Source organism: Variovorax sp. W1I1 (assembly GCF_030815625.1).
In the GTDB taxonomy this organism is placed as follows: Bacteria; Pseudomonadota; Gammaproteobacteria; order Burkholderiales; family Burkholderiaceae_C; genus Variovorax; species Variovorax paradoxus_C.
Window position 1 is genome coordinate 4,497,999 of record NZ_JAUSWZ010000001.1, and the last position, 56,174, is coordinate 4,554,172.

The 56,174-nt window shown below is 66.7% G+C and carries 54 protein-coding genes (2 of these 54 cut by a window edge); 36 read left to right on the top strand and 18 right to left on the bottom strand.

What is annotated here, in order from left to right; translation table 11 throughout:
- Positions 1-88 carry the beginning of an OpgC domain-containing protein gene (gene opgC / locus QFZ83_RS21130; protein ID WP_306879857.1) on the bottom strand. The gene continues 1,055 nt to the left of window position 1, outside the view, so only the first 88 of its 1,143 coding nucleotides appear in the window; it begins with the start codon at positions 86-88; its stop codon lies off the left edge, out of view.
- A gap of 181 nt (positions 89-269) precedes the next feature.
- Between opgC and QFZ83_RS21135 the strand changes: the two genes are divergently transcribed.
- The 18 genes from QFZ83_RS21135 (at position 270) to QFZ83_RS21220 (ending at position 18,054) form a co-directional block, all read left to right on the top strand.
- On the top strand, positions 270-6,296 hold the full coding sequence (locus tag QFZ83_RS21135) for an alpha-2-macroglobulin (protein WP_306879858.1): 6,027 nt from the start codon (positions 270-272) through the stop codon (positions 6,294-6,296).
- 91 nt (positions 6,297-6,387) lie between these two features.
- Positions 6,388-7,032, top strand: a complete 645-nt coding sequence (locus tag QFZ83_RS21140) for a hypothetical protein (protein WP_306879859.1) — start codon at positions 6,388-6,390, stop codon at positions 7,030-7,032.
- A 3-nt stretch (positions 7,033-7,035) separates the two neighbouring features.
- Entirely contained in the window at positions 7,036-7,512 is a 477-nt protein-coding gene (locus QFZ83_RS21145) for a hypothetical protein (RefSeq protein ID WP_306879861.1), read from the top strand.
- Between the two features lie 17 nt (positions 7,513-7,529).
- A complete protein-coding gene (locus QFZ83_RS21150; protein WP_306879862.1) occupies positions 7,530-7,919 on the top strand; it encodes a VOC family protein in 390 nt (129 codons plus the stop codon).
- A gap of 19 nt (positions 7,920-7,938) precedes the next feature.
- Positions 7,939-8,283, top strand: coding sequence for a putative quinol monooxygenase (locus QFZ83_RS21155; protein ID WP_306879864.1), 345 nt, complete (start codon positions 7,939-7,941; stop codon positions 8,281-8,283).
- Between the two features lie 88 nt (positions 8,284-8,371).
- Complete coding sequence (locus QFZ83_RS21160) at positions 8,372-8,740, top strand: nuclear transport factor 2 family protein (RefSeq protein WP_013539937.1); 369 nt, start codon at positions 8,372-8,374, stop codon at positions 8,738-8,740.
- 26 nt (positions 8,741-8,766) lie between these two features.
- Entirely contained in the window at positions 8,767-9,198 is a 432-nt protein-coding gene (locus tag QFZ83_RS21165) for a GNAT family N-acetyltransferase (RefSeq protein ID WP_013539936.1), read from the top strand.
- A 138-nt stretch (positions 9,199-9,336) separates the two neighbouring features.
- Positions 9,337-10,179 (top strand): class D beta-lactamase, encoded by an 843-nt coding sequence (gene blaOXA / locus QFZ83_RS21170; protein WP_306879867.1) that lies wholly within the window; start codon positions 9,337-9,339, stop codon positions 10,177-10,179.
- A 56-nt stretch (positions 10,180-10,235) separates the two neighbouring features.
- Complete coding sequence (locus QFZ83_RS21175; RefSeq protein ID WP_306879868.1) at positions 10,236-11,153, top strand: LysR family transcriptional regulator; 918 nt, start codon at positions 10,236-10,238, stop codon at positions 11,151-11,153.
- A 144-nt stretch (positions 11,154-11,297) separates the two neighbouring features.
- Positions 11,298-11,978 carry a DUF4286 family protein gene (locus tag QFZ83_RS21180; RefSeq protein WP_306879870.1) on the top strand — a complete coding sequence of 227 codons (681 nt, stop codon included), beginning with the start codon at positions 11,298-11,300 and terminating at the stop codon, positions 11,976-11,978.
- A gap of 49 nt (positions 11,979-12,027) precedes the next feature.
- The gene (locus QFZ83_RS21185) at positions 12,028-13,338 is read left to right on the top strand and encodes an MFS transporter (RefSeq protein WP_306879872.1); all 1,311 of its coding nucleotides are present in this window, start codon (positions 12,028-12,030) and stop codon (positions 13,336-13,338) included.
- A gap of 18 nt (positions 13,339-13,356) precedes the next feature.
- Positions 13,357-14,070, top strand: a complete 714-nt coding sequence (locus QFZ83_RS21190; protein WP_306879874.1) for a DUF2848 domain-containing protein — start codon at positions 13,357-13,359, stop codon at positions 14,068-14,070.
- Positions 14,070-15,413: an amidase gene (locus QFZ83_RS21195; protein ID WP_307509758.1), complete on the top strand. Its 1,344-nt coding sequence runs from the start codon at positions 14,070-14,072 to the stop codon at positions 15,411-15,413. Before QFZ83_RS21190 ends, QFZ83_RS21195 begins: the two co-directional genes overlap by 1 nt.
- A 71-nt stretch (positions 15,414-15,484) precedes the next feature.
- Positions 15,485-16,069 (top strand): GNAT family N-acetyltransferase, encoded by a 585-nt coding sequence (locus QFZ83_RS21200; protein WP_307509760.1) that lies wholly within the window; start codon positions 15,485-15,487, stop codon positions 16,067-16,069.
- Positions 16,066-16,560, top strand: a complete 495-nt coding sequence (locus tag QFZ83_RS21205; protein WP_307509763.1) for a GNAT family N-acetyltransferase — start codon at positions 16,066-16,068, stop codon at positions 16,558-16,560. The genes QFZ83_RS21200 and QFZ83_RS21205 overlap by 4 nt, the downstream gene beginning before the upstream one ends.
- Before the next feature lie 34 nt (positions 16,561-16,594).
- Positions 16,595-16,873 carry a DUF2277 domain-containing protein gene (locus QFZ83_RS21210; protein WP_013539925.1) on the top strand — a complete coding sequence of 93 codons (279 nt, stop codon included), beginning with the start codon at positions 16,595-16,597 and terminating at the stop codon, positions 16,871-16,873.
- Positions 16,874-16,971: 98 nt separating this feature from the next.
- Positions 16,972-17,373 carry a GFA family protein gene (locus QFZ83_RS21215; RefSeq protein WP_013539924.1) on the top strand — a complete coding sequence of 134 codons (402 nt, stop codon included), beginning with the start codon at positions 16,972-16,974 and terminating at the stop codon, positions 17,371-17,373.
- A 54-nt stretch (positions 17,374-17,427) separates the two neighbouring features.
- Positions 17,428-18,054, top strand: coding sequence for a LysE family translocator (locus tag QFZ83_RS21220; protein ID WP_307509767.1), 627 nt, complete (start codon positions 17,428-17,430; stop codon positions 18,052-18,054).
- 63 nt (positions 18,055-18,117) lie between these two features.
- Here QFZ83_RS21220 and QFZ83_RS21225 read toward each other — a convergent pair whose 3' ends face one another.
- Positions 18,118-18,321, bottom strand: coding sequence for a thrombospondin type 3 repeat-containing protein (locus tag QFZ83_RS21225; RefSeq protein WP_373424167.1), 204 nt, complete (start codon positions 18,319-18,321; stop codon positions 18,118-18,120).
- A 265-nt stretch (positions 18,322-18,586) separates the two neighbouring features.
- Here QFZ83_RS21225 and pbpC point away from each other — a divergent pair, with 265 nt between their 5' ends.
- Positions 18,587-20,824: a penicillin-binding protein 1C gene (pbpC, locus tag QFZ83_RS21230; RefSeq protein ID WP_307509769.1), complete on the top strand. Its 2,238-nt coding sequence runs from the start codon at positions 18,587-18,589 to the stop codon at positions 20,822-20,824.
- A gap of 53 nt (positions 20,825-20,877) precedes the next feature.
- A complete protein-coding gene (locus QFZ83_RS21235) occupies positions 20,878-22,344 on the top strand; it encodes a YgcG family protein (RefSeq protein ID WP_307509771.1) in 1,467 nt (488 codons plus the stop codon).
- A gap of 15 nt (positions 22,345-22,359) precedes the next feature.
- Here QFZ83_RS21235 and QFZ83_RS21240 read toward each other — a convergent pair whose 3' ends face one another.
- Complete coding sequence (locus QFZ83_RS21240) at positions 22,360-27,201, bottom strand: CapA family protein (protein ID WP_307509773.1); 4,842 nt, start codon at positions 27,199-27,201, stop codon at positions 22,360-22,362.
- Positions 27,202-27,578: 377 nt separating this feature from the next.
- Here QFZ83_RS21240 and QFZ83_RS21245 point away from each other — a divergent pair, with 377 nt between their 5' ends.
- The 9 genes from QFZ83_RS21245 (at position 27,579) to QFZ83_RS21285 (ending at position 36,799) form a co-directional block, all read left to right on the top strand.
- Positions 27,579-29,045 carry a YgcG family protein gene (locus tag QFZ83_RS21245; RefSeq protein ID WP_307509775.1) on the top strand — a complete coding sequence of 489 codons (1,467 nt, stop codon included), beginning with the start codon at positions 27,579-27,581 and terminating at the stop codon, positions 29,043-29,045.
- Positions 29,046-29,132: 87 nt separating this feature from the next.
- The gene (locus tag QFZ83_RS21250; RefSeq protein WP_176661468.1) at positions 29,133-30,053 is read left to right on the top strand and encodes a hypothetical protein; all 921 of its coding nucleotides are present in this window, start codon (positions 29,133-29,135) and stop codon (positions 30,051-30,053) included.
- A 103-nt stretch (positions 30,054-30,156) separates the two neighbouring features.
- Complete coding sequence (locus QFZ83_RS21255) at positions 30,157-30,837, top strand: FadR/GntR family transcriptional regulator (RefSeq protein ID WP_307509780.1); 681 nt, start codon at positions 30,157-30,159, stop codon at positions 30,835-30,837.
- A gap of 61 nt (positions 30,838-30,898) precedes the next feature.
- Positions 30,899-32,215 (top strand): MFS transporter, encoded by a 1,317-nt coding sequence (locus QFZ83_RS21260; protein ID WP_307509784.1) that lies wholly within the window; start codon positions 30,899-30,901, stop codon positions 32,213-32,215.
- 36 nt (positions 32,216-32,251) lie between these two features.
- Positions 32,252-32,896 carry an ATP-binding cassette domain-containing protein gene (locus QFZ83_RS21265; protein WP_307509787.1) on the top strand — a complete coding sequence of 215 codons (645 nt, stop codon included), beginning with the start codon at positions 32,252-32,254 and terminating at the stop codon, positions 32,894-32,896.
- Between the two features lie 150 nt (positions 32,897-33,046).
- Complete coding sequence (locus QFZ83_RS21270; RefSeq protein ID WP_307509790.1) at positions 33,047-35,284, top strand: NADP-dependent isocitrate dehydrogenase; 2,238 nt, start codon at positions 33,047-33,049, stop codon at positions 35,282-35,284.
- A 132-nt stretch (positions 35,285-35,416) separates the two neighbouring features.
- Positions 35,417-35,815: a GNAT family N-acetyltransferase gene (locus QFZ83_RS21275; protein ID WP_307509793.1), complete on the top strand. Its 399-nt coding sequence runs from the start codon at positions 35,417-35,419 to the stop codon at positions 35,813-35,815.
- Between the two features lie 41 nt (positions 35,816-35,856).
- Positions 35,857-36,192, top strand: a complete 336-nt coding sequence (locus tag QFZ83_RS21280) for a DUF1161 domain-containing protein (protein WP_306879902.1) — start codon at positions 35,857-35,859, stop codon at positions 36,190-36,192.
- Positions 36,193-36,208: 16 nt separating this feature from the next.
- Entirely contained in the window at positions 36,209-36,799 is a 591-nt protein-coding gene (locus QFZ83_RS21285) for an NADPH-dependent FMN reductase (RefSeq protein ID WP_306879904.1), read from the top strand.
- Here QFZ83_RS21285 and QFZ83_RS21290 read toward each other — a convergent pair.
- The gene (locus tag QFZ83_RS21290) at positions 36,793-37,338 is read right to left on the bottom strand and encodes a nucleoside 2-deoxyribosyltransferase (protein ID WP_306879906.1); all 546 of its coding nucleotides are present in this window, start codon (positions 37,336-37,338) and stop codon (positions 36,793-36,795) included. The two genes, QFZ83_RS21285 and QFZ83_RS21290, sit on opposite strands and share 7 nt — an antisense overlap.
- Before the next feature lie 74 nt (positions 37,339-37,412).
- Positions 37,413-37,814: a YbaN family protein gene (locus QFZ83_RS21295; RefSeq protein ID WP_307509796.1), complete on the bottom strand. Its 402-nt coding sequence runs from the start codon at positions 37,812-37,814 to the stop codon at positions 37,413-37,415.
- Between the two features lie 276 nt (positions 37,815-38,090).
- On the opposite strand from QFZ83_RS21295, the gene QFZ83_RS21300 reads away from it, so the two are divergent.
- Positions 38,091-38,456, top strand: a complete 366-nt coding sequence (locus QFZ83_RS21300; RefSeq protein ID WP_307509799.1) for a glutaredoxin domain-containing protein — start codon at positions 38,091-38,093, stop codon at positions 38,454-38,456.
- A 96-nt stretch (positions 38,457-38,552) separates the two neighbouring features.
- Positions 38,553-38,972: a hypothetical protein gene (locus QFZ83_RS21305; RefSeq protein ID WP_307509802.1), complete on the top strand. Its 420-nt coding sequence runs from the start codon at positions 38,553-38,555 to the stop codon at positions 38,970-38,972.
- 94 nt (positions 38,973-39,066) lie between these two features.
- On the opposite strand, the gene QFZ83_RS21310 is transcribed toward QFZ83_RS21305, so the two are convergent.
- Positions 39,067-39,432 (bottom strand): hypothetical protein, encoded by a 366-nt coding sequence (locus QFZ83_RS21310; protein WP_307509805.1) that lies wholly within the window; start codon positions 39,430-39,432, stop codon positions 39,067-39,069.
- Between the two features lie 339 nt (positions 39,433-39,771).
- Positions 39,772-40,305, bottom strand: a complete 534-nt coding sequence (locus QFZ83_RS21315) for an SMI1/KNR4 family protein (RefSeq protein ID WP_307509808.1) — start codon at positions 40,303-40,305, stop codon at positions 39,772-39,774.
- A 339-nt stretch (positions 40,306-40,644) separates the two neighbouring features.
- Here QFZ83_RS21315 and QFZ83_RS21320 point away from each other — a divergent pair, with 339 nt between their 5' ends.
- Positions 40,645-41,394 (top strand): SDR family oxidoreductase, encoded by a 750-nt coding sequence (locus QFZ83_RS21320; protein ID WP_307509811.1) that lies wholly within the window; start codon positions 40,645-40,647, stop codon positions 41,392-41,394.
- 36 nt (positions 41,395-41,430) lie between these two features.
- On the opposite strand, the gene cynS is transcribed toward QFZ83_RS21320, so the two are convergent.
- Positions 41,431-41,874 (bottom strand): cyanase, encoded by a 444-nt coding sequence (gene cynS / locus QFZ83_RS21325; protein WP_093440303.1) that lies wholly within the window; start codon positions 41,872-41,874, stop codon positions 41,431-41,433.
- A 65-nt stretch (positions 41,875-41,939) separates the two neighbouring features.
- A complete protein-coding gene (locus tag QFZ83_RS21330) occupies positions 41,940-42,365 on the bottom strand; it encodes a nuclear transport factor 2 family protein (protein ID WP_306879919.1) in 426 nt (141 codons plus the stop codon).
- 87 nt (positions 42,366-42,452) lie between these two features.
- On the opposite strand from QFZ83_RS21330, the gene QFZ83_RS21335 reads away from it, so the two are divergent.
- A complete protein-coding gene (locus QFZ83_RS21335; protein ID WP_307509814.1) occupies positions 42,453-43,064 on the top strand; it encodes a TetR/AcrR family transcriptional regulator in 612 nt (203 codons plus the stop codon).
- On the opposite strand, the gene QFZ83_RS21340 is transcribed toward QFZ83_RS21335, so the two are convergent.
- A complete protein-coding gene (locus QFZ83_RS21340; protein WP_307509817.1) occupies positions 43,042-44,703 on the bottom strand; it encodes an L-lactate permease in 1,662 nt (553 codons plus the stop codon). The genes QFZ83_RS21335 and QFZ83_RS21340 overlap by 23 nt on opposite strands.
- A gap of 147 nt (positions 44,704-44,850) precedes the next feature.
- Here QFZ83_RS21340 and QFZ83_RS21345 point away from each other — a divergent pair, with 147 nt between their 5' ends.
- The 3 genes from QFZ83_RS21345 to QFZ83_RS21355 all read left to right on the top strand — a co-directional run bounded on the left by QFZ83_RS21345 (position 44,851) and on the right by QFZ83_RS21355 (position 48,525).
- Positions 44,851-45,735 carry a LysR substrate-binding domain-containing protein gene (locus QFZ83_RS21345; RefSeq protein ID WP_307509820.1) on the top strand — a complete coding sequence of 295 codons (885 nt, stop codon included), beginning with the start codon at positions 44,851-44,853 and terminating at the stop codon, positions 45,733-45,735.
- 147 nt (positions 45,736-45,882) lie between these two features.
- A complete protein-coding gene (locus QFZ83_RS21350) occupies positions 45,883-47,040 on the top strand; it encodes an alpha-hydroxy acid oxidase (protein ID WP_306879926.1) in 1,158 nt (385 codons plus the stop codon).
- A 150-nt stretch (positions 47,041-47,190) separates the two neighbouring features.
- Positions 47,191-48,525: an MFS family transporter gene (locus tag QFZ83_RS21355; protein WP_307509822.1), complete on the top strand. Its 1,335-nt coding sequence runs from the start codon at positions 47,191-47,193 to the stop codon at positions 48,523-48,525.
- A 96-nt stretch (positions 48,526-48,621) separates the two neighbouring features.
- Here QFZ83_RS21355 and QFZ83_RS21360 read toward each other — a convergent pair whose 3' ends face one another.
- The 8 genes in view from QFZ83_RS21360 to QFZ83_RS21395 are tightly spaced (at most 49 nt apart) and all read right to left on the bottom strand, a layout consistent with a single transcriptional unit that may run on beyond the window.
- Positions 48,622-48,951, bottom strand: coding sequence for an L-rhamnose mutarotase (locus tag QFZ83_RS21360; RefSeq protein WP_307509826.1), 330 nt, complete (start codon positions 48,949-48,951; stop codon positions 48,622-48,624).
- 49 nt (positions 48,952-49,000) lie between these two features.
- Complete coding sequence (locus QFZ83_RS21365; protein ID WP_307509828.1) at positions 49,001-49,780, bottom strand: SDR family oxidoreductase; 780 nt, start codon at positions 49,778-49,780, stop codon at positions 49,001-49,003.
- A 32-nt stretch (positions 49,781-49,812) separates the two neighbouring features.
- Entirely contained in the window at positions 49,813-51,093 is a 1,281-nt protein-coding gene (locus tag QFZ83_RS21370; RefSeq protein ID WP_307509832.1) for an L-fuconate dehydratase, read from the bottom strand.
- Positions 51,094-51,120: 27 nt separating this feature from the next.
- Positions 51,121-52,074 carry an ABC transporter substrate-binding protein gene (locus QFZ83_RS21375; RefSeq protein WP_307509835.1) on the bottom strand — a complete coding sequence of 318 codons (954 nt, stop codon included), beginning with the start codon at positions 52,072-52,074 and terminating at the stop codon, positions 51,121-51,123.
- 48 nt (positions 52,075-52,122) lie between these two features.
- A complete protein-coding gene (locus QFZ83_RS21380; RefSeq protein ID WP_307509839.1) occupies positions 52,123-53,163 on the bottom strand; it encodes an ABC transporter permease in 1,041 nt (346 codons plus the stop codon).
- 16 nt (positions 53,164-53,179) lie between these two features.
- A complete protein-coding gene (locus tag QFZ83_RS21385; RefSeq protein WP_307509842.1) occupies positions 53,180-54,691 on the bottom strand; it encodes a sugar ABC transporter ATP-binding protein in 1,512 nt (503 codons plus the stop codon).
- Positions 54,692-54,701: 10 nt separating this feature from the next.
- Positions 54,702-55,577, bottom strand: coding sequence for an amidohydrolase (locus tag QFZ83_RS21390; RefSeq protein WP_307509844.1), 876 nt, complete (start codon positions 55,575-55,577; stop codon positions 54,702-54,704).
- A 25-nt stretch (positions 55,578-55,602) separates the two neighbouring features.
- Positions 55,603-56,174, bottom strand: partial view of an SDR family oxidoreductase gene (locus QFZ83_RS21395; protein ID WP_307509847.1) — the 3' portion only. Its footprint extends 190 nt past the window's final position; only the last 572 of its 762 coding nucleotides appear in the window; its start codon lies beyond the right edge, outside the window; it ends in the stop codon at positions 55,603-55,605.

The window sequence follows — 56,174 nt, forward strand, 5'->3', positions numbered from 1 at the left end:
GGTCGGTCAGGCGGGTGGGCAGGTGGGTGACGGTCATCAGCACGAGCATCAGCCCGCGCAAGGCGTCTATTTCCCAGTAGCGTTTCATCGGTCGGCGGCGAGGTCTTGGTGGCGGTCTGCGCGGCGCACGCACGACGGGTGGATTGTAAGAAGGCTGGCGTCATCCTTGCCTGACGGGGGTCGTGGACACGAACGACATATGACCGTTGGCACTGACGTTTTGAAGCACAAATCGGCTACGCTGCGCGCTGCCCCAAGGAGGAGATTCCGTGACCCGTTTCGTTCCCTCATTGCTCCTGGCCGCGAGCACGCTGCTGGCCGGCCCGAGCTTTGCCCTTCAGATCACCAGCCTGACCCCGCAGGGCGAGGTGGCGCGCGTGCGCCAGATCGTCGCCAAGTTCGACCAGGCTGCCGTCAATTTCGGCGACCCCAAGGCGCCCGCACCGCTCTCGGTGAGCTGCTCCGACGCACAGGCCGGCAAGGGCACCGGCCGCTGGACCGACGCCAAGGCCTGGGTCTACGACTTCGAGAACGACCTGCCGCCCGGCGTGCGCTGCACCGTCACCCGCATCCCCAGCTTCAAGCCCAGCGCCGGCGGCGAGCTGACCGGCCCGGAGCGCTACCAGTTCAACAGCGGCGGCCCGTTCGTGCGCAGCTACATGCCGGGCACCTACTCCCCCATCGACGAGCAGCAGATGTTCGTGCTGGAGCTCAACGGCGCGGCCACCCTGGAGAGCGTGCGCCAGAACGTCTGGTGCTCGGCCGATGGCGTGGGCGAGCGCATTCCGGTCAAGCTGCTCGACGGCGAGCAGCGCACCGGCGTACTCAAGGCCTTCAGCCGCGACAAGGCGGCCGAGAAAGATCCGCTGCGCTTCGTCACCATGCAGTGCAACCGCACGCTGACGCCGGGCACCAAGGTGCAGGTGGTCTACGGCAAGGGCGTGGCCACGCCTTCGGGCGTTGCCAACAACGTCGAGCGCCGGCTGGACTACCGAGTGCGCGAGCCCTTCGCCGTGTCCTTCACCTGCGAGCGCGAGAACGCGCAGTCCGCGTGCCTGCCGCTGCGGCCGATGCAGTTGCAGTTCAACGCGCCGGTCACGCGCAAGCTGGCTTCCCAGATCGAGCTCAAGGGCGACGGCAAGACGATCAAGGCCAAGCTGGACAACGATGGCGGCACGCAGAGCGACGACGACGTGGTCAACAACGTGAGCTTCGGCCCGCCGTTGGCCGAGAGCACGCAGTACAGCATCGAGCTGCCCTCCAAGTTCGAAGACGCCTCGGGCCGCCCGCTGGCCACGCCCGGCACCTTTCCGCTGAAAGTGGCGACCGGCGCGATGCCGCCGCTCGCCAAGTTCGCCGCCTCGCCCTTCGGCGTGATCGAGCGGCTGGCCGAGCCCGACACCCCGGCCATGATGCCGGTGACCGTGCGCCGCGTGGAGCCGCAACTGCTGGTGAACGCGCTCACGCCCGGCAAGGTGAGCGACATGAACCCGAAGACCGACGCGGAAATCATCGCGTGGTTCCGCAAGGTGCGCCGCTACGACAGCTACACCGTTTCGCGCGAGCAGGCGCGCAAGGACGTCAAGGGCGCGCTGCCCCCCGTGATCGACAAGGACGACCGCACCAGCCTGCAGACCCGCATGCTGTCGCTGCTGGCCGGCCAGCCGGGCGTGAAGGCGTTGGACATGCCCAAGTCGGACGCGGGAGATCCGCGTCCGTTCGAAGTCATCGGCATTCCGCTGACGCCGGGCTTCCACGTGCTGGAGATCGCCTCGCAAAAACTCGGCGAAGCCCTGCTCGACGAGCGCTATCCCGCCGGCCGCACGATGTACGTGCGCACCACCGCGCTGGCCACCAACCTGGCGGTGCACTTCAAGCTGGGCCGCGAGAACTCGATGGCCTGGGTCACCACGCTGGACAAGGGCAAGGTCGTCGCGGGCGCCGAGGTGCGCGTCTCCAGCTGCGACGGCAAGGCCGTGGCCACCGGCACCACCGATGCCAACGGCATCGTCACGCTGCAGGGCGTGTCGCCGCAGGCACCCAGTTGCAACGGCCCGAACGAATACGACAGCGGCGCCTGGTTCGTGAGCGCCCGCGCCAAGGACGACAAGGGCGTGGAAGACCTCGCCTTCACCTTCAGCGACTGGCAGCGCGGCATCGAGCCCTGGCGCTTCAACGTGCCCACCAACCTGCAACCCGAGCCCGACCGCATCGCCCACACCATCTTCGACCGCACGCTCTTGCGCGCCGGCGAAACGGTGTCGATGAAGAGCCTGATCCGCACACAGACCAGCAAGGGCTTCGGCCTGCCGGAAAACCGGCCCGACACGCTGGTCATCACGCATACGGGCAGCGGCCAGCGCTTCACCCAGCCGCTCACCTGGCGCAAGACCGCCACCGGTGGCCTGAGCGCGGAAAACAGCTTTGCCATTCCACCCGCCGCCAAGCTCGGCGTGTACGAGGTGATGCTGCGCAGCGGTGGCGGCAAGGACGCCAACGGCGACAGTGAAGAAGGCGAAGGCGACGAAGGCGGCGGCAGCCGCAGCTTCAGCACCGGCATGTTCCGCGTCGAGGAATTCCGCCTGCCCGTGCTCGAAGGCCGCATCTCGCCCACCGAGAAAAAACCGCTGGTGGCCGCAACGAGCGTGCCCACCGACGTGCAGATCAACTACGTGGCCGGCGGCGGTGCCGCCAACCTGCCGGTGCGGGTGTCGGCGATGGTGCGCGGCAAGAGCCTGAGCTTCTCCGACTACGACGCCTTCAGCTTCACCCCGCCGCGCGCCGACCAGGGCGACGGCACGCAGGCAGCCGCCGCAGCCGATACCGCAGGCGCCGACGAAGACATCAACAGCGCGAGCGACACCCGCGTGATCGCCGACAAGCTGCCGCTCACGCTGAACAAGGACGGCGCGGGCAAGGTCACGATCGACAAGGTGCCGAAGGTCAAGGCGGCGCGCGAGCTGCTGCTCGAAGCCACCTACGCCGACCCGAACGGCGAAGTGCAGACCATCCGCAGCACGCAGACGCTGTGGCCCGCTTCGGTCATCGCCGGTATCAAGACCGAAGGCTGGGTCTCCACCAGCCAGAAGCTCAAGTTCCAGGCGCTCGCGCTCGACCTCACGGGCAAGCCCCAGGCCGGCGTGACGCTCAACGTGCGCGCCGTGGCGCGCATCACCACCACCAGCCGCAAGCGCATGGTGGGCGGCTTCTACACCTACGACAACAAGACCGAGACCAAGGACATCGGCACCGTCTGCAGCGGCAAGAGCGATGCGCGCGGGCTGCTCCTGTGCGAATCGGAGCTGAAGGAAGCCGGCGAAGTCGAACTCATCGCCAGCGCCACCGACGGCGACGGCCGCGACAGCAAGGCCGTGAGCTCCGTCTACGTGACCAAGCAGGGCGAACTCTGGTTCGGCGGCGAAGACAACGACCGCATCGACGTGCTGCCCGAGAAGAAGAGCTACCAGCCCGGCGAGGTCGCCAAGTTCCAGGTGCGCAGCCCCTTCCGCTTCGCGACCGCGCTGGTCTCGGTGGAACGCGAAGGCATCATCGAAACGCACGTCGTGCAGCTCGACGGCAAGGACCCGACGGTCACCCTGCAGGTCAAGCCCGAATGGGGGCCGAACGCCTATATCAGCGTGCTCGCGCTGCGCGGCCGTTTGCGCGAAGTGCCGTGGTACAGCTTCTTCACCTGGGGCTTCAAGGCGCCGCGCGAGTGGTGGACGGCCTTCTGGTACGAGGGCAAGGAATACGTCGCGCCGACCGCGATGGTCGACCTGAGCAAGCCCGCCTATCGGCTGGGCATGGCCGAGATCCGCGTCGGCACGCGCGCCCACCAGCTGGACGTGACCGTCACCAGCGACAAGCCCAGCTACCCGATCCGCAGCAAGGCGCAGGTGACCATCACCGCCAAGCTGCCCGACGGTAAGCCCGCGGCGGGTGCCGAAGTGGCACTGGCCGCGGTCGACCAGGCGCTGCTGGAGCTGATGCCCAACGACAGCTGGAACCTGCTCAACGCGATGCTGCAGCGCCGCAGTTGGGGCGTGAGCACCTCCACCGCGCAGATGGAAATCGTCGGCCGGCGCCATTACGGGCGCAAGGCCGTGCCCGCGGGCGGCGGCGGCGGCAAGGGCCAGACGCGCGAACTGCTCGACACCCTGCTGGTGTGGAACCCGAAGGTGGTGCTCGATGCCAACGGCCAGGCCGTGGTGACAGTGCCGCTGAACGATGCGCTCACCACCTTCAAGATCGTGGCCGTGGCCGATTCGGGCACCAGCCTCTTCGGCACCGGGCAAGCGAGCATCCAGGCCACGCAGGACCTGCAGATCATCAGCGGCCTGCCGCCGCTGGTGCGCGAGGACGACCAGTTCCGCGCCCAGATCACGCTGCGCAACACCACGCAAAAGCCGATGAAGGTCGAGGCCACGCCGCGCGCCACGCTGCTCACGCTGGAGACGCAGACCGTGGACATCCCGGCCGGCGAAGCGCGTGAAGTGGCGTGGACCGTGACCGCGCCCGCGCAGCTCGCGCAGACGCGCGCCGAAGCCATCCTGTGGGAAATCGAGGCGAAAGACACCCTCGGCGGCGCGCGCGATGCGCTCAAGGTGCGCCAGCGCATCGTGCCCTCGGTGCCGCTCACGGTGCAGCAGGCCACGCTGGTGCAGATCGACGGCCCGTTCACGCTCGACGTGGCACCGCCGGCCGATGCCCTCCCGGGCCGCGGCGGCCTGAAGCTGTCTCTGCAGCCCAAGCTCGCCGAAGGCCTGCCGGGCGTGCGCGACTGGTTCGCGAACTACCCCTTCATCTGCCTCGAACAGAAGACCAGCAAGTCGGTGGGCCTGCGCGACGCGAAGATGTGGCAGGGCGTGCTGGCGACGCTGCCGACGTACCTGGACGGCGACGGCCTCGCCAACTACTTCCCGCCGCGCGACGGCGAAGCCAACCGCGGCAGCGACATCCTCACCTCGTACCTGCTCGCAGCGACGAACGAGGCCGCGCAGCTGAACCCCGCCTTCGCGCTCGCCGACGACGTGCGCGCGCCGATGGAATCGGGCCTGATCGCCTTTGTCGAAGGCCGCATCACGCGCGAGTTCTGGAGCCCGCGCAAGGACCTGGACGTGCGCAAGCTCGCCGCGCTCGAAGCACTCTCGCGCTACGGCAAGGCGAAGGGCAGCATGCTGGGCAGCATCACCATCGCGCCGAACCAGTGGCCCACCAGCGCGGTGATCGACTGGCTCAATATCCTGAAGCGCGTGAACGACGTGCCGCAGCGCCAGCAGCGCCTGGACGAAGCCAACAACGTGCTGAAGGCGCGCCTGTCCTACCAGGGCACCAAGCTCATCTTCAGCACCGAGCAGGACGACTACTGGTGGTGGCTCATGACCAACGGCGACGTCAACACCGCCCGCCTGCTGCTCAGCGTGATGGACGACCCGAGCTGGAAGGACGACATCGGCAAGCTCGCCAACGGCTTCATCGGCCGCCAGCAGAACGGCGCCTGGCACACCACCACCGCCAACTTGTGGGGTGGGCTCGCGCTGGAGAAATTCAGCAAGGTGTTCGAGAGCACACCGGTGGCCGGCGTCACGGCCGCCACGCTCGGCGCGGTCAAGGCCCAAGTCAACTGGAGCCAGGTCGAGCGCGTGAAGACCAGCGACGCGGCCGGTGCGCCGAACCAGACCACCTTCTTCGGCGCGCCCGCATCGCCGGGCAATCTGAAGAACAACACGATGTTCCTGCCGTGGGCCGCATCGCCTTCCGGTGCGCCGGTGCGCGACACGCTGCTGGTGACGCAGCAAGGTACCGGCAAGCCGTGGCTCACGCTGCAGTCGATTGCCGCGGTGCAGCTGAAGGCGCCGTTCGCCGCCGGCTACGCGATCAAGAAGACCATCACCCCGGTCGAGCAGGCCACCGCGGGCAAGTACACCCGCGGCGACGTGCTGCGCGTCACGCTGGAAGTGAACGCCAGTGCCGACATGACCTGGGTGGTGATCAGCGACCCGATCCCGGGCGGTGCGACCATCCTCGGCGGGGGCCTCGGCCGTGACTCGCAGATCGCCACGCAGGGCGAGAAGAAGTCCGGCGCCGGCTGGGCCGCTTTCGAAGAGCGCAGCTTCGAGGCCTTCCGCAGCTACTACGAGTACCTGCCCAAGGGCGTGGTGAAGATGGAATACACCGTGCGCCTGAACAACGTCGGCGACTTCGCGCTGCCGCCGAGCCGCGTCGAGGCGATGTACGCGCCCGAGATGTTCGGCGAGGCGCCGAATGCGCGGGTGAAGGTGGAGGCGGCGAAGTAACGAAGAACCAATGGTGAAGGTCGGCCGTCATGCCGCCTTCACCCGTTCTCGCCACCATCGCAGCGAACCCCACCAACAACCTGGAGAACCCATGGGCCTGGCCATTTCCGTCGGCATCCTCGCCGACCTGATCGAAAACGACCCCGAGAGCGCCGAGCATTTCGATGAGGACTTCGCGGTCGTGAACCGCAAGCTCGCCGAGGCGGGCCTTCCGCCGCACGTGGAGCCCCGCGTGCTGCCGCCGCTCGATTCGCGCGCACCCATCGACGGCCTGCCCTACTCGTTCATTCACTACCTGCGCCGCGCCTACGCACATCGCGTGACGACGCCCGGATGGATGGCCACGCCGCTGCCCGAAGACACTGACCCCACGGAAGACGAGACGCTCGAAGACGTGGCCAGCACCTTCGAGAGCCACCTGCTCTGCCATTCCGACGCGGAAGGTTTCTATGTGCCGGTCGACTTCGAGGAAGTGATCTTTGCCGAGGAAGACGAGACCGACCTGCCCGGCGGCATGCTCGGCTCGTCGTACCGCTTGCTCGAAGAACTGGTGCTGGTCGCGCCTGCGCTGGGCATCGCGCTCACGGACGGCCAGTTGTCGGACGAGGAAGCTGAACGGCTCAGCGACAGCATGGGCGAGGACGAAGGCCTCTACCGGGAAGTCGAGTCGTGGCTGCTGCTGTATGAGTCGGCCCGGTTGAGCATTGCGCACAAGACGGCAATTGTTTTCACCTGAGGAATGACCGCGGTTCGAGCGCTCACCCTGGCGGGGTTTCTGGTCTTCCTCCACCTCGGCGCACTGGCACAGCCGGTTCTCGTCGGGCAATGGAAGTCCGATGCCGATCGCACGATGCGATTCAACAAGGAGCGCGCACAGCTCGACGACAAGAAGGCGGCTTTTCTTTCCCAGTTGATGGGGAGGATGACTGTCACATTCACCAAGAACTCGATTGCCTACGACATGCCCGACGCGACCATGCGTCTCGGCGGTGGTCCGGTGCAACGATTTCAAGGCTTCAAGGAGACGCACCCTTACATCCGACTCGGGCACACGCGCAACACCGTGGCTGTGAAATCCAAGGCAGCGGTCGTCGGCAATGAAGCGATCACCGTCTACAACTTTGAGGATGCAAACACCATGTGGGTATATGTCGGGGGCGCAGACACGGGCTTCCCGGACGAGCATCTTCGTGAGTATTTCGTTCGCACCCGCTGAGCCTCCTTTTGGTACCGATGCCCCGCCACCTCGCCACCGTCACCCTCCTCGTCCACGACTACGACGAAGCCATCCGCTTCTTCACCGACGCGCTGCGCTTCGACCTCCTCGAAGACACGCCGCGCGGCCCGGGCAAGCGCTGGGTGGTGGTCGCGCCTTCGCGCAACGCGGGTGCCACGCTGCTGCTTGCCAAGGCCGCAAACGACGAACAGCAGGCGGCGGTCGGCAACCAGGTCGGCGGCCGCGTCTTCCTGTTCCTGCACACGCAGGATTTCGCCGCCGAGCACGCGCACATGAAGGCGCATGGCGTGCGCTTTCTCGAAGAACCGAGGCACGAGCCGCACGGCACGGTCGCGGTCTTCCAGGACCTCTGCGGCAACAAGTGGGATCTTCTCCAGCCTGCATAGGCCCCGACGAAAGCGCCCCATGAAACGCCTCATCGAAATCCGCACCTACCGCCTGAAGCCCGACACGCTCGACGCATTCCACGAAGCCATGCACGAGCGCGCCGTGCCGATGCTGCGCAGCAAGGGCATGGACGTGGTCACCTACGGAAAATCGGACCACGAGGAAGCCACGTACCACCTCGTTCGCGCCTACGACAGCCGCGAGGCGCTGGAGGCCGAACAGGCGGCGTTCTACGGATCTTCGGAGTGGCGCGACGGCCCGCGCAGCGCGCTGGTGGACCACATCGAGACCTACCTCAACACGCTGCTGTGGGTGTCGCTCGAGGGCATCGACAGCATGCGCGCCCTCGACGGCACGCCCTGAAACACACCGAGGTAGCGCGCGGCGCGGGGGCGGGCCTACACTCCCGCCTCGGTCATCACCCCGTGTTTTCTCATACTGAGGAGAACCCATGAACACCCTGGAAATCGCCAACAAGCTCGTGGCGCTCTGCAAGGAAGGAAAGTTCGACGAGGCCCGGGTGCTCTACGCACCCGAAGCCGTGAGCGTGGAGGCGGGCGGTCCGCCCGGCCAGTCGCGCGAGGCGGTCGGCCTTGCGGCCATCCAGGCCAAGGGCGAATGGTGGACCGCCAACCACGAGGTGCATTCCTGGCAGGTCGCGGGCCCGTGGCCGCATGACGACCGCTTCATCGTCGGCTTCAAGTTCGACGTGACCATGAAGCCCACCAAGCAACGCTTCACGATGGAAGAAATGGCGCTCTACACCGTCAAGGACGGCAAGATCGTGCGCGAGGAATTCTTCTATTCCATGGGCCAGTGAGTGAGGATATGCAGCGGAGTGTCGCGATGAGCCTCGAATGGCGCCACACGCTCGAAGCGCTCGACTGGAACGAGCTCTCCCGCCTCTACGAGATCGCCCCGCTCGGCCACAAGAAACCGGCCGACCTGCAGGTCGTGTTTTCCAACAGCCTGTTCAAGTGCCTCGTCTATGAAGATGGCCGGCTGGTCGGCGCCGGCCGCGCAGTGGCCGACGGCCTCGACTGCTCCTACATCTGCGACGTGGCGGTGCACCCGGACTGCCAGGGCACCGGCCTCGGCAAAGCGATCGTCGCGAAGCTCGTCGAGTTCTCGCGCGGGCATCGCAAGATCATCCTGTACGCGGTGGCGGGCAAGGAGCCCTTCTACAAGAAGCTGGGCTTCAAGCGCATGCGCACCGCGATGGCGATCTTCGGCAACGAGCAGCAGGCGCGCGAGCGTGGGCTGATCGACGACAGCTGACGGCGCCTGACGGTTACGGCCGTTACGCGGGTGACGAAGCGCAGGGCCGCCTGCGTTGTGAATGGCATGCGCGCGCCAGATGATCGGCATGTTCCATCACACGCAGCACACGACATGCCCCTGCTTCCACCGCCTTTCATGACCCCCACGCTCCGTGCCCGCCGCACCTTTCTCGCCCAGAGCGGCTGCGGCCTGCTCGCCGCCCTCGGCGCCATGCGCTTCGCCGATGCGGCCACGCCCGTCGCGCACGTGGAGGAGCGCCCTGACCTCGCCACTCACTTCAAGGAAGCGGGCGTGCGCGGAACCTGGGTGGTGCTCGACAGCGCCACCGCGAAGCTCACCGTGGTCGACCGCCGGCGCGCCGACAAGCTCTATAGCCCCGCATCGACCTTCAAGATCCCCAACAGCCTGATCGCGCTGGAGACCGGCGCGGTGAAGAACATCGACGAAATCCTCCCCTACGGCGGCGGCACCTACAAGCGCAAGGAATGGGAGCGCGACATGAACCTGCGCGACGCGATCCGTGTCTCGCACCTGCCGATCTACCGCGGGGTGGCGCGCCGCATCGGCCTCGCGCGCATGAACGAATGGATCGCGAAGCTGCACTACGGCAACGAGACGCTGGGCACCGAGGTCGACCAGTTCTGGGTGAACAACAAGCTGCAGATCTCCGCCGCCGAGCAGGTGCGCTTTTTGATGCGGCTCGCGCAGCGCAGCCTGCCGATGTCGATGCGCGCGCAGGACATGGTCCATGAGATCACGCTGCTGGAGAAGACGCCCACCCACACCCTGCATGGCAAGACCGGCTGGTACGAATCGCCCGGCTTCTCGCTCGGCTGGTGGGTCGGCTGGGTGGCGCAGGCGAACGGCAGCGTGCAGAGCTTTGCGCTGAACATCGACATGCACGGCGAGGCCGACGTGGCCAAGCGCATTCCCCTGGGCCGCAAGCTGCTCGCGCAGATGAACGTGCTCGCGGCCTAGGAACAACACCCCCATCGCCGGGCGCGTTGCGGGCAAAATGCCCCGCAGGTGCCCTCATGAATACAAGATTTGTCGAAGCCTTTCTCTGGGCCGCACGCCTCGGCAGCTTTCGCGCGGCGAGCGACCGGCTCCACATCACGCAGGCCGCGGTGTCCAACCGCGTGGCCTCGCTGGAAGAAGACATCGGCGCGCGCCTCTTCGAACGCGACGCGCGCGAGCTGCGGCTCACGCCGGTAGGCGTGCGGCTCATGGACTACGGCGAGCGGCTCCTCGAGCTGCGCCGCGAGATCGTTTCGCTCGGCCGCCCGCGCGGCGACATCCTCGGGCTGGTGCGCATCGGCGCCATCGAAACCGTCGTGCACACCTGGCTGCTGGGCTTTCTGACCAACCTGCGCTCCACCTACCCGGGCATCGAGGTGCAGCTCACCTCCGAAACCACGCTCGCGCTGCACCGGGGCCTGCGCGAAGGGACGCTGGACATCGCGCTGCAGACCGACCACATCGCCGGCGCGGGCATCGTGAGCACGCCGTGCCTGCCGATGCCGATGGGCTGGGTGGGCCCGGTCGGCGCCGAGGGCACGCAGACCGTCGAACAGTTGCTGCGACAGCCCGTGCTCACCATGAGCCCCGGCTCGCAGCCGCACGAGGCGCTCAAGAACCTCTTTCGCGCAGCGGGCATTCCGCTTGGCAAGGTGCACTGCGTGAGTTCGATCTCAGCGCTCGCGCGCCTCGTGAAGGCGGGCTTCGGCAATGCGCTGGTGCCGCTGCCGCCCTGCTACGAATACGTGGCCATCGGCGACGTGCGGATCATCGAATGCGATGCGCTCATCTCGCCGCAGCGCATTGTGGTGAGCCACCTGGAAGCGGCCGACTCCGACGCGATCCGGCTCGTGGCCGAGCTGGCCTGCCGGGCCTCCGACCAGTTCACGACCTCGGCAATCGCACCAACCTGGAGCACGGCCTCAGAGGGTTAACCCTCAAATTGGCGCATTCCGGCCCCGAAAAGGGGCCAGTAATTCTTGTGGCTGTCGCCCAGAAAAACTCGTTTGTGACAGTCCGACCTCGCGACGGAAGATCGCGCCTTCATTTTTCGAAGGCCCGCCTCCTCTTCCGCCGCCATGAACACAGCACCTGACCTTTCCTCCTCCGCAGCGAACGCGAACGGCATGCTCTTCGTCGCGTCCGACGTGGAGCCGGCCGACGAGGCCGACTTCAACCGCTGGTACGACAGGGAGCATGTGGAAGAGCGCGTGCGCATCCCCGGCTTCCTCTCGGGCGCGCGTTATTTCTCGCTCGAAGGCGGGCGCAAGTACCTGGGGCTGTACCGCACCGAATCGCTGGCCGTGTTCGGCTCGCCGGGCTACCGCGCCGCGTTCGAGAAGCAGACGCCGTGGTCCCTCGCCAACCTCGACCGCATGCGCCAGCCAATCCGCCGCGTGTGCGCCGTGCGCGCGGTGACGGGCTTCGGCAGCGGCAGCCATGCGGTCGTGCTGCCACTCGCTGTGACTGGCGATGTCGAGGCGCTGGTCGCGCGCGCTGCCACGGCCGGCCGCCAACTCGCCGGGCAGGCAGGCTTCGTGCAGTCGTACCTGCTCGCACCCGACACCACGCTCAGCACGCCGCTGCCGCGCGAAGCCACCGAAGGCCGCGTGCTGCAGCCGATGCTGGTGATTGAAACCAGCAGCGTTGATGCAGCGCGCACCGCTCGCGCAACGGCAGCCGCTGCGCTCGATGCCGACCCCGCCACCGGCTGGCTGCTCGCACTCGGCTGGAAGCTGAGTGCAGCCGAGCTGAACTGATCACGTCACACCGCTTTTTCCATCTCTCCATTTGAACAAGGGCATCTCCATGACCGAACACGTTCTCAAGGCCCCGGCCACCGCCGCGGCACCGCCCAAGATGGGCCGGCTCGCGATGGCCAGCTCCATCGGCACCACGCTGGAGTGGTACGACTTCACCGTCTACAACATCATGGCCGCGCTGGTATTCAACGCGGTGTTCTTCCCGTCGTTCGATCCGCTCACCGGCACCATCCTCGCGTTCTCGACCTATGCGGTCGGCTACATCTCGCGGCCGCTCGGCGGCGTGGTGTTCGGGCACCTGGGCGACCGGCTCGGCCGGCGCTTCGTGCTGGTGGCCACGCTGGTCATCATGGGTGTCTCGACCGGCCTCATGGGGCTGCTGCCGACCTATGCGACCTGGGGCATCTGGGCACCGGTCGCACTGGTCGCGCTGCGCTTCGTGCAAGGCGTAGCGCTCGGCGGCGAATGGGCCGGCGCGGTGCTGTTGTCGATGGAACACGGCAAACCCGATGAACGCGGCCGCAACGCCTCGTTCACGCAGATCGGCCCGTCGTTCGGCACGCTGATCGGCACCGGCTTCATCGCCGCCGTGTCGGCCTGGCTGAGCCCGGAAGATTTCATGGCCTGGGGCTGGCGCATTCCCTTCATCTCCAGCGTGGCGCTGGTGCTGTTCGGCCTGTGGCTGCGCAGCGGCGTCGAAGAAACGCCGGTGTTCCTTGAGATGGAGCAGAAGAAGGCCACCGCCAAGACGCCCGTGAAGGAAGTGTTCACGCAGCACTGGCGCCGCCTGCTGGTGGCCGGCGGTTCGCGCATCGGCTCCGACGTTCTGTATGCGCTGGTGGTGGTGTTCACGCTGACCTACGTGACGACGGTGCTGCACCTGTCGCGGCCGCTCGCGCTCACGGCGACGATGATCGGCGCCGCCTGCAACGCGATCGCAGTGCCCTACTTCGGCAGCCTCTCGGACCGCATCGGCCGCAAGCCCGTGTACATCGCCGGCGCACTGCTCGGCATCGTCTGGGCCTTCGTGTTCTTCGTGCTGATGAACAGCGCACAGCCCATCGCGATCTGCGCGGCGGTGGTGGTCGGCCTGATCATCCACGCGATCATGTACGGCCCGCAGGCCGCCTTCGTGACCGAGCAGTTCCCGGGTCGCGTGCGCTATGCCGGCTCGTCGCTGGCCTACACGCTGGCCGGCATCCTGGGCGGCGGCTTCGCGCCGCTGATCATCGCCAGTCTCTACAAGTCGTGGGGCACCACGGTGGCCGTGTCGCTCTACGTGACGGTGGCTCTCTGCATCACGCTGGTCGCGCTCTTCATTGCCCGCGAAACCGCCAAGAAGCCCCTGGAAGCCTGAACCCCAACCGAGACCGACATGCATCTGCGTTTTGCCTGCGAAACCGTGAGCGCCGACGGCGCCCGCGCCATCGAACTGCGCTCCATCGAACCCACCGCGCTGGTGGTGGCCGGATGGACCGGCCGCGACGTCGCGGCCATCGAACACCACATCGAGGAGCTGGCCGCCATCGGCGTGCCGCGCCCTTCGAGCGTGCCGCTGTACTACCGGGTGGCCGCACAGCTGCTGACCCAGTCGCCCGCCATCGAGGCGCTGGGCGACCAGAGCTCCGGCGAGGCCGAGCCCGTGTTCTTCTTCTCGCAAGGCGAGTGGTGGCTGAGCGTGGCCTCGGACCACACCGACCGCCAGGTCGAGAGCTACTCGGTCGCCGTCTCCAAGCAGATGTGCGCCAAGCCCGTGGCCCAGGTGGCCTGGCGCTGGCGCGATGTGCAGGCGCACCAGGACGAGATCGAATTGCACTCGCGCATCCTCGAGGACGGCCGCTGGGTGGACTACCAGCGCGGCACGCTCGCATCGATCCGCCCGCTCGCCGCATTGCGCGACGGCATGCCGGGCGCGGATGCGGAGCCCGAGGGCCTCTTCATGACCTGCGGCACGCTCGGTGCGCTGCCGAATGCGAAGGGCGAAGGCATCCGCCCGGCCGCGCAGATGGAGATCGAATTGCGCGATCCGCGCCTGCAGCGGCGCATCGTGCATCGCTACGCGGTCAACGTACTGCCGGTGGTGGCGTGATGCGCGGCACCGGCAACCTCCCTATCGCCGCGCTGCGCGAACGCATCGCGCGCGGCGAGCTGACGCACGAAGCGCTGATCCGGCAGGTGCTCGAAGCGGCTGCGCTGCCTTCGGCGCAGCATGTGTTCACGAAGACCTACGCCGATGCCGCGCTGGCTGCGGCGCGTCATGCGGACGCGGCGCAGAAGGCCGGCGTGCAGCTCGGCGCACTCGCGGGCCTGCCGGTGTCGGTGAAGGACCTGTACGACGTCGCGGGCGAAACCACGATGGCCGGCTCCTCCGTCTGCGAAGACGAGCCGCCGGCCGCGCGCGATGCCGTGGCCGTGGCGCGGCTGCGCACGCAGGGCGCGGCCATCGTCGGCAAGACCAACATGACCGAGTTCGCGTTCTCGGGCGTCGGCATCAACCCGCACTACGGCACGCCGCGCAACCCGGCCGATGCGAACACACCGCGCATTCCGGGCGGCTCGTCTTCAGGCGCGGCCGTGTCGGTGGCGCTGGGCCTTGCGGTCGCGGGGCTGGGCTCGGACACGGGCGGTTCGATTCGCATCCCGGCCGCGCTCTGCGGACTCGTGGGTTTCAAGAGCACGCAATCGCGCGTGCCGCGCACGGGCGCCTTCGAGCTCGCGCGTTCGCTCGACACCGTCTGCGCGATGGCGCGCAGCGTCGAAGACTGCCTCATGGCCGATGCGGCCATTGCCGACGCGCCGCTCGTGGTGCGCCGGCTTCCGCTCCGGGGCCTGCGCCTCGCGGTGCCGCACACGCTGATGTTCGACGGCATCGAGCCCGCGGTCGCGCGCGCCTTCGAGCGTTCGGTGCAGGCGCTGTCGGCGGCGGGTGCGGAGGTGGTCGACATCACGCTCGCCGAACTCGCCGAGATCGCGTCGATCAACGCGCCCGGCGGCTTCTCGCCCATCGAAGCATCGGCTGTTCACCGCGAGCGCTTCGCTGCGAAGCGCGAGGGCTTCGATTCACGCGTGGCCGCCCGCATCGCGCTCGGCACCGAGGTGCGCGCCGCGGACTACATCGCCATGCAGGACCGCCGCCGCGACTGGATCGGCCGTGTCGAACACGCGCTCGAAGGCTTCGATGCGCTCATCTGCCCGACCGTGCCGATCGTCGCGCCGCCCATCGCATCGCTGGCCGAGGACGCAGCCTTCTTCCAGTCCAACGGCCTCTTGCTGCGCAACACCTTCGCGATCAACTTTCTCGACGGATGCGCGTTCAGCCTGCCGTGCCACGCGCCGGACGAACTGCCGGTGGGATTGATGCTCTCGTCGGTGCGCGGCGACGACGCGCGGCTCGCGGCCGTGGCACTGGCCGTGGAGCAAGCGCTGCGCTGAGGGCCTGGCCCCCCTCTCCCGTGCGCGGGAGAGGGTTGGGGTGAGGGAGCAGCTTGCGCTATCTTCAGCGCATGCCCCCGTCTCATCAGCCCCTCGTCGGTCCTCGCATCACCCTGCGGCCCCTCCAGGCCTCCGACGCCCCCGCCCTTGTGGCGGCCGCAGCCGACGGCGAACTCTGGAACCTGCCATTCACCGTCGTCCCCTCGGCCCAGACCATCGACGCCTACTTGCGCATCCCGCTCGAAGGTCAGGCAGCCGGCCATGTGATGGCGTACGTCACCGTGCTGCACGAGACCGACCAGGTCATCGGCTCGACCCGCTTCTGGAAGATCGACCGCCAGAATCGCAAGCTCGAGATCGGCAGCACCTGGATCTCGGCGTCGTGGCAGAAGAGCTTCGTCAACACCGAGGCCAAGTACCTGATGCTGCGCCACGCCTTCGAGGAAATGGCCTGCGTGCGTGTGCAGTTCACCACCGACGAGATCAACGCGAAATCGCGCGCGGCCATCCTGCGGCTCGGCGCGAAACAGGAAGGCATCGTGCGCCACGAGCGGATCATGCCGGACGGTCGCAAACGCAACTCGGTGCGCTTCAGCATCATCGATGAAGAGTGGCCGGCGGTGAAAGAACAACTGGAAGCAAGGCTTCGCGCATGACCCATTCCGTCGTCCCTACCGAAGAGCGCCACTTCGAGAGCCTGTACCAGGCGCTCGATGTCGTGGCGCGCGAAAAAAAGTACCTCGCCCAGACCCAGGCGCCGCCGTGGGAGAACTCGCTCGCCTTCTACCGCAGCGTGCTGGCCCAAGGCTTTCCGCATGTCGTCGCGGTCGATGCCGATGACAAGGTGGTGGGCTGGTGCGACGTGTCGCCGGTCTTCGGGCATTCGCGCGCACACATCGGCATCCTGGGCATCGCCCTGCTGCCCGAGGCGCGCGGCCGGGGCCTGGGCACGCAGCTGCTGCAGGCGGCCATCGACAGGTCGTGGGCGCGCGGGCTCACGCGCATCGAGCTCTCGGTGCGCGCGGACAACCTGAATGCCAAGGCGCTGTACGAGCGGCTGGGCTTCGAACAGGAGGGCTTTGCGCGGCGCGCCAGCCTGATCGACGGCATTTACCACGACGCCTTCACGATGGCGCTGCTTCGCTAACTGAAACATTCACTGCAATTTGGAGAGAGCGCCCATGTGCAGAAGCATCAAGACCCTCTACAACTTCGAGCCCCCCGCCACCGAGCAGGAGATACGCGCCGCCGCGCTGCAGTTCGTGCGCAAGCTCAGCGGTTTCAGCGTGCCGTCGAAGGCCAATGAAGAAGCTTTCGAGCGCGCGGTCGACGAGGTGGCCGCGACCGCGGCGCGCCTGATCGACTCGCTGGTCACCACCGCCGAGCCGAAAGACCGTGCCGTCGAGGCCGAGCGCGCCAAGGCCCGGTCGGCCGCCCGCTTCGGCACCGCACCGGCCTGAAAAGAAGAAGAAAAGCCCTCGCCGATGCCAGTTGGCACGGCCTTTGATATCGTGTTTGCCGGCTGCTCCCATCGACCCACGGAGCACCGAACAAGCACATGAAAAAGACCTACACCGGCGGCTGCCACTGTGACGCCGTGCGATTCGAAGCCGACATCGACCTGAGCCTGGGCACCCTGCGGTGCAACTGCGCGATCTGCACCCAGACGCGCTTCTGGCCCGCCATCGTCGCGCCCGACGCCTTCCGGCTGCTCGCGGGCGAATCCGAACTCACCGAACAGATGCTCGACACCAGCAACAGCCACTACATCGTGTGCAAGCGCTGCGGCGTGCGCGCCTTCGGCGTGGGCCATTCGCCGGACACCGGCGCCAGCGCCTACGGCGTGAACGTGACCTGCCTGGACGATGCGGACCTGGACGACCTGGCCAATTCGCCGATCAGCTACGTGGACGGCCACCGCGGCGCCTGGCATGTGGCGCGCACGGCCATCGGCAGCTGACGAAGCGCCCCGCTTTCACCAACCCGAACACCAACACCACCAGGAGACAACCTCATGCCCATCGAACTCTGGCTCGCCTTCGTCGCGGCCTCCGCCGTGCTCCTGATCATTCCGGGGCCGACCATCCTCACGGTGATCAGCTACTCGATGTCGCATGGCCGCCGCGCCAACGTGCCGCTCGTCGCCGCGGTGGCGCTGGGCGATTCGACCGCGCTGGTGGTGTCGCTGCTGGGGCTGGGCGCGCTGCTGGCGACTTCCGCGTTCTGGTTCACGGTGGTGAAGTGGGTGGGCGGGCTGTACCTGCTGTACCTGGGCATCCGGCTGATGCGCGCCGGGATCATGTCCACCGAAATGGCAGCGCCCGCGGCGCCGGCCTCGCGGTGGAAGCTCTTTGCCAACACCTATTTGGTGACAGCGCTGAACCCCAAGGGCATCGTGTTCTTCGTGGCGTTCCTGCCGCAGTTCATCAGCCCGGCCGCCGACGTGACGCGGCAGATGTGGGTGCTGGCCGTGACTTTCGTGGCGATGGCGGCGCTGAACGCGACGCTGTATGCGGTGTTCGCGGGCTCGGCGCGCAAGCTGCTTTCGTCGCCGCGCGCGCAGCGGCGCTTCAATCTCACGGGGGGTTCGCTGCTGAGTGCAGCGGGCATCTGGGCGCTGATGGCGCGCCGGCCGGGATAAGGCGAGCCGCGCAAGACTCAAGAGAAAGGCCGCGAAGCGCAGTGCTTCGCGGCCTTTTTTTCTTTAGCGGTTCGGGTTGTTGGGCGCCCGGTCGTAGCGGTTCGGAACACCGTCGCCATCGCGGTCGCGGTCATACCGGTTCGGCACGCCGTCGCGATCGCGGTCGCGCTGGGCGCGCGGCGGGGGGTTGTTGTCGTACGGTGCGACCACGCAGCCCGCCAGGGCGGCCGATGCGGCCAGCACGATCGTCAGTGTCTTCATCATCATGATGCGTTCTCCTTGGAGTGGTTATGAAACCGCGCTCGCCTCCAGCGAGCCGGTAGGGCATTGAAGGCCACGCCGGTACGCGTTGGGTTTCTCCATTGAAGCCTTCGCGTGAAGTTCGTTACCGGATGTGGAATCTGCTGTGAACTTTGGGTCGAAGTCGTCGTGCCGGCAAGGCGGCAAGCCACCCGTTGCCGAGTAGGCGGGGTTCCCGTGGTGCATCGCAGAGAATGCGGGCACCCGTCCTGAACCACCCCTCTTGCCTTCGATGCAGTTGCTTGCGCTTTCCATTCACAGGGCCTTGGCCGTGGCCCTGCTGTCCGCGGCCTGTGCGCACCCGGCCTGGGCACTCGTCAGCTTCGAGGACGTGAAGCGCGATTTCCGCTCCTCCGACACCGCCGTGCTCGACCGCAACGGCGAGCTGCTGCAGCGCGTGCGCACCGACGCCACCGTGCGGCGCGGCCAGTGGATCGCGCTGGCGGACGTGTCGCCGGCCTTGCGCACGGCCATGGTGCTGAGCGAAGACAGACGCTTCTACGAACACAGCGGCATCGACTGGCGCGCGGTGTCGTCCGCCGCCTGGAGCAATCTCTGGAACACGCGCACCCGCGGCGCATCGACCATCACGATGCAGCTCTCGGGCCTGCTAGACGACGACCTGCGCCGCGCTTCCGGCGGTCGCAGCTTCACGCAGAAGATAGGCCAGACCGTCGCCGCCACGCAGCTGGAGCGGAATTGGCGCAAGGACCAGATCCTGGAGGCGTACCTCAACGCCGTGCCCTTCCGCGGCGAGATCGTGGGCATCGACGCGCTCTCGCGCACCCTCTTCAGCAAGGCACCCAGCGGCCTCGATGCGCGCGAGGCCGCTGTGGCTGCCGCACTGGTGCGCGCGCCCAATGCCAAGCCCGCGCTCGTCGCGCAGCGCGCCTGCGAGGTGCTGCGTGCGATGGAGCCCGGGCAGAAGGTCGATTGCGATGCGATCGACATGTTCACCAGCGCGGCGGTTCAGCGGCGCGCCTTCGATGCGAACGAAGGCATTGCGCCGCATGCCGCGCGCCGCGTGCTGCGCGAGCTGCGGGATGTGGCAGCTACCAATCCGGCCGCTCCGCAGAAAGGGAAAGACACGAGCGTTCGCACCACCTTGCGCGCGCCGTTGCAGCGCTTTGCGCTCGACTCCTTGCAGCGCCACCTGCGCGAGCTGCGCGACCGGCACGTGGAAGACGGCGCGCTGGTCGTGCTCGACAACGCGAGCGGCGAAGTGCTCGCATGGGTCGGCTCCTCCGGCCCCTTGAGCCAGGCGGCCGAGGTCGATGGCGTGACCGCGCTGCGCCAGCCGGGCTCCACGCTCAAGCCGCTGCTCTACGGCCAGGCGATTGCCGAGAAGCGGATCACCGCGGCCTCGCTGATCGAAGATTCGTCAGCGCAGATCAGCACCGCGAGCGGCCTCTACATTCCGCAGAACTACGACCGGCAGTTCAAGGGCCCCGTCTCCGCGCGCACCGCGTTGGCCGCATCGCTCAACGTGCCGGCGGTGCGCACGCTGGTGATGGTGTCGCCCGAATCCTTCGCACGCAGCCTGCGCGCGGCCGGCCTGCCGCTGCGCGAGAGCGGCGACTACTACGGCTACAGCCTCGCACTCGGCAGCGCCGAGGTGTCGCTGCTGTCGCTCGCCAACGCCTACCGCATGGTGGCCAACGGCGGCCGCTACGGCACGACGACCCTGACCGTGCGGTCGCCGGCATCCGCCGCCGACAAGGCGAAGGCCGCCGCCGCCCCGCCGCTGCTCGATCCGCGTGCCGCCTTCATCGTCGGCGACATCCTCTCCGACCCGAACGCGCGCACGCGCACCTTCGGCCTGGACAGCATCCTCTCCACCCGCTTCTGGACCGCGGTGAAGACCGGCACCAGCAAGGACATGCGCGACAACTGGGCCGTGGGCTGGTCGCAGCGCTACACAGTCGGCGTGTGGGTGGGCAACGCGAGCGGCGCGTCGATGTGGGACGTGAGCGGCACCAGCGGCGCCGCGCCCGTGTGGGCCGAGGTGATGCGCTTCCTGCACGCGCGCGAGCCGAGCCGCGCGCCTGCGCCGCCTGCCGGCCTCGTCGAGGCGCGCGTAGAGTTCGGCCCCGCCGCCGACGGCAACGCCATCGAGGCGGCACGCAGCGAGTGGTTCCTGCAAGGCACCGAGCAGCCGCTCTTCGCGCTCGACACCGGCATGGCGACCGACGCCTTCGCCGCGCGCATCACCGCGCCCTCGGACGGCACCATCATCGCGCTCGACCCCGACATTCCGCCGCTGCGCCAGCGCGTGCGCTTCGAGTCCGAGGGCCGAGGCGTGCAATGGCGCATCGACGGCAAGCCCTTTGCGCGCGGCAACAGCGCGCAGTGGCTGCCCTGGCCCGGGCGCCATGTGATCGAACTGGTCGATGCTTCCGGCAAGGTGGTCGACCAGCGCAGGCTCGAAGTGCGCGGCGCGGGCGTGGTGACGAAGAGCGCGCGCCGATAAGCATGCACTGCGCCACGACAACAACAACCATCGCAACTGGAGGACCGATTCCGATGCAGTGTCGCAAGGGGCAGAAGACAGCCTGGCCATGGCTGCAGTTGTGGATGGGGCTTTTGTTCATCGCCATGCTCGCCTGGCATGGCGGCGCTGAGGCCAAGCCGGTCCCCGTGCCCGCCATGGACTCGCGCGTGGTGGACCTTACGAAAACGCTGGGCGCGCGCGAAGCCGATGCGCTTCGCAGCGACATCCGCGGCCTCGAGCAGAACACGCAGGCCCAGCTCGCGGTGCTGATCGTGCCGACCACGGGCGAGGACTCCATCGAGCACTACGCCACCCGCGTCTTCGCGGAATGGCAGCTCGGCCGCGAGGGCGAAGACGACGGCGTGCTGCTGCTGGTGGCACTGAAAGACCGCAGGATGCGCATCGAAGTCGGCACGGGCCTGGAAGGCCGGATCACCGACATCCAGGCCGCCCGCATCATCGACCAGCAGATGAAGCCGCGCTTTCGCGAGAACGATTACGCCGGTGGCATCCAGGCGGCCGTGCAGTCGCTGTCGGCGCTGATCGAAGCGCCCGTGGCGACGCAGCCGATCGAATCCGAAGCGTCCGCGCCTGAGGAAAAGAAGCCACATCCGCTCACGGCGTTCCTGCAGCCTCTCGAAGGCATGCAGATGAACTGGGCCGTGCTCGGCGCGATGCTCTGGACGCTGGCCGTCGGCATCTGGTACGGACGCACCGCGCCCACCACCGGCTCCGGACCGCGTGTGGTGGTGCGCGGCACGGGCAAGCGCGGCCGCAAGGTGCGCCGAACCGCCGAGCGCGAAGCCGCCGTGGGCTCAGCGCTGTGGGCCGACCTGCAGACGCAGGAGACGCCGGCCCGCAAGCGGCCGGGCCGGCTCACGGTGCTGGGGCTGGTCGTCGCCGGCCAGGCGGCCGCGGCGCTGGCGGTGATGAACCTCGCGCTGCCGCTCTTTCTCCTCACGCCCGCTGGCCTGGTGTACGGCGTCGGCTATCTGTCGGGCCGGTTCAAGGGCGCACGCCGGTTCTTCATCGGCTTGGCGGTGGTGATCGCGGGCCTTGTCGCCCTCGGCGTCTACCTCGGCCCGGACCGCTTCTTCTGGGGCCTGCTCTGGATCATGTGCGGCGGCGTCGCGCTGCTGTTCACGACCCTCATCGTCATCGGCAACCGGAAGAGCTGGCAGCGCAGCCAGCTGGGCTTCTTCATCCGGTGGGTCATCGTGCTCGGCATCCTCGGCTTCATGCTGATGGAGACGAATCCGGGCCCGGTGCCCGACGAGAGCTGGATCCCCGCCGCGCTGGCGACCTTTCTTGCGCTGCTGTTCGCATTCCTGCCGTTCGAGGGCGGTGGCGGTGGGCGTGACGACAACGACGGCAGCGACAGCGGGTGGAGCAGCGGCAGTTCTTCGAGCAGCAGCAGCTCGTCGGACAGTTCGTCTTCTTCCTCCGACAGCGGCGGGGGTGGTTCGAGCAGTGGCGGCGGGGCCTCCGGTAGCTGGTAGGCAGGTGCGGCAGCGTCAGGCGCAGGCCGGCGGTATCGATGCGGACGGCGGCGCTGCAACGCGCCGGATCACCACAGCCGGTGGTGCGGGTGGTGCGGGTCGTTGCAGCCTGGCCAGTGCATGCACGAGTTGCCAGAGTTGCATGCCGTTGGAACCCTTGAGGAGCAGCAGATCGCCCTCTTCGATGGCGTCGAACAGCACGCGCTGAAGATCGGCGAGGGTTTCGGGCGCATGCACGCGCGATGTCTTCGGCAAGGCCGCCGCGAGCCGGCCGCTCAGTTCGCGCATGTGCGGCCCCCGCAGGAAAACCAGCGCAGGCTCGCATTGCACGATGTGCGCGACAAGCTCCTCGTGATAGCGGGCTGCATCGCTGCCCAGTTCCAGCATGTCGCCGAGCACGAGCACCTTGCGGCCGTTGGCGCAAGGCTCCGAAGCCATCATCGCCAAGGCCATCGCCATCGACAGCGGATTCGCGTTGTAGGTCTCGTCGATGAGCCGGAAGCGCCGCTCTTCGAGCGAGAGTTCCAGGAGCTGACCACGCCCGGCCACCGCGGCGAACGATGCGAGTTGCGTCGGAACCTTCGCCTCGTCCAGCGCCAGGGCACGCGCCACCGCGAAGCACGCAAGGCTGTTGATGGCCATGTGCCGCCCCTTCGCGCCCAGCCCATACGAGAAGGTCTGGCCGCGGTGGCTGGCCGTGACCTTGCCGGACTCCGGGTCGTGCGCTTCGAGCCGGATGTCCGCGAAAGCCGCCTCTCCGTAGGTGAGCACCACGAGCCGCCGCGCCTGTGCGCGCCTGAGCAGGTAGTCAAAGTGATCGGTGTCGGTGCACAGCAAGGCGATGCCGCCGGGCCGCATGCCCTCGAAGATGTTCGCCTTGCGCCGCGCAATGTCGAGCACTGTCTGGCCCTCGCCCAGGTGCGACGGCGCGATGTTCGTGACGATGGCAAGGTCGGGCTGCACCAGCTTGATGTTCTGGAAGTCCGGCGCGTTGATGCCGCTCACCGCGGTCTCCAGCACGACGAGGTCGGTGTCGGCCGAGACGTTGGCCAGCATGGCGAGCATGCCCACGCGTGAGTTGTAGTTCTCCATGGTGGAGAAAACGCGGTGCGACGCTGCAAACGCATGCGCCAGCATCCTGCACACGGAGGTCTTGCCAGCGCTGCCGGTAATGGCGACCACGCGGCCCCGCAGGCGCTGCCGTGCGGTCGCGCCCAGTTCGATCAGCGCATGGATCGGATCGGCAACCTGCAGCACCGGGAAGTCCGGCTCGAGCCCCTCGATGGGCTCGGACACCACGGCACCGGCAAGCCGAGGCTGGAACCGCGCGACGTGCTTGGACCAGTCCCACCGGAGCCGCTCCGGCGCCACCGGATAGCGCTCGTGCATTGCGCGCACCGGTTCGCCGGATACCACGAACAGCGACGGCCCCGGCAGCAGGTCCAGAAAGGTTTCGCTGCGCGGTACGGAGCGCACGAACCATCCGAGCGGCGGCTCGACCAGCCAGGTGCCACCGGTCGCGGCGGCCACCTGTGCAGCATTCCATGTCTGTCCGGGCACGTCGGGCAGATCAGGCGGCAACAAGTCCGGCGGCGTTGCGCGGTACTGCGGCGGCGGCGGATAGGTATGCACCGGTTGCTGCGTGGCTTTGCCTTTGCGCACTGCGAACGAAATCGGCGCCGCCACCGGCACGCGACGGGAACGTCCCGCAGCGCCAACGATGCCGATCACCAGCTGCAGTTGCGCGTCATGCAGCGTCTTCCCTGCCGGCGGACGCAGCCCGTAGTAATCGCGATAGATCACCCCGGGCTGCCAGCGGCTGGTGGGCCACATCCAGTCGCAGGGGTCGTGGTCCATGGCAGCGCCCCACGACGGCATCGTGGCCGGCGCGACGGGCACGGCGCGGATGTCGAGGCGCCAGTCGCTGTCGATGGGTTCGTCGGCCTGCCAGAAGGTTTCGACGAAGAGCAGCTGGCGCCCTTCGATGGCCTTCGGCGTGGCCTGCACGCCGAGCAGGCGGAGCGGCCCGAACGACAGGGGCGAGGCGAGCTTCGCTTCGGGCGGCACGGCGTCCACGCACCATTCCTCCCGCGGTGCGGCCACGGGCTGGATCGCCTCCGGTCGAATTGCCGTCGGCGGCAAAGCCGGCAGCGCCTGGTGCGCCCGCGGCGGCGGCTGAAGCTCGAGCACGCACTGGCCTGTAGGCGCCATCGTGAAGGCCGTCGAGCCGAGGTCTGCGCATTTCTGCAGGAAGCGGCCCGCCGAGGCTGTGGCGCGTTCGCCTTCCAGTTGCACCGTCTGGCCGAAACCCGTGCCGATGGGCGTGAACATCACGCGCCGCACGCCGTCCTCGGTGAGCTGCAGCGAGAACACGCCGCCCTCGTCGTCGTCGCGCCGAATGGCGTCGAACAGGAAGTCGCCGGCGTCGTGGACGATGGGGCGGCCCTGGTGGATCTCGACACCCTGCAGCATGTGAGCCGATGCCCCCAGCACCGCGTCGGCACCGGCTTCGATGATGGCGTGCCCCACGGCGATTTCTTCGCCGCCGGGCGCGGGCTCCTGGTTCCTTCCCCAATGCACGGCCACCAGCACCACGTGCGCCTGTGCGCGCACGGCAGCGATGCGGGGTGCGAGGCATTCGAGCCATGCGGACGGCGCGGACAACGGCAGGTACGCACTGCCGCCAGTGGTCTGGCTGGCCGCAAAACGCGGCTGGGTCGCATCGATGACGAACAGCGCCACGTTGAGCATGCCCACGCGGCGCAGCACCGGCTTCAGTGCGGCTTCAAGCGTCGCGCCGGTGCCGGCGTGGCCGATGCCCGCGGCATCCAGCAAGCGCGCCTGCTCCAGGAGCGCCTGGACGCCGTAGTCGCCGCTGTGGTTGTTGGCAGTGGCGACCACCTCGATGTTCGCTTCGGTCAGGACGCGCAGCATCTCGGGCCGTGCGCGGTAGTAGTAAGGCGTGGCCTCGTCTTTCTCCACGCCCTGCGCGCCGAGCGTGGAGACCACGCATTCGAGATTGACGATGCGCAGGTCCGCCTCGGCCAGCACCGGCACGCCGCCGAGCACCGAGGCCAGGCCCAACTCCTGCGTGCGGTAGTGCTGCCGGCGACCGAGATTGACGTCGCCGCCCCAGGCCACCACGGGGCCATCGGCAGGTGGCAGCAGCGAGGTGGTGGCATCCCCTTGCAGCAATTTCAGGTACGCCACATACCCCGAGAGGTAGTGCTCCACATCGTCGATGCGCACCCGAAAGCTGTGGTGCTTGATGAAGAACGAGCCCGTGATGCGGTCCGGGTTGCGGAAGAACATCGCCAGCTCGGGCCAGAAATGGCCATTGGCGAGATACCGCGCGCGGTGCTCCAGCGCCTTGTCGAACTTCTCGCGGTCGAAGCCGTCGAGCAGCGGGCGCAGCGCCGGATCGGCGTCGATGCGCAGCACCATCTCGCGCGCCGCCATCATCAGTTCCAGCAGCGTCGGGAAGGTGGTGATGCGCTCCAGCACGAAGTCCAGGTACCCTGCCACGTTCTGCAGGCCGAACTGGTAGTAGCGCGTCTCGGGCCGGTAGCGCGTGAGCTCGTTGACGCAGTAGCTCAGCCAGTGGTCGTGCGCCTGCCAGTGCTTGGCGGCGATGAAATGGTCAAAAGCTTTTTCGACCACCGCGAGCCAGCGCTCGTCGCGCGTGAGCCCGTAGAGGCGCATCAGCCCGAAGGCGGCCTCGCCGTCGTAATAAATGACGCGGAACGCATCCTTGATGTCGAGCTTGGGAAAATTGAGCACGTGCACGAAGCGCCCGCTCTTCTGGTCCTGCATGGCGCGGATGCCGAGAGCCAACTGCTCCATCAGCGTCATGTACTGCCGGTCGCCGGTGAGCTCGGTGTACTTCACCAGCGCAAGCAGGCACACCGCGTTGCCGCCGAGCTTGACCTCGTTGCCCACGTCCACCAGCAGTGCCGCCTGCGCGCCGTCGGGCAGCGGCACCTGCCGGATCAGCTTCTGCGTGAGGATGCCCAGCGAGCGGTCGATGGCCGCCTTCTGCGTGGCGCTGCGCGTGAGCTCCCAGGCTTCGAGCATCGCGTAGGTGGTGCTGGCGTGGCGCAGGGTGTTGTAGGTGGGAATGGCGCGGTCGAAGCAGGGAAACCAGCCGTAGTGGAATTCGCCGGTGGGCTTGACCTGTTCGGCGAGGTAGTCGCTCGCCGAATCGATCAGGGCGCGCACCTGCCGCGCGTTCCAGTCGTCCAGCCGGCGAAAGCCCGCCGCCTGGCCTTCGGCGGTGATCGGCCAGGCGCCTGCGGCATCGACGTAGACCGCGCGGGTGGTGAAGCACCAGACGGGCGCGGTGTCGTCCGAGGGAAAGTCGATCTCCGCGCCGAAGCGGCGCTTGGCGTACAGGCGCAGGTTCGCGAGGTTGGGCAGTGCGTGCTCGACCTCGCCGCTGTAGAGCACTGCCGCGCCCTGCATCTCCTGGGCGAGCAATGCGTGCTTGAAGTGCGCGTCGAAGGCGATGCCGAGGTTGAAGTAGTTGCGCTTGGTTTGCGCCAGCTTCGCCTTCAACTCGCCCCAGCTCAGGGCCGTGACGGTATCGACGATTTCCACGCGCAGGCACTTGGGCGGCAGCGTCGCGCGCTTGGCACGGGCCTGCAGCGCAACGGCGCCTTGTTGCCACGCGATGTCGATGCTGGGTCCACGCGCCGCGATCACCGTCGCGCGACTCGCACCGTCGCCCAGCGCAAAGAAGATGACGTGCCCGGCCTCGATGGGCTGAGGCGAGGCATTTTCCGGCGGCTCCTTCCACTCCTTCGACAGGGCGTTGCGGGCGCTCGCCAGGAGCGAGTCGATGTTCAAACCTGGGGGCATGGCATCCAATGCGGCAGCCGCACTTGCCACCGGCAACTGCATGCGGTCACTCGCGTTCCTTCTGAAAGATCCTCTCGCCGGCTCTGTGTCCAGCGAGCTCCAAACCAACTGTTTTCTTGATGCCGTCTCTGCGGCTGCAATGACTGGAATCGATTTTTTGCACACTGTCAACGGAAATCTCGGCGCGGCGATCTTGCCGCGCAACCGGCAATGCGCTAGCTATTCACCGCACTCGCGAGTGCCTTAGGATGGCGCCGCTTTCCACTCCCACAGCCTCCCCATGGATTCATCGACCGCACTCCGGAGTGACTTCCTCGTCCGCGCGCGCGCAGGCTCGAAGTGCGCAACGCGGGCATGGTGACGAAAAGCGCGCGCAAATGATGAAGGCGTCGTTGCGCGACGGGTTCGTTCTTCTTCTGGCATTCGCCGCGATGCTGGCCTGGCTGCCGACCGCACAGGCGCGGCCGGTGCCGGTGCCCGCGATGTCGTCGCGGGTGGTCGACCTCACGAACACGCTGCAGGCTTCCGAGGCCGATGACCTGCGCCAGCAGATCGATGCGCTCGAGACCGACACCCGGGCGCAACTGGCCGTGCTGATCGTGCCGACGACCGGTGAGGATTCCATTGAGCAGTTCGCCACGCGGGTGTTTGCCGAGTGGAAGCTCGGTCGCGAGGCCGAGGACGACGGCCTGCTCCTGCTGGTGGCGCTGAAGGACCGCCGCATGCGCATCGAGGTGGGCACGGGCCTCGAAGGCAAGGTCACCGACATCCAGGCCGCCCGCATCATCGACCAGCAGATGACACCGCGCTTTCGCAGCGGCGACTTCGCGGGCGGCGTCCGCACCGCCGTGCAGTCGCTGTCGCTGCTCGTCGGCGGCACGCTGTACGGCACCGCGGCGCCGCAGATGCAAGGTGTGCAGGGCGCGCAAGAGGTGCCGTCGTCCGTGGACCCAACACCGTGGAAGGGCACGGGCGGCGTCGCGCCCGCGGGCTGGGCACTGTTCGCGGTGCTGCTCTGGAGCATCGCCATCGGCGCTTGGCATGGCCGCCGGCGGCCGAAGCCGGCGCCCACGGCCGAGGACTGGCTGGCGCACCGCGCACCCGTCGAGGAAACCCACGCGTCGGGAAAAAGAAAGAAGCGTCGGAAGAACGCCGAACGCTCGCGGCCACCGCCGCCTGTTGCCGCACCCGCGACAGCGCCCTTCAAGCGCTGGCCGTTTTCGATGGCGCTGCTGGCCGCCGCGCCCCTTGTGGCGGCGACCGTACTGTCGAGTCCCGCACTTCTTGGAATGCTGCTGTTTTTGCCCGCACCGGTCGGTTTTGGGCTCGGAATCGCGTGCAGCCGCTCAGGCTCGGCCTCGGTATTGGCGCGGATCGTCACCGCCATCGCGCTGCTCCTGATCGTGGCGCTGACCTTCGCCGGCAAGTTCATGAACACCACCGATGTGGGCCTGGGCATGCTGTACATGGTCATCGTGGCGATCGTGCTCGCCTACCTCGCGGCCGTGGGCCTGGGCGCGCGCAACGCCTGGCGCGAGAGCCCGCGCGGCTTCTGGGCCCGCCTCATCTTAGTGCTCGGGGCCATGGCGATCCTGGGCTGGGTCTTCTACCAAGGCGGGGGCGACGACATCGGGCTGCCGCTGCTGCTGGTCGCCGCCGTGAGCTCGGCCTTCGCGTTCCTGCCGAAAGCCTTCAACCTGGAGAGCGACGGCAGCAGCGGCAGCAGCAGCAGCAGCCGGAGCAGCAGTTCCTCGAGCGACAGTTCGTCCTCCTCGTCTTCGTCCTCCTCCTCGTCGGGCGGAGGTGGCTCCAGCAGTGGCGGCGGGGCGTCGGGCAGCTGGTGACAGGTTACCCACCCGGTCAAACGCCAGCTATTCACCGCCTCGCGAGTGCCTTAGGATGGCGCCGCCTCCCACTCCCACGGCCTCCCTATGGATTCATTGACCGCACTCTGGGGTGACTTCCTCGTCTTCGCGGGCGTCATCTTCGGCATCCTGCGGAAAGTGCCCGACGTCTTCTGGGCCGCGCTGATCGCCGCCGCCCTCGCCCTGTGGGGCGTGAAGGTGGCGAACCGCGACAACGCGCGGCACTTCATGCGGCAGCTTCGGCACGACAAGGACGAGAAGGCGGCCCAGCGGCTGGCGGACCTGCGCCGCGATGTGTACCTGCATGCTATCGACCAGTTCGTGCATGCCAGTTCCTACCTGAGTTCGCTACCGACTGCGGACCTCAACAAGGCCGACGCGGCGCAGCCGCTGCAGGGCTTCTTCGCGGCGGCGGCCAAGCTGCAGATGGTGTCGGAGGCGAAGACCTCGGCGCTGGTGTCCGACCTCATCGGCACTTTCAGCGCGCTGCATTTCAAGCTCATCGGCGCGGCACAGCCGATCCAGCAGGTCTTGAGCGAAATCGACTTCTACACAACGCTTTGCGAAGGCGCGGTGGCCGAGCAGAAGCGCGCGCTCTCGGCCATCGACCAGTTCGTGCCTTCGGGCAACGCCGAAAGCGACGAGGCCCGGCGCCGCGCGCTCGACCTCGCGCTCGACACGCAGACCAAGTTCCTGCGCGACCACAGCGAGACGCGCCAGGCCCTGCACGTCGAGCGGCATGCGCTGCACGGCGAGTTCGTCAAAAGCCTGATGCTGGGGCTGCAGGCCATCAACACGAAGATGCAGCCGATCATGGTGGCGATCCGGCGCGAGCTGAACATCGACAGCCAGATCGATGTCTACGCAGACGCCGTGTCCGAGCAGCAGGACCGTGTGGCGGGCGCCGTCGCCGAGCTGATGGCGCAGTTGGACGACCCGCGGCAGGCGCCGCCGCGGACCAAGCCCGCCAGCCTCGAGAACCGCTGACCCCGGCGGGGAGGGCCGAAGGGCGAAGAGCCCATGAAGCCGACTGCGGCTTTTCGCGAGTGCCAAAATTCATCCAATGATTCAATGAATAGGCACCCGAGACATGCTCGCCCAAGCCCCCCGAACCTCGCTGGCGGACGCCGCAGCCGACAGCATCCGCAATGAAATCTCCGCTGGCCGCTGGGCCATCGGCGCGCGCATTCCCATCGAACCGCAGCTCGCGCAATTGCTGGGCGTGAGCCGCGGCACGGTGCGCGAGGCCGTCAAAACGCTGGTCTCGCGCGGGCTGCTCGAAGTGCGCCAGGGCTCGGGCACCTATGTGCGCTCGGGCTACGACCCGTCGGCCAGCCTGCAGAAGATGCGCCTGGCAAGCCTGCGCGACCAGTTCGAAGTGCGCCGCGCGCTCGAGGTCGAGGCCGCCCGGCTCGCCGCGGTGCGCCACACCGCTCGCGACCTGCGCCGCCTGCACACCCTGCTCGACAAGCGCGGCGTGCCCGATGCGGAGGACGACGGCGACGGCTTCGTCGAACGCGACCTCGCCTTCCACCTGGCCATCGTCGACATCTCGGGCAACCTCGCGCTGGCCGAGACCTGCCGCTTCATCACCGGCTACATCAAGGAAACCATCGCGAGCACCCTGAGCACCAGCCTGCCCGAGCCCGACGAGGCCGCGCACCGCGCCGTCGTCGAAGCCATTGCGAGCCGTGATCCCGAACGCGCCGCCACGGCAGTGCGCGACTTCATGGCGCCGATGCTGGACGCGCTGGCGCGGAGGACGGCATGAGCGCCGCGCCGGGCCGCCCCAAGCAAGCTCGCACCGCAGTGCGCAGCACGAAGGTATTCCAATGAGCGCGGTTCCCTTGAACGCCGCCACCGCGCACCGCACCCAGTCCTCGCATACGAGCACCACCGAGGAGCTGCTGATCGACGCCGAGGCCGACAGCCTGCCCGCGCCGCGCCCCACCCCTGCCCCCAGTCTCGCGCGCCGCATCTTGCTCGGCGCGAGCGTGGTGCTGATCGCCTTCAACCTGCGGCCGGTGTTCGCGAGCCTCTCGGTCGTGCTGCCCGAGATCATCCAGGCCACTGGCCTCTCGGCCACGGCCGCGAGCCTTCTGACCACGCTGCCGATCCTGTGCCTGGGCATCTTCGCGCCGCTCGCGCCCTGGCTGGGCCGGCGCTTCGGCACCGAGCGCACGCTGCTCGGCTGCATGGTGCTGATCCTCGTGGGCACCGTGCTGCGCGGCACGGGCAACATCCCGCTGCTGTTCCTGGCCTCGGCCATCGCGGGCAGCGGCATCGCGGTGTCGAACGTGCTGCTGTCGGGGCTCGTGAAGCGCGACTTCGCGAAACAGGCGGCGCTGATGATGGGCCTCTACACGATGGCCGTGTGCGGCGGCGCCGCCAGCGCCGCGGGCCTCACCGTGCCGCTCGAGCACGCGCTGGGCGGCGGCTGGACCTACGCCCTCGCCATGTGGGCCGTACCGGCCCTGCTGGTCACGCTGATCTGGGCGCCGCAGGCGTTGCCGCTCAGGCCGGTGGCGAGCGAGTCGGGCTTCTCCGTGCAAGGCCTCTGGCGCGACCGGCTGGCATGGCAGGTCACGCTCTTCATGGGGCTGCAGTCCGCCCTCGCCTACATCGTGATGGGCTGGCTCGCGCCGATCCTGCGCGAGCGCGGGCTCGGCGGCGAGATGGCCGGTTATGTGGTGTCGCTCTCGGTCATGACGCAGGTGGTGACCTGCCTCGTGGTGCCCGCGCTGGCCGTGCGGCTGCGAAACCAGCGCGGCCTGGGCGTGGTGCTGGCGCTGCTCACGGTGAGCGCGATGCTGGCCATGCTGTTCGCGCCGCTGGGCGGGGCGTGGGTCTGGGCGTGGGCCGTGATGCTGGGCATTGCGCAGGGCGGGACCTTTGCGCTCGCGCTCACGATGATCGTGCTGCGCTCGCGCGATTCGCATGTCGCCGCGCACCTCTCGGGCATGGCGCAGGGCGTGGGCTACATGGTGGCCGCCTGTGGGCCGCTGCTGGCCGGGCTGCTGCACGGGTGGACCGGCAGCTTCCGCGCCTCGGCGTGGCTCTTCGTCGGGCTGGGCATCGCGCTGGTGATCGCAGGGCTGGGCGCGGGGCGCACGCTGTACGTGGGAGCGGTGACGGTGCCGAAGCACTGAACGAGGCCGGCGTCCGATGAGGTACAACCTCGCCTCGTGAACACCACCCCCTCGCACTCTCCCGTCCTTCGTCTTCAGGACATCGACTTCGCCTACCCCGACCAGCCCGCCATCGCCGCCGGCTGGAACGCCGCCATCGGCCCCGGCGTCACGCTGCTGTACGGCGACACCGGCGCCGGCAAGTCGGCGCTGCTCCAGGTGATCGCGGGCGTGCTGCCTGCTACCAAGGGCCGGCTGACGGTCGCGGGCGCGAGCCTCGACGCCACACCCGAGGCCTACCGTCGCAGTGTGTTCTTCGTCGATCCGTCAACGGATCGCTTCGACCAGGTCACTGCGCGGGCCTGCACCGCGACCCTGCGCGAAGGTGACGCCGGCTTCGACGACGGCCTCTGGCAGGCCCTGGTCGAGGGCTTTTCCCTGCCCCCGCACATCGACAAGCCGATGTACATGCTCTCCACGGGTTCGAAGCGCAAGGTGTGGCTGGCCGCCGCCCTCGCCTCGGGCCGCCCGCTGGTGCTGCTGGACGAGCCGACCGCGGCGCTGGACGCCGGTTCGGTCCGCCGCCTGTGGAGCGCCCTGGCCGACGTGGCAAGCCGGCCGGGCCGGGCCGTCATCGTCGCCAGCGCCGCGCGCATCGACGAGGTGCCGCTGGCCGCCACCATCGAGCTTCCCCTCCATTGACAGAGCCTTGCGCGGGGAGATAACCCCGGCGGCTGTCCGGGCGGGTCGCCGCCCGGCGACAATCGCGGATTCCGGCGGTCAGATCCCGCCGGAGTCTCCGGCGGAAGTTCCCGCCACCCCGACCTCCCTCAGCTTTACGGAAGCAAGCGCATGAGCACGAAGCAACCCACCATCGTCTACACCCTGACCGACGAGGCGCCCCTCCTGGCGACCTACGCGTTCCTCCCCATCGTGCGCGCCTTCACGGCCCCGGCCGGCATCAACGTCACCACGAGCGACATCTCGGTGGCCGCCCGCGTCCTGGGCGAGTTTCCCGAATTCCTGAGCGACGACCAGAAGGTGCCCGACAACCTGGCCGAACTGGGCAAGCTCACGCTCAAGCCCGAAGCCAACATCATCAAGCTGCCCAACATCAGCGCCTCGGTGTCCCAGCTCAAGTCGGCCATCAAGGAGCTGCAGGACAAGGGCTACAAGATCCCCGACTACCCCGAGAACCCGACCACCGACGAAGACAAGGACATCCGCGCGCGCTACAACAAGTGCACCGGGAGCGCCGTGAACCCCGTGCTGCGCGAAGGCAACTCGGACCGCCGCGCCCCCAACGCGGTGAAGGAATACGCCCGCAAGAACCCGCACAGCATGGCCGACTGGAGCCAGGCCTCGCGCTCGCACGTCTCGCACATGCACGGCGGCGACTTCTATCACGGCGAAAAGTCCATGACCCTGGACCGCGCGCGCAACGTCAAGATGGAGCTGATCACCAAGAGCGGCAAGACCATCGTGCTCAAGCCCAAGATCGCGCTGCTCGACCGCGAGGTCATCGACTCCATGTTCATGAGCAAGAAGGCCCTCCTGGCCTTCTACGAAAAGGAGATCGAGGACGCGCACAAGACCGGCGTCATGTTCTCGCTGCACGTCAAAGCCACCATGATGAAGGTCTCGCACCCCATCGTGTTCGGCCATTGCGTGAAGATCTTCTACAAGGAAGCCTTCGAGAAGCACGGCAAGCTGTTCGACGAGCTGGGCATCAACGTCAACAACGGCATGGTCGATCTCTACAACAAGATCGCTACGCTGCCCCAGAGCACGCAGGACGAGATCAAGCGCGACCTGCACGCCTGCCACGAGCACCGCCCCGAACTCGCCATGGTCGACTCGGCCAAGGGCATCACCAATTTCCATTCGCCGAACGACGTGATCGTGGACGCATCGATGCCCGCGATGATCCGCAACGGCGGCAAGATGTGGGGCGCCGACGGCCGCCTGAAGGACGTGAAGGCCGTGATGCCCGAATCGACCTTCGCCCGCATCTATCAGGAGATCATCAACTTCTGCAAATGGCACGGCGCCTTCGACCCCAAGACCATGGGCACCGTGCCCAACGTCGGCCTCATGGCCCAGAAGGCCGAGGAATACGGCTCGCACGACAAGACCTTCGAGATTCCCGAAGACGGCGTTGCCAACATCACCGACCTGGACACCGGCGAAGTGCTGATGAGCGAAGACGTGGAACAGGGCGACATCTGGCGCATGTGCCAGGTCAAGGACGCCGCGATCCGCGACTGGGTCAAGCTGGCCGTCACGCGCGCGCGCAATTCCGGCATGCCGGTGGTGTTCTGGCTGGACGCCTATCGCCCGCACGAGGCGCAGCTGATCACCAAGGTCAAGATGTACCTGCACGAGCACAACACCTCGGGCCTGGACATCCAGATCATGAGCCAGGTGCGTGCCATGCGCTACACGCTCGAGCGCGTCGTGCGCGGCCTGGACACCATCAGCGCCACCGGCAACATCCTGCGCGACTACCTCACCGACCTGTTCCCCATCATGGAACTGGGCACCTCGGCCAAGATGCTGTCGATCGTGCCGCTGATGGCCGGCGGCGGCTTGTACGAAACCGGCGCGGGCGGCTCGGCCCCCAAGCACGTGCAGCAGCTGGTCGAAGAGAACCACCTGCGCTGGGATTCGCTGGGCGAATTCCTCGCGCTGGCCGTCAGCCTGGAAGACCTGGGCCTGAAGACCGGCAACGCGCAAGCGAAGATCCTTGCCAAGACGCTCGACGCCGCCACCGGCAAGCTGCTCGACAACAACAAGAACCCGTCGCCCAAGACCGGTCAGCTGGACAACCGCGGCAGCCAGTTCTACCTGGCCATGTACTGGGCGCAGGAACTGGCCGCGCAGACCGACGACAAGGAACTGCAAGCCAAGTTCAAGAAGCTCGCCGAGACGCTGACGGCCAACGAGAAGAAGATCGTCGACGAACTCGCGGCCGTGCAGGGCAAGCCGGTGGACATCGGCGGCTACTACCTGGCCGACCCGGTCAAGTTCGAGACGGTGATGCGCCCGAGCGCGACGCTGAACTCGGTGCTTGCATCGGCGCAAGCCTGATAGCGCGACAGAGCGCCGCGTCCTCGCTTCACTGAAGCCGGATGCATGCCTCGACAACGGCCTGCCGCACATGCGGCAGGCCGTTGTCGCTTGTGAAGCTGGGTCCACCGAAAACCGAACCGAGGAGACGGAATGCAGATCCGAGAAATCACCGCTTCGGACCTCGAAGCTGTCTACCGCCTGCTGGCGGCCAACGGATGGTCGCACCGGATTCCGGACGAGGCCTATCTCGCCAAGTTGATCGCAGCGTCCCAGCATGCGTGGGTCGCCGTGGTCGATGAAGAAATCACCGGCTTCGCGCGCGCCCTCACCGACGGCCTCTCGAACGGGTACCTGTCAATGGTGGTCGTCGGGACACCGTTTCGCGGGCGCGGCATCGGCCGTGCGCTGGTCGAGCACATCGTGGGCGCCGAGGACAACGTCACCTGGGTCTTGCGCGCCGGCAGGGAAGGCGCGCCGGCGTTCTTCGCCAAGCTGGGCTTCATGCCCTCGACCCTCGCGATGGAGCGGCCGCGCAGGGCGGCGTACTAGACTGTTTGTCCGTCAACCACGCTGCGAAAGGCAGGCCATTCATGAAACCCTGGTTGATTTCCATCGCATGCATCGCAACGGCCGGCGCGGTCCACGCCGCCGAAAGCTGCGAGACCCTGCGCGCGCAGATCGAAGCGAAGATCGGCGCAGCGGGTGTCACACAGTTCGCGGTGCTCGTCGTCGATGCCAACGCGCCAGCGGCCGGCCAGGTGGTGGGCAGTTGCGAACTGGGCACGAGGAAGATCGTCTACCAGCGCGAGGGCGCAGGGTCGGCGCCGGCAGCAGTTCCGGCACCGGCCAGCTCGCCCGAAGACGACGACATCCTGACCGAATGCAAGGACGGCACCGTGTCCGTCGGCGGCGACTGCAAACGCTGAGAAGAAGGTGTGAACGATGGCTGACAAGATCCTGGTGTTCTATGGCTCGTACCGCTCGGACCGCATGGGCGTGCGGCTCGCCGACTTCATCGTGAGGGGCCTCGCCGCACGCGGCGACGATGCGGAGCTGATCGACGCCAAGGCCGTCGACCTGCCGATGCTCGACCGCATGTACAAGGAATATCCGAAGGGCACGGCGCCCGCGGCCATGGAAGCGCTGGCGGAGAAGATCCGTACGGCGGACGCCTTCATCTTCGTGACGGGCGAATACAACTGGGGTCCGCAGCCCGGCCTGAAGAACCTGACGGACCACTTTCTCGAAGAGTGGTTCTGGCGGCCCGCTGCGGTCGCGAGCTATTCGGCGGGACGGTTCTCCGGCGTGCGCTCGGGGACGATCTGGCACGCGATCCTGTCGGAGATGGGGATGGTGGTGGTGTCGAGCACGCTGGCGGTGGGTCCGATTTCGCAGACGCTGGATGAAGACGGTCAACCGATAGGCAAAGCGGGCGAATCGCTAGAACGCGCCTTCCCCCGATTTGCAGATGACCTGGCTTGGTGGACCGAAGCTGCCCGTGCACAGCGGGCGCGCAAGGCGCCGCCTTACTGACTCAGCGCGGCCAGCACCAAGGCCATCTTCTGCAGCGCCGCCTCGGGCGTCGTCTCGATGTGGATCGAGCAAGCCAGCATCAGATTCAACGGCTGGCCGAAGTCTTCGACCGCGATGCCGGTGCCGCTCTCGCGCAGCACACCGTTCGCGTCGTGCGTGCAGGGCAACTTGGCACGCGCACGGTCCGCATAACTGCCTTCGGGCACGCCATAGGCCACGACGGGAATGCCCAGCGCCACGGCAGCACCGACCTCGAATACCGTGCCCGAATCCGGCTCCAGTCCCCTGAAGGACGAGAGGTTCGCTACCACGCCGTCGGCACCGCGAAGGCGCTGCATGTTGGCTTCGTAGATGCGTTTTTCCAGCGCGTCGGGCGATGGTTCTTCTTCGCCATCGGCGGGCAGCAAGGCCGCCAGACCCAGTGCATCGCATGCCACCTTGAGCCGCACGAAATGGTCCCTCGCGTCCGGACGGAAAACGTCCGGGCCCGCGAGATAGATGCGGGGGCGCGTCGGGGTGTCGGAGGTCTTTGGGTCCATGGCAACAGCTTCGTCGATTTCCGGGCTCAGCTCAATATGCGACGAAGCACTGCATCCCGGCGCGACGCGACGCGTCACTGCTGCGGCGCAGGCGGCAGCGGACGCGACCACAGCCACGCCAGCACGACTGCCATGCACCCGATGGCCAGCACAGCCATCCACATGCGATGGGCAGTGAACGACACGATGACGGCGCAGGCCGCCATGGTGATGGTCGCGCTCCACTTGGCGCGGCGGCTCACGGTGCGGCCGTTCTCCCAGTTGCGCAGCAGCGGGCCGAAGATGCGGTGATTGCGCAGCCACGCGTGAAGGCGCGGCGAACTGCGCGCCGCCGCCCATGCGGCCATCAGGATGAACACGGTCGTCGGCATGCCGGGCAGCACCACGCCGATGAGCCCGAGGACGAGGCACAGCACCGCGAAGCAATGCAGCAGCACGCGTGCAAGGGGCGACAGGGGCTTGGGATCAGGGTTCAACGCAACGTTCTCGAAAGGATCGGACGGCGACGGCGGACCGGACCGGTGCCTTCGCCAGTACCCATTCTTCACCAGCTTGCGGCCCGCGCGCCAGCGAACCGATGTCGCGAGAAACAGGCAAGAACTCCGCAGGAACACGACAACACCCGGCGGCCGCCGTTTCCACGCAAGAACACGGTGCGGCGCTGAACAGCAGGGTTCGCATCGCGTTTGCGAAGTCAGGGAGCGGTCGCGCAGGGCCCTTACAGTCACGCCAAATACTGAAGAAAGGCCCCCATGCCCCGCCCCATCCTCGAAGAAGCCCGCATCCACCCCGCCATCCGCACCAAGGTCGCCGAGAGCCGCCAGACCATCGTCCGCGAGGTCATGGCGGCCGTTGCAGCCAACGACGTGGTCGTGGTCGGCATGGGCATCAACCCGCATCCGAAGGAGGCGCGCAAGGCGCTCGATGCGATCGGGCAGCCGTACAAGTACCTCGAATACGGCAACTACCTGAGCCAATGGCGCGACCGCAACGCGCTCAAGATGTGGACCGGATGGCCGACGTTTCCGATGGTGTTCGTGAAGGGCACGCTGGTGGGGGGTGCTTCGGATTTGCAGAAGCTCATCGACAGCGGCGAGCTGAAGGGTCTTGTCGGCTGACCGGCTACCACTGAGCACCGAGGTGTTTCCGCAGTCCCGAGGGCGCGGTACAGTCCCCCTCCATAGCAAGACAGTTTTCAACAAGGGAGCTTCACAATGATTTTTCGATCCATATTCACGCGCAAAACGTTGGCCCTGTGCCTGGGCTCGTTCCTGATGGCCGCCTCGTCGGCCCATGCCGTCGAAGCGACACACCGGCAGTCGAGCGAGCAGAGTGCGCTCGTTGAAACACTGCCCGCACCAGCGCCTGCAGAAAGACTCATCGTCGAGGGAACGGGACCCTACGGTGTCGATGCGCAGAGCGTCAGGCGCCACCTGGCCGCGAGCTTGAAAACCGATGCAGGTCTTTTTCCTCGCAGCGAGGAGCGGACTTTCTTCGATGGCGGGGTAAAGATGAACTATCAGGTCGGACGCCCCGCAATCGACCGCCCCTTCGGCGATGAGCGCGCCATCGTCGAGTTCGTCCCGGTGACGAACGCAGTCAACCGTGCGGTCCGCGCGATTTTTGCGAACTGAATCCTCTATATCGAGGCTTGACCGCCCTCCGCTAGAGAAACTGAGGCGGGACCTGTGGGCAGCGCCCATCATGGATGGGTATTAGCTGCAACTTCTACGACGAGTGGCCGCCCGGCATCAAGGGATGACGCGTCCCGTCGGACTCCATGCCGAGTCCGTCGCACTGGCCTTCGATCTTTGCGTGCAGCATGCAGAGCGAAGCACTTGCGAATCGCTGAAGCGACGAGCGATCGGCCGCGCTGAACAGCGGGGCGGGGCCATTCGATGAACGCGCTTCGTCGCGTCGATCTTCATCCCACGCGAGCAACTCCATCAGCGTGTGCGCCCCCTGCACCACGTCGCGCGCATCGTTGAGGAACAAGGCGTATCGCCGTTCCTTGTGGTCGAGCCCCCGCAAGGGATTCCACACAAAGGGTTTGAACTCCGCACTGTCATGCGCAGTGTTTGATGACTCGGCCATGTTGGCCCTCCCTGTCGGTTCAGCTTTTGCTACAACCGCCGCCCATGCTGCTAAACAAAGGCGGCGGCTCGAACGGGTTAGCAGACCGGGAACCGCGAGGCGAAACCGGCAGGGCGCGAGCCCTCCCATCCGAGCCGCCTAAAAGGAAGCTGGAATAGAAAAGCCGCAGGACCATTGCGGTTTGCGGCTTTCACCGCGGTTCATTCAGGCTGCTAAACCCGGCCTCGCTCGTCACGAGGCGACTGGAATGTAGCGGTGAGGCCGGCTCGCGTCAATCAAACGCCCACATTCACCGAGGCACACGCCAACAACGGCACGATGCAGGTCCAGATACCTCGCTCACTGGTCTCGAATGAACTCATGCGAGATGTAGTCCGCGAGGTCGCGTCCATAGATGATCACGTCATTGCCGACCATCGAAAGCACCGGAGACAACTTGCGGTCGCCGAACACGACGAGCGCACGGTGCGCATAGATCGGGATAAAGCCGAGGACATCATCCGGACTGAAACCGTCGCCTTCGAGGACATCGTCAATGGTCTGCCGATACTCAACGGTGTCTGCCAGCAGCCACGCAACATTCGGCAGATCGTCCGGGTACTTGTAGCACTGGCGGGAATGCCGAGGCGGCAGTTGCGGGTCTCCTCGAACATCGATGCATTCGCGATCAAAGCCATTGATGCAGCGGAGAAAGTCTCTGTAATCGAAGGGGAAGGGAAACCCGAGTTGCCGCTCGAATCGCTCGATCTCCGCTTCGGTCATGCCAGCATTCCATTGAGTCCCGGCCACGATCTGATAGCCCCAGACATTCGGGTGGACGCGGCTGTTGCGCCACCAACGCTCGGTCTTAGTTTTGAATTTTTCCCAGTCCATAGATCTGCTCGCGGCTCCTGCGAATCTTCTCGTCTTGCTCTGCCTTCAAAAAGGCGCATCGTGCGCCTGCGCCGAAAAGGTCGCCGCAAAGACAAAAAGCGATTGCGATCTGAAGCTGCTTCTTTTTCATTGTTGAAGCGGTTTACCCGTGCTTGGTTGGCAACTGTAGCCTGCGATAGCGCGATCTACCGCGACCGAGGCCGCATCGCGTTTTCGCAGAATCAGGCAAGAACCCCGTTCAATCCGGATACCGCTCCAACCCTCATCCACGCGAAACTTCTTCCCATGCCCGGCGCACCACCAGCGCCATGGTCCACCAACCAGCACGAGGAGTTTCGTATGAGCGCAATCCAGGAAAAAGTCGTCCTCATCACCGGTGCGAGCGGTGGCATCGGCGAGGCCACCGCGCGGCTGTTGGCGCGGCGCGGCGCCAGCGTGGTGCTCGGTGCGCGGCGCACCGACAAGCTCGAAGCCCTTGCAGCCGAGATCAACGCCACAGGCGGCTCGGCGAGCTTCCAGCATCTCGACGTGACGCACCGCCCCAGCGTGGAGGCCTTCGCCGAGTTCGCCTTCGACACGCACGGCCAGATCGACGTGCTGGTCAACGCGGCGGGCGTGATGCCGATGTCGCCGCTGTGGAACCGCAAGATCGAGGAGTGGGAACTCATGATCGACGTGAACCTGCGCGGCGTGCTGCTCGGCGTGGCCGCCGTGCTGCCGACGATGCAGCTGCAGGGATGGGGACACATCGTGAACGTGGCGCCCGTGGCCGTGCAGGGCGTGACGCCCGAGTCGGCCGTCTACCACGGCACGCAGTACGCGGTGAACGCGATCTCCGAGGGGCTGCGCCAAGAGCATGCGGGCCACCTGCACGTCACGGTCGTGAGCCCCGACGTGACCGGCTTCAGCGATCCGCTGGCCGAGCGCCTTGCCGCGAGCTACCGCTTCGAGCGCATGCACACGCGGCGGCGCCTTGCCTCGCCGGCCGAGAGCGTCGCGCGATCGGTGGCCGGCGCCATCGAAGGCTACGGCATCACGATGCCGGTGCGCCCGGGCACGGTGTCGAGGTCGGCCGAGCACGCGTGGTGATCGGCGAGCCGGCGAACTCGTCGAGCGGCGGCCTCGTCAGTAGGTCTTGTACGGCAGGAACTTGCCGGACAGAACCACGTTGACGCGGTCGCCTTTCGGGTCGGCCTGGCGCTGGATGTCCATGCTGAAGTCGATCGCGCTCATGATGCCGTCGCCGAACTCCTCGTGGATCAGCTCCTTGATGGTGGTGCCGTACACGCTCACGATCTCGTACCAGCGGTAGATGAGCGGATCGGTCGGCACGGGCGTAGGGAGCGAACCCTTGTAGGGCACGACCTGGAGCCACTTCTGCTCCTCGGGCGTGAGGCCGAAGATCTTGCCGACCACCTTGGCCTGCTTGTCGTCGAGCGTCATCTGGCCGAGGCAGGCGGCGGTGGTCCATTCCTTCGACTGGCCTACCTTCTTGGCCACGTCGGCCCACTGGATGCCCTTGGACACCTTCACGGTGATGATCTTCTCGGTGACGTCGTTGCGGTTCATGCGCGCTCCTTCTTTGTTGAATGAGCACAGGCAAGCAACACCTGTGCCCATTCGGGCATGACCCGTTACGCGCGGTCCCAGCGGAACTTGCGCTCCGACTCCGCGATGGGCTGGTCGTTGATGCTCGCGTAGCGCTTCTGCATCAGGCCCTGCTCGTTGAACTCCCAGTTCTCGTTGCCGTGGCTGCGGAACCACTGGCCCGCGGCGTCGTGCCATTCGTACTCGAAGCGCACCGCGATGCGGTTGTCCATGAAAGCCCAGAGCGTCTTCTTCAGACGGTAGTCGTGCTCGCGCTCCCATTTGCGGGTGAGGAACTCCACCACCTGCTCGCGGCCGTTGACGAAGTCGGCGCGGTTGCGCCACTCGGTGTCCGGCGTGTAGGCCAGGCTCACGCGGACGGGGTCGCGGGTGTTCCAGGCGTCTTCGGCGGCCTGGACCTTCTTGGTCGCGGTCTCGAGGGTGAAGGGCGGCAGCGGCGGGCGGGATTCCATGAAGAGTCTTTCGATGGTTGAAGGGTTGTCGAGGGCCGCAATGTGCCACGAAGTAGACAGGTCTGTCTACATGCCTACAATCGCACCATGGACATCTCCGCATTGCCCGCGCGCGAGCGCATCCTCGTCACCTCGCACGACCTCTTCTATCGCGACGGCATCCGCGCCACCGGCATCGACCGCGTGATCGCCGCCTCGGGCGTCACCAAGGTCACCTTCTACCGGCACTTCCCTTCCAAGGACGACCTGGTGCGCGAGTTTCTCGACCACCGGCACACGCGATGGATGGCATGGTTCGTCGATGCGCTGGGCCGGCGCGGCGCGCACGAACGCGCGGGCGATGCCAACGCCCTGCTGCTGCTGGCCGACGTGATGGCCGAGTGGTTCGCCGACCCGGTGTTTCGCGGCTGCGCGTTCATCAACGCGACGGCCGAAGTGGGCGGCAGTGTGGAAGGCGCACTGGAACGATCGCGCGAGCACAAGCGCGAAATGGTCGAGGTCATCGCGGGCCTCTTGCCCACACACACGCCCGCACGCATGGCGCTCGCGCAGGCTGCGGGCATCGGCATCGACGGCGCCATCATCAAGGCCCAGATGGGCGATGCCGCCGTGGCGCGCGAAGCAGTCGAAGACCTGCGACGACTGCTGGAGGCGCTGGTGGCCTCCGCCGAACAAACTACTTCACGACCATCAGCGTGAACGGCCACACATAGGCCTGCAGCGTCACGTAGAAGCCGACCAGGCAGGCCAGCGCAATGGAGTGGAAGAACACGTAGCGCAGGATCTCGCCCTCGTGGTTGAACCAGCGCGTGGCGGTGGAGGCGACCACGATCGACTGCGCATCGATCATCTTGCCCATCACGCCGCCCGAGCTGTTGGCCGCGCCCATGAGGTTGGGGCTCAGGCCCAATTGGTCTGCCGCGACTTTCTGCATGCCGCCGAAGAGCACGTTCGATGCGGTGTCCGAGCCCGTGAGCGCCACGCCCAGCCAACCCATCAGCGTGCCGAAGAACGGGTAGAACACGCCCGTGTTGGCAAAGGCCAGGCCCAGCGTCGTATCGAGTCCCGAATAGCGCGTGAGCGTGCCGAGCGCGAGCATCAGCATGATGGTGAGGAGCGAGAACTTCACCAGCCACAGCGTGCGGCCGTAGGCGGCGACGAGCTGGATCGGGTTGTACTTCATCACCAGCCCGCCCACGAGGGCCGCCACCAGAATGCCGGTGCCCGTGGCCGAGAGCAGCAGCAGCTGGTACACCGCGCCCTCCTTCGTCGGCTTGGGCACCACCGGCGCCACCTTCTCGATCATGTTGTGCAGACCGTCGATGGGGAAGTTGGGCGCAAAGATGCCGTTGAGCCAGGTCTTGACCACCGGCAGGCCCCAGATGAACACGAACACGGTGAGGATGAGCCAGGGCGTCCAGGCGCGCACGATGTCGGCGCTCGAATGCTTCTTGGGCGCGACCGCGGGGCCGGCCTCGCCGCCGTCTTTCTCGTGGCCCTTGAGCGAGACGGAGGTCCACACGGTCTTGGGCTTCCACACGCGCAAAAAGAGCACCAGGCACACCATCGAGACGATGGCCGCGATGATGTCCACCAGCTCGGGGCCGATGTAGTTCGACACCAGGAACTGCGGAATCGCGAACGACAGACCCGTCACCAGAATCGCCGGCCACACCTCCATCATTCCCTTGCGCCCCGCGAAGGCCCATATGAGCCAGAACGGCACCAGCAGCGAGAAGAACGGCAACTGCCGCCCGATCATCGCGGTGACGGCCATGAGGTCGTAGCCGTGCACCTTGGCCAGTGTGATGACCGGCGTTCCCAGCGCGCCGAAGGCCACCGGCGCGGTGTTGGCGATGAGCGAGAGCCCCGAGGCCGCGAGCGGCGAGAAGCCCAAGCCGATGAGGATCGCCGCCGTCACCGCCACCGGCGTGCCGAAGCCCGCCGCGCCCTCGAAGAAAGCGCCGAAGGCAAAGGCGATGAGCAGCAACTGCAGGCGCCGGTCTTCGGTGATGCCGGCGATCGAGTCCTGCAATATCTGGAAGCTGCCGTTCTGCTGCGTGAGCTGCTGCAGGAAGATGATGTTCAGCACGATCCAGCCGATGGGCAGGAGACCGGTGATGCCGCCAAGAAAGGCCGCCTTGCCCGCCATGTCGGCCGGCATGCCGAAGGCGAAGACCGCGATGAGCACGGCGCTCAGCAGGCCGAGCCCCGCCGCGTAATGCGCCTTCACGTGCAAGAGCCCGAGGCACACGAGCATGACCACCACCGGTATCGCGGCCAGTGCCGTCGATACCACCATATTGCCGAACGGGTTGTAGACCTGTTGCCAGACCATGGGTTTGTCTCCTGTTGGATTTGGTTATGAGACGGTGTGCGGAACGCACCGAAAAATCGCCGAAGGCAACACAAGACAAACGAGAACGACGCCACGAGCCACCGACAGCGATTCGCTAACATCCTACCCCCCGGCACGCAACAGCACATGGCATCCACGCGACTCCCCTCGACCCAGGGCCTGCAGGCCTTCGAGGCCGTCGCACGGCTGCGCAGCGTGAACCTCGCGGCCGAAGAACTCAGCGTGACGCCCAGCGCAGTAAGCCACCGCATCCGGCAGCTGGAGACGCAGCTCGAACTCAAGCTCTTCACCGGCAGCGACTTCGGCCTGAGTGCCGAGGGCGTGGCGTATCTCGCCCGCGTGCGCGAGGCCATTGCGGCGCTGCAGCAGGTGCCCGGGCGCGAGCCCGCATCGCAGGTGCGGCGACTGCGCGTGGCGGTGACGCCCACGTTCTCTCGCCAGATGCTGCTGCCGCGGCTCGCACGGTTTCGCGATGCCTATCCGAACATCGAGCTGATGCTGCAGGTGACCATGCCGGTGCGCAACATGACGGCCGAAGAGGCCGACCTGGAGCTGCGCTTCGGCACCGGACCCTTCCACGACCGCGAGTTCTGCCAGTTGCTGGCCGACGATGTGGCGCCCGCCTGCAGCCCCGCATACCTGCAGCGCCACGGGCCGTTCGATGGCTTCGCGACCGATGCGGAGGTCTCGCGCGTGCAACTGCTGCGCACGCCGCTCGAATCGTGGCGCACCTGGTTCAAGGCGCACGGCATCGGCCTGCCCGAGCCGGCCACGGGCCACCAGTTCAACGACCTGGGCCTGGCGCTCGACGCGGCGGCCGAAGACTTCGGCGTGGTGCTCATGCACCTGAAGCTGGGCAGCGCCTGGCTGGAGAACGGGCGCCTCGTGCGGCTTTCGGCACAGAGCGTGCCCTCGCCCAACGCCTACTTCCTGTGCTGGCGGCCGGGGGCGATGGAGCGCTGGGAATGCGCGACCTTCGTCGAATGGCTGCGGCAGGCCTTGCGGGACTGATCGGCCGGCTGAATTCTTTTCAGACCCGGCCCGGGTATTTTTCAGATCGGGTTCCGTTTCGGACGCCACACTCGGCCCGCGGCGGAGCCTGCCCATAATCCCCGCTCGCGCGATCGAACAAACAGAGACAACCCAGGAGACACCCCCGTGGCCGACCTTTCCAAGATCACCAACATCGAAGACCTGCGGGTGATCGCCAAGCGGCGCGTGCCGAAGATGTTCTACGACTACGCCGACTCCGGCGCGTGGACCGAGGGCACCTACCGCGCCAACGAGAGCGACTTTCAAAAGATCAAGCTGCGCCAGCGCGTGGCGGTGAACATGGAGGGCCGCTCCACGCGCACCACCATGATCGGCCAGGACGTGGCGATGCCCGTGGCCATTGCGCCCACCGGCCTCACCGGCATGCAGCACGCCGACGGCGAGATCCTCGGCGCCCGCGCGGCCAAGGCCTTCGGCATTCCGTTCACGCTCTCGACCATGAGCATCTGCTCGCTGGAAGACATCGCCGAGAACACCGACCGCCACCCCTTCTGGTTCCAGCTCTACGTGATGAAGGACCGCGACTTCATCGAACGCCTGATCGAGCGCGCCAAGGCGGCGAACGTGACGGCGCTGCAACTCACGCTCGACCTGCAGATCCTCGGCCAGCGCCACAAGGACATCAAGAACGGCCTTACCGCGCCGCCCAAGCCGACGATCAAGAACCTCATCAACCTCGCGACCAAGCCGCGCTGGTGCATGGGCATGCTGGGCACGAAGCGCCGCACCTTCGGCAACATCGCGGGTCATGCGAAGGGCGTGAAGGATCTGTCGTCGCTCTCTTCGTGGACCGCCGAGCAGTTCGACCCCGCGTTGAGCTGGGCCGATGTGGAGTGGATCAAGAAGCTCTGGGGCGGCAAGCTCATCCTGAAGGGCATCATGGACGTGGAAGACGCACGCCTCGCGGCGAGCAGCGGCGCCGATGCGCTCATCGTGTCGAATCACGGCGGCCGCCAGCTCGACGGCGCGCCCTCCTCCATCGCCGCCCTGCCGGCCATCGTCGAAGCGGTGGGCAGCGAGATCGAGGTGTGGATGGACGGCGGCATCCGCAGCGGACAGGACGTGCTCAAGGCCCGCGCGCTCGGCGCCCGCGGCACGATGATCGGCCGCAGCTTTCTCTACGGCCTCGGCGCCCATGGGCAAGAGGGCGTGACGCGCGCGCTGCAGATCATCCACAAGGAACTGGACATCACCATGGCCTTCTGCGGCCACACGCAGATCGACACGGTCAACTCCGGCATCCTGCTGCCCGGCACCTTCTGAAGAGAAGAAAAAGACAGGGAAGAGGCAGGGCCGACAAGGCCACTTCGACGGCAGGTGGATGCGGCGCCTGCTGACACGCGCAGCGGGCGTGCGGGACAGAATGTTGCAGCAGACAACAACACAGCCGCCCTGCATGGCGGCACAGCCACCATGAGCGCAGTCACGCCCACTCAAGGAGGCCAGACGGCCTCTTCTTCTTCGCCCCCGCACTACACCGCCGAAGAAAAACGGCACCGCGTCTTCGCCATCATGGCGGCCTCGTCGGGCAACCTGGTCGAGTGGTTCGACTTCTACGTCTACGCGTTCTCGGCGCTCTATTTCGCGCCGGCCTTCTTCCCCAAATCGGACCCCACCGCGCAGCTGCTCAACACGGCCGGCGTGTTCGCAGCCGGCTTCCTCATGCGGCCCATCGGCGGCTGGCTCTTCGGCCGCGTGGCCGACCGGCTCGGGCGCAAGACCTCGATGCTGATCTCCGTGACGATGATGTGCGGAGGCTCGCTCGTCATCGCGTGCCTGCCGACCTATGCGCAGATCGGCGCGTGGGCACCGTTTCTGCTGCTGGTGTGCCGCCTGTTCCAGGGCCTCTCGGTCGGTGGCGAATACGGCACCACGGCGACCTACATGAGCGAGGTCGCGTTGCGCGGACAGCGCGGCTTCTTCTCGTCGTTCCAGTACGTCACGCTGATAGGCGGGCAATTGCTCGCGGTCCTCGTGATCGTGGTGCTCGAGCAGTTGCTCACCGAGGCCGAGCTCAAGTCGTGGGGCTGGCGCATTCCGTTCGTGATCGGCGCCATCGCCGCGGTCGTCGCGCTGCTGCTGCGCCGCACGCTGCATGAAACGCAGAGCGCCGAAGCCAAGGCCAACAAGGAGGCCGGCAGCATGGCAGGGCTTTTCAAGCACCACACGCCCGCGTTCTTGACGGTGCTGGGATACACGGCCGGCGGCTCGCTGATCTTCTACACCTTCACCACCTACATGCAGAAGTACCTGGTGAACACGGTGCACCTGCCGATCAAGACGGCGAGCTATGTGATGACCGGCGCGCTGTTCGTCTACATGTGCATGCAGCCGGTCTTCGGCGCGCTGTCGGACCGCATCGGGCGGCGGACCAACATGCTGCTGTTCGGTGGGCTGGGCGCATTGGCGACGGTGCCGATCCTCACGGCGCTGCAATTCACGACAAGCCCGGTGATGGCCTTCGTGCTGATCATCGTGGCGCTGGCGATCGTGAGCTTCTACACATCGATCAGCGGGATCGTGAAGGCGGAGATGTTTCCGCCCGAGGTGCGGGCGCTCGGTGTTGGCTTGGCCTACGCCGTGGCCAATGCGATCTTCGGCGGGTCCGCCGAGTACGTGGCGCTAGGGCTCAAGTCACTGGGGCACGAGTCGGCGTTCTTCTGGTACGTGAGCGGGATGATGGTGATTGCGTTCCTGGTAAGCCTGCGGTTGCCGCGGCAAGCGAGCTATTTGCATCACGATCATTGACGCGAAATCATCGAAGCTCATCATGAAGATGACCTACCCGCCCAGTGGTCGGGCCGTGGATTGACAGCAAGCGGACCCTTCGGGGTCCGTTCTTCGTTACAGCTCGAAGATCCGCTCCATCCCCACCCACTTCTCCCCTTCAGGCGTCCAAGGCGTAGGCGCCTGAAACTTCCACATCAGCGCCTCCCACTCCCGGATCTTCGGATCGTTCTGCGATGCGAGCGCCATCGCCTCCGCGTCATACCGCGCGTCGTCCGTCTCCATCAACATCACCATCCGTGTGCCGAGCCGGTAGATCTCCATCCCCGTCACGCCATGCGCATGCAGATGCGCACGCACCTCGAGCCAAATGTTGCGGTGATAGGCCTCGTACTCGGCGATCAGTACCGGGTCGTCTTTCAGGTCGAGGGCAAGGCAGTGGCGCATGGGTCGGTCGATGCAGTAGTGGGCAGAAGAAAAGGAGAGCGATGAGAGATCAGGTCAGCGCCCGATCCAGATGCGTATACCCGCCGTCCACGAACACCCACTGCCCCGTCGTGTGCGAAGAAGCCGTGTCGGACAGCAGGAACACCACGGAATTCGCAATCTCCTGCGGCGTCGTCATCCGACGCCCCAGGGGAATCTTGTCGGTGATCGTCGCCAGCTTGCGGTCGGGCTCATCGAAGGCGGAGATCCAGCGCTGGTACAGCGGCGTCATCACCTCGGCGGGAATCACCGCGTTGACGCGCACGCCATCCTCCAGCAACGACGCAGCCCACTCGCGCGTCAGCGACAGCTGCGCGCCCTTGGCCGCGGTGTAGCCGCTGGTATTGCCTTGGCCTGTCAGCGCGGTCTTCGACGAGATGTTCACGATGGCACCGCGGCTCGCCTTTAAGTGCGGCAGGCAGAAATGCGCCATCACATAGTAGTGAATGAGGTTGCGGTCCAGCGACGCGATGAACGCTTCGCGCCCCGCTTCGAGCCCCACGCTGTCGTTCACGCCCGCGTTGTTGACCAGCCCATCGATGCGCCCGAACTCCGCGACCGCGCTTTCTATCGCCTTGCCGCAAGCCGCCTCCTCCATCAGTTCGAATTGAAGAAACCGCGCCCGCGGCTGCAACCCGCGCAGCTCCTCCTCGAACGCCGCATCCAGCGGATTCTTCCCGCAGATCACCGGCACTGCGCCCTCTCGCGCCAGCGTGAGCGAAACGGCCGCTCCGATGCCGCTGCCGCCACCGGTGACGAGCACCACCTTGTCTTTCAGATTCAAGTCCATGACTGCGCGACGTCCTTCCTGTTGTTGGCCACTTACCCGCGAAAGCGATAACGCTCGAGCGATGCCGGCTTCATCGTGATCGAGAAGCCCGCTCCCGTCGGCGGAAAGTACGCCGCATCGCGCACCACGCAGGGTTCGACGAAATGCTCGTGCAGGTGGTCCACGTACTCGATCACCCGCCCTTCGCGCGTGCCCGAGATGCAGAGGTAGTCGATCATCGACAGATGCTGTACGTACTCGCACAGCCCCACTCCGCCCGCGTGCGGGCACACGGGCAGCTTGTATTTCGCGGCCATCAGCATCACCGCGAGGATTTCGTTCACGCCACCGAGCCGGCACGAATCGATCTGCACCACGTCAATGGCGCCGCGCATGATGAACTGCTTGAACATGATGCGGTTCTGGCACATCTCGCCCGTGGCCACCTTCACCACCGGCGCGATGCCTTCGCGGATCTTGCGGTGGCCTTCGACGTCGTCGGGACTCGTCGGCTCCTCGATGAACCAGGGCTTGGCGAACGCGAGCTGCTTCACCCAGTCGATGGCTTGGTCGACCTCCCACACCTGGTTGGCGTCGATCATCAGATGGCGATCCGGTCCAAGAACCTCGCGCGCGACTGTCAGCCGGCGGATGTCGTCCTGCAGGTCGCGCCCCACCTTGAGCTTCACGTGGTTGAAGCCCGCATCCACCGCCTCCTGCGCGAGCCGCCGCAGCTTCTCGTCGGAGTAGCCGAGCCAGCCCGCCGACGTCGTGTAGCAGGGGTAGCCCTCGGCCTTCAGCGTGGCGATGCGTTCCGCCTTGCCGACGGAGGCTTCGCGCAGCAACACCAGTGCTTCTTCGGGCGTGATGCAGTCGGTGATGTAGCGAAAGTCGATGCAGCGCACCAGTTCCTCGGGGCTCATGTCCGCCACCAGTTGCCACACCGGCTTGCCTTCGGACTTGGCCCACAGGTCCCACATCGCATTGACCACCGCACCGGTCGCCAGGTGAATGGCGCCCTTGTCGGGGCCGATCCAGCGCAACTGGCTGTCGGAGGTGATGTGCCGCCAGAAGCGGCCCATGTCCTCGGCCACCCACTGCAGGTCGAGCCCCACGACCAGGTGGCGCATCGACTCGATGGCCGCGCAGCAGATCTCGTTGCCGCGTCCGATGGTGAAGGTCAGGCCATGGCCTTCGAGCCCCGGCTGGTCGGTCTCCAGCACGACATACGCCGCGGAGTAGTCCGGGTCAGGGTTCATCGCGTCGGAGCCGTCGAGCTGCTGCGAAGTGGGAAAGCGCACGTCCAGTACGCGCATGGATCGAACGATGGTCATGAACGGGGTCTTCAGAGAAAAAGGAAATCAGTCGTACAGAACCGCCGCGATCTTCGGGTCGGCGATGTTCGTCTTGTCGTACCAGAAGAAGCCCGTGTCCACGATCTTGGGCAGCTTCTCGCCCTTGATCGCCTTCACCGCCATCTCCACGGTCTTGTAGCCCATGCCCACGGGGTTCTGCGTGATCGCGCCGGCCATGCTGCCGTCGACGATGGCGTTCTTCTGCTGCTTGCCCGAGTCGTAGCCAATGATCACGATCTTGCCGTTGCGCTTCATCTCCTTCACGCCGTTGACCACGCCGATGGCGGAGCCTTCGTTGGCGCCGAAGATGCCCTTGAGGTTCGGGGAGGCCTGCAGGATCGACTTGGTGATCTCGGTCGATTTCAACTGGTCGCCGCCGCCGTACTGCACGCTCACGATCTTGATGTTCGGGTAGGTCGACTTGATGCGATTCACGAACCCATCGCGCCGGTCCACGCCGGTGCGGCTGGTCTGGTCGTGCACCACGAGCGCAACCTCGCCCGACTTGCCGATCAGCTCGGCCATCTTGTCGGCAGCGAGCGCCGCGGCGGCCTTGTTGTCGGTCGTGGTGGTGGTCACGGGAATGTCGCTGTCCACGCCCGAATCGAACGCGACCACCGGAATCTTCGCGGCCTGCGCCTTCTTCAGGAGCGGAATGGCGGCCTGGCTATCAAGTGCTGCGAAGCCGATGGCCTGCGGCTTCTTGGCGAGTGCGGCGGAGAGCATGTCGATCTGCTTGTCGACCATCGCCTCGGTCTCGGGGCCTTCGAAGGTGACCTTGACCTTCAGGTCCTTCGCGGCCTGCTCGGCACCCGATTTCACGGCCTGCCAGAACTGGTGCTGGAAGCCCTTGGAGACGAGCGGGATGTAAATCTCCTGCGCCTGTTGCGCTTGTGCAAGGCCCGACAGGCCGATGAGGGCCGCGCCCAGCGTGGTGGTGACTGCTCTTCGTTGAATCATGCAAAGGTCTCCTGTGGTTGTAGAAATGGGAAATCGGATCGGATCGGGTCAGTGCTTGTTGCTGCTGCGGCGGCGCAGGATGTCCGCATACACGGCCAGGATGATGATCACGCCCGTGATCACCGTCTGCCACTCCTGCGCGACCGAAAGGATGCGGAGGCCGTTGGTCAGCACGCTCATGATGAAGGCGCCGATGATCGTGCCGACGATGGTGCCGGTGCCGCCGCTGAGCGACGTGCCGCCAATGACCACTGCGGCAATCGCGTCGAGCTCGTAGCCCTGCCCGAGCGCCGGCTGCGCGGAGTTCAGGCGCGAGGCAATCAGCAAGCCCGCGATGCCGCAGATGCCGCCGCTCACCGTGTAGACCACGACCTTCCAGAAATTGGTGTTCACGCCCGAGAGGCGCACCGCCTCCTCGTTGCTGCCGAGTGCGAAGGTATAGCGCCCGAGGATGGTGCGGTTGAGCAAAATGCTCGCGGCCACGGCCACCAGGAACAGGATCAGGACCGCGTTCGGAATCGGCAGCGACGGAATGAGGTCGCCGATCAGCGAATCCTGCGAGATGGCGGTGAAGCCCGGCGTGTCGTTGAAGTAGATCGGCTTGGTGCCCGAGATCACCAGCGACAGGCCCTTGAGCAACATCATCATGCCCAGCGTCGCGATGAAGGGCGGGATCTTGAGCTTGGCGATCAACACGCCCGAGACGAAGCCGGCCAGCGCACCGAAGAAGATCGCGGCCGCGATGCCGAGCGCCAGCGGCATGCCCATGTAGGTGAGCACCACGCCCGCCATGACGGCGCAGAAGGTCATGAGCGTGCCCACCGACAGATCGATGCCCGCGGTGATGATGACGAAGGTGCAGGCGATGGCCAGCACGCCGTTCACCGCGGTCGACTGCAGGATGCTCACGAGGTTCTCGGTCTGCAGAAACTGCGGCGAGGCGAAGCTGAAGAACACCATCAGCGCGATGAGGCTGGCGAAGGCCAGCAGCTTCTGCCGCGTGGCGGGGCGAAAGAGCCGCGCCCTGAGAGAAAAACCGGCGGCATCGGTGGGGGCGGCGGCGGTGGTGGTAGCAGTGGGGGTCGTCAAAGCGTGTCTCCAGTCTTCATGCGGTGGCTGCAGCTTCGCGCCGGGTGGCGAGCTGCATGATCTTTTCCTGCGAGGCTTCGCGCCCCGCCAGTTCGCCGGTGATGCGGCCTTCGCACATCACCAGCACGCGGTGGCTCACGCGCAATATCTCGGGCAACTCCGAAGAGATGATCACGATGGCCTTGCCCTCGGCGGCCAGCTCGTTGAGCAGGCGATAGATCTCGGCCTTCGCGCCCACGTCGATGCCGCGCGTGGGCTCGTCGAAGAAGAGCACGCTGCAGTCGCGCAGCAGCCACTTGGCGATCACGATCTTCTGCTGGTTGCCACCCGAGAGCAGCCGCACCTGCTGGTGCACCGAAGGCGTTTTGATGTTGAGCTGCTTCACATAGCGCTTGCCGGCCGCCTCGATGGCTGCCTGGTCGATGAAGACGCCCATCGACACGAACTTCTTCATGCTCGGCAGCGCGATATTGGTCTCCACGTCCATGCCGGTGGCCAGGCCGAAGTGCTTGCGGTCTTCGGAGAGATAGCCGATGCCGTGCGACACCGCATCCTCGGGCGACCGGATCGACACCTTCTTGCCATGCACGAAGACTTCGCCCGCGTCGATGGGATCGGCGCCGAACACCGCGCGCGCAAGCTCAGTGCGACCCGCACCCATGAGCCCCGCAAAGCCCAGGATCTCGCCCCGGCGCAGCACGAAGCTCGCATCGCGCACCATCGCGCCGCGCGTGATGCCGCGGACCTCCAGCACGATCTCGTTGCCCGAGGTGGCGGGAAAATCGTTCTCCACCTCGGTGAGCTGGCGGCCCACCATCATGGCGATGAGCGTGTCCATCGGCGTATCGGCCATCGACACGGTGGCGATGTACTGGCCGTCGCGCATCACGGTCACGCGATCGGCGATGCGCTTCAACTCATCCATCTTGTGCGAGATGTAGACGATGGCCACGCCCTGTGATTTGAGCTGCCCGATGATGCGGAACAGGTCGGCCACCTCCTCGTTGTTGAGCGCGGCGGTGGGCTCGTCCATGATGAGCACGCGCGAATCGAACGAGAGCGCCTTCGCGATCTCGACCATCTGCTGCTTGGCCACGGTGAGTTCGCCGACCGGCGTGTGCGGGTCGAGCCGCAGGTTCATGCGATCGAAGATGCGCTGTGTCTCGGCGCGCATCGCCTCCTCGTCGATGAAGAAGCCGAAGCACCCGCGCGGCTCGCGGCCGATGAAGATGTTCTGCGCGGCGCTCAGGTGGTTCATCAGGTTCAGCTCCTGATGGATGATCCCGATGCCCAGCGCCTGCGCGGCGCGCGGGCTTGCGATGTCTGCGGGCTTGCCGTCGATCAGCACTTCGCCCGAGTCCTTGCTGTAGACGCCGGCCAGCACCTTCATGAGCGTGGATTTGCCCGCACCGTTCTCGCCCATGAGCGCATGCACCTCGCCGGGCCGCAGATCGAACTGGGCCTTGTCGAGGGCGCGCACGCCGGCGAAGGATTTGCAGAGGTCGCGGATGGTGACGATGGGTTGCATGGTGGCGCGTTCAATCCGGCTGGAGGTCATAGAAACGTTGCGCCGTGCCCCGCCAGACCTGCGCCTGTTCGCCGGCCGAGAGGCTGCCGATGCAGGCCTGGCTGACCGCGATCCAGCCCGCGTAGTCACCGGCCAGATTGAGCACCGGCCAGTCGCTGCCCCACATGAGGCGCGAGGGGCCGAAGCTGTCGAGCAGGTGTTCCCACACCGGGCGCACGATGCGCGCCGCCACGTCGACATCGTGGTGTGCAGCCTGCGGCGATTCGCCCCAGAGACCCGAGAACTTGCAGCACACCTGCGGCAGCGCCGCGAGCGCGTTCATGTCCTTGCGCCAGAGGGCGAAGGCTTCGCTGTCGCGTGCACCCAGAGGCGGTTTGGCGGCATGGTCGATCACCACGGGCAATTGCGGCCACTCCTTCAGGAAGCGGATCAGCGAGGGCAGATGCTGCGGCTTCACCAGCGCATCGAAGCGCAGGCCCAGGTGCACCAGCGCCTGCACCGCATCGGGATGCGGCATGCGCGCGATCCAGTCGTCGTCGGCCAGGTCTTGCAGCATCGGCCGCACGCCCTTGAACTTGGGGTGCCGCGCCATGCGTTCGAGCGAGGCCACCGCCGCGGCGCTGCTCAGATCGACCCAGCCGACCACGCCACCGACCACGTCGTGCGCGGTGGCGAGCTCCAGCATGAAATCCGTTTCGGCTTCCGAGCCGGCGGCCTGAACGAGCACCGTTCGCTCGACGCAGTGCGCTTGCAAAAGAGGTGCGAGATCTTCGGGAAGAAAGTCGCGCACCAGCGGCGCGAGGGCGGGCACATCGGCGCGCAGCCACGCGTAGTCGCCGCGCGCGGGCCGCCAGAAATGCTGATGCGAGTCGATGCGTGGAGTCATGCTGCTTGGCACCCTTCGTCTCTCGTCAGATGGTAACGCCGCCATCGACGAGCACCACCTGCCCGGTGACGAAGCGCGACTCGTCGCTCAGCAGGTACACGACCTGCGGCGCGATGTCTTCCGCCACCGCGAGGCGGCCCATGGGCTGGCGTGCGATGAAGTCGCGCTCGGCTTGCACCGGGTCGGGTGCGGCGGCGATGCGCTCGCGCAACGAAGGCGTGTCCACGGTGCCGGGGCACAGCGCATTGCAGCGCAGCCCCTGCTTCACATGGTCCGCCGCGAGTGCTTTCGTCATGCCGATCACCGCGGCTTTGGAAGCGCCATAGGCAAAGCGGTTCTGGAAGCCCTTCACCGACGAAGCCATCGACGCCATGTTGACGATCGATGCACCGCCGCCTTCCTTCTGTGCCTTGTCGAGCATGCCCGGCAGGAAGGCGCGCACCATGCGGTACATGCTCTTGACGTTGAGGTCGAAGCTGAAGTCCCACGCGGCCTCGTCGCACTCGAGCACGCCGCCGTGGTGCACGTAGCCTGCGCAGTTGAAGAGGCCATCGAGCGCAGGCAGCTCGGCGGCCAGCGCGGCAATCGCATCTGCAT

What these genes read in the sequence shown, in the direction of transcription:
- cynS (WP_093440303.1), bottom strand. Translation starts at nt 41,874, where the DNA reads ATGAACCGCAACGACGTCACCGAGAAGATCATCACCGTGAAGGTGTCC.
- QFZ83_RS21280 (WP_306879902.1), top strand. Translation starts at nt 35,857, where the DNA reads ATGAAACCCTGGTTGATTTCCATCGCATGCATCGCAACGGCCGGCGCG.
- blaOXA (WP_306879867.1), top strand. Translation starts at nt 9,337, where the DNA reads ATGACCCCCACGCTCCGTGCCCGCCGCACCTTTCTCGCCCAGAGCGGC.
- QFZ83_RS21165 (WP_013539936.1), top strand. Translation starts at nt 8,767, where the DNA reads ATGAGCCTCGAATGGCGCCACACGCTCGAAGCGCTCGACTGGAACGAG.
- QFZ83_RS21185 (WP_306879872.1), top strand. Translation starts at nt 12,028, where the DNA reads ATGACCGAACACGTTCTCAAGGCCCCGGCCACCGCCGCGGCACCGCCC.
- QFZ83_RS21205 (WP_307509763.1), top strand. Translation starts at nt 16,066, where the DNA reads ATGACCCATTCCGTCGTCCCTACCGAAGAGCGCCACTTCGAGAGCCTG.
- QFZ83_RS21260 (WP_307509784.1), top strand. Translation starts at nt 30,899, where the DNA reads ATGAGCGCGGTTCCCTTGAACGCCGCCACCGCGCACCGCACCCAGTCC.
- QFZ83_RS21340 (WP_307509817.1), bottom strand. Translation starts at nt 44,703, where the DNA reads ATGGTCTGGCAACAGGTCTACAACCCGTTCGGCAATATGGTGGTATCG.
- QFZ83_RS21330 (WP_306879919.1), bottom strand. Translation starts at nt 42,365, where the DNA reads ATGGAATCCCGCCCGCCGCTGCCGCCCTTCACCCTCGAGACCGCGACC.
- QFZ83_RS21245 (WP_307509775.1), top strand. Translation starts at nt 27,579, where the DNA reads ATGATGAAGGCGTCGTTGCGCGACGGGTTCGTTCTTCTTCTGGCATTC.
- QFZ83_RS21175 (WP_306879868.1), top strand. Translation starts at nt 10,236, where the DNA reads ATGAATACAAGATTTGTCGAAGCCTTTCTCTGGGCCGCACGCCTCGGC.
- QFZ83_RS21285 (WP_306879904.1), top strand. Translation starts at nt 36,209, where the DNA reads ATGGCTGACAAGATCCTGGTGTTCTATGGCTCGTACCGCTCGGACCGC.
- QFZ83_RS21215 (WP_013539924.1), top strand. Translation starts at nt 16,972, where the DNA reads ATGAAAAAGACCTACACCGGCGGCTGCCACTGTGACGCCGTGCGATTC.
- QFZ83_RS21235 (WP_307509771.1), top strand. Translation starts at nt 20,878, where the DNA reads ATGCAGTGTCGCAAGGGGCAGAAGACAGCCTGGCCATGGCTGCAGTTG.
- QFZ83_RS21355 (WP_307509822.1), top strand. Translation starts at nt 47,191, where the DNA reads ATGAGCGCAGTCACGCCCACTCAAGGAGGCCAGACGGCCTCTTCTTCT.
- QFZ83_RS21250 (WP_176661468.1), top strand. Translation starts at nt 29,133, where the DNA reads ATGGATTCATTGACCGCACTCTGGGGTGACTTCCTCGTCTTCGCGGGC.
- QFZ83_RS21360 (WP_307509826.1), bottom strand. Translation starts at nt 48,951, where the DNA reads ATGCGCCACTGCCTTGCCCTCGACCTGAAAGACGACCCGGTACTGATC.
- QFZ83_RS21145 (WP_306879861.1), top strand. Translation starts at nt 7,036, where the DNA reads ATGACCGCGGTTCGAGCGCTCACCCTGGCGGGGTTTCTGGTCTTCCTC.
- QFZ83_RS21155 (WP_306879864.1), top strand. Translation starts at nt 7,939, where the DNA reads ATGAAACGCCTCATCGAAATCCGCACCTACCGCCTGAAGCCCGACACG.
- QFZ83_RS21335 (WP_307509814.1), top strand. Translation starts at nt 42,453, where the DNA reads ATGGACATCTCCGCATTGCCCGCGCGCGAGCGCATCCTCGTCACCTCG.
- QFZ83_RS21300 (WP_307509799.1), top strand. Translation starts at nt 38,091, where the DNA reads ATGCCCCGCCCCATCCTCGAAGAAGCCCGCATCCACCCCGCCATCCGC.
- QFZ83_RS21195 (WP_307509758.1), top strand. Translation starts at nt 14,070, where the DNA reads ATGCGCGGCACCGGCAACCTCCCTATCGCCGCGCTGCGCGAACGCATC.
- QFZ83_RS21150 (WP_306879862.1), top strand. Translation starts at nt 7,530, where the DNA reads ATGCCCCGCCACCTCGCCACCGTCACCCTCCTCGTCCACGACTACGAC.
- QFZ83_RS21255 (WP_307509780.1), top strand. Translation starts at nt 30,157, where the DNA reads ATGCTCGCCCAAGCCCCCCGAACCTCGCTGGCGGACGCCGCAGCCGAC.
- QFZ83_RS21240 (WP_307509773.1), bottom strand. Translation starts at nt 27,201, where the DNA reads ATGCCCCCAGGTTTGAACATCGACTCGCTCCTGGCGAGCGCCCGCAAC.
- QFZ83_RS21180 (WP_306879870.1), top strand. Translation starts at nt 11,298, where the DNA reads ATGAACACAGCACCTGACCTTTCCTCCTCCGCAGCGAACGCGAACGGC.
- QFZ83_RS21385 (WP_307509842.1), bottom strand. Translation starts at nt 54,691, where the DNA reads ATGCAACCCATCGTCACCATCCGCGACCTCTGCAAATCCTTCGCCGGC.
- QFZ83_RS21210 (WP_013539925.1), top strand. Translation starts at nt 16,595, where the DNA reads ATGTGCAGAAGCATCAAGACCCTCTACAACTTCGAGCCCCCCGCCACC.
- QFZ83_RS21290 (WP_306879906.1), bottom strand. Translation starts at nt 37,338, where the DNA reads ATGGACCCAAAGACCTCCGACACCCCGACGCGCCCCCGCATCTATCTC.
- QFZ83_RS21160 (WP_013539937.1), top strand. Translation starts at nt 8,372, where the DNA reads ATGAACACCCTGGAAATCGCCAACAAGCTCGTGGCGCTCTGCAAGGAA.
- QFZ83_RS21200 (WP_307509760.1), top strand. Translation starts at nt 15,485, where the DNA reads ATGCCCCCGTCTCATCAGCCCCTCGTCGGTCCTCGCATCACCCTGCGG.
- QFZ83_RS21305 (WP_307509802.1), top strand. Translation starts at nt 38,553, where the DNA reads ATGATTTTTCGATCCATATTCACGCGCAAAACGTTGGCCCTGTGCCTG.
- QFZ83_RS21220 (WP_307509767.1), top strand. Translation starts at nt 17,428, where the DNA reads ATGCCCATCGAACTCTGGCTCGCCTTCGTCGCGGCCTCCGCCGTGCTC.
- QFZ83_RS21365 (WP_307509828.1), bottom strand. Translation starts at nt 49,780, where the DNA reads ATGGACTTGAATCTGAAAGACAAGGTGGTGCTCGTCACCGGTGGCGGC.
- QFZ83_RS21140 (WP_306879859.1), top strand. Translation starts at nt 6,388, where the DNA reads ATGGGCCTGGCCATTTCCGTCGGCATCCTCGCCGACCTGATCGAAAAC.
- QFZ83_RS21320 (WP_307509811.1), top strand. Translation starts at nt 40,645, where the DNA reads ATGAGCGCAATCCAGGAAAAAGTCGTCCTCATCACCGGTGCGAGCGGT.
- QFZ83_RS21375 (WP_307509835.1), bottom strand. Translation starts at nt 52,074, where the DNA reads ATGATTCAACGAAGAGCAGTCACCACCACGCTGGGCGCGGCCCTCATC.
- QFZ83_RS21270 (WP_307509790.1), top strand. Translation starts at nt 33,047, where the DNA reads ATGAGCACGAAGCAACCCACCATCGTCTACACCCTGACCGACGAGGCG.
- QFZ83_RS21225 (WP_373424167.1), bottom strand. Translation starts at nt 18,321, where the DNA reads ATGATGATGAAGACACTGACGATCGTGCTGGCCGCATCGGCCGCCCTG.
- QFZ83_RS21315 (WP_307509808.1), bottom strand. Translation starts at nt 40,305, where the DNA reads ATGGACTGGGAAAAATTCAAAACTAAGACCGAGCGTTGGTGGCGCAAC.
- QFZ83_RS21345 (WP_307509820.1), top strand. Translation starts at nt 44,851, where the DNA reads ATGGCATCCACGCGACTCCCCTCGACCCAGGGCCTGCAGGCCTTCGAG.
- QFZ83_RS21275 (WP_307509793.1), top strand. Translation starts at nt 35,417, where the DNA reads ATGCAGATCCGAGAAATCACCGCTTCGGACCTCGAAGCTGTCTACCGC.
- QFZ83_RS21190 (WP_306879874.1), top strand. Translation starts at nt 13,357, where the DNA reads ATGCATCTGCGTTTTGCCTGCGAAACCGTGAGCGCCGACGGCGCCCGC.
- QFZ83_RS21390 (WP_307509844.1), bottom strand. Translation starts at nt 55,577, where the DNA reads ATGACTCCACGCATCGACTCGCATCAGCATTTCTGGCGGCCCGCGCGC.
- QFZ83_RS21310 (WP_307509805.1), bottom strand. Translation starts at nt 39,432, where the DNA reads ATGGCCGAGTCATCAAACACTGCGCATGACAGTGCGGAGTTCAAACCC.
- QFZ83_RS21370 (WP_307509832.1), bottom strand. Translation starts at nt 51,093, where the DNA reads ATGACCATCGTTCGATCCATGCGCGTACTGGACGTGCGCTTTCCCACT.
- pbpC (WP_307509769.1), top strand. Translation starts at nt 18,587, where the DNA reads ATGCAGTTGCTTGCGCTTTCCATTCACAGGGCCTTGGCCGTGGCCCTG.